Source organism: Bacillus sp. V2I10 (assembly GCF_030817055.1).
Lineage (GTDB): Bacteria > Bacillota > Bacilli > Bacillales > Bacillaceae > Bacillus_P.
In genome coordinates this window covers 1,899,372-1,954,658 of the sequence record NZ_JAUSYV010000001.1, presented here as the reverse complement: position 1 = coordinate 1,954,658, position 55,287 = coordinate 1,899,372, and the positions used below count along the sequence as shown (strand labels likewise).

Genomic DNA, 55,287 nt, shown 5'->3' with positions numbered 1-55,287 from the left:
TATCAAGAGCGTCGGCTTCCTCTCTTTCAAGATGGGTTAAGGTCAGACGAATATGTTTTTGCTGAGATATAATGTCGTGCTGTCCCAGCGTCTCGCCGAATTGCTTTAATATTTCAAATTCCCCCTGCTTTAAAGCCGTCATCCGCCAAACTTCCTGCAGGCTATCCTCCCAAGCTGCTTTGACGCTCGTATGCCCGGCGGACAGCCGTTTGGAGAAGTCCTCAAAAAACCATGAGAGAGGCTTAGGCATCTGCTTTGATAAAGTAGCTGCCGCTTCCCTGAGGGGGGTGTGGGCATACATAATTTCTGCCTCAAGGGCCTGCAGAGCAACCTTAAGCTGCCTCAGCTGCCGCGGCCGCTCACTGATATGCTTCGCCACTTCAAACCCTGTCCAAGTTGTAGCAAGCAAAATAAATACAGCTCCAAGTATTTTAATCATGACAGGCTACCCGATCATTTCGAATCAGCCGTCTATCAGCATCCAGTATTCTTTGAACCGTACCAGGACCTCTTGTTCTTGAGAGCTCTATATATCTTCTAAAAATTCCATGCTCAACCAAAGGCCTGATCGACGGGCGTGAAATGACGTCATCAAGCGAATAGCCGTGAACAGAAATGAAAAGCCCGACTCCTGCATGAACGGCCTCTAATATAGCTTCAGTATCTTCCATTCTGCCTGCCTCATCCACAACTAGCACATCCGGGCTCATTGACCTGATCATCATCATCATTCCCTCTGCTTTCGGACATGCATCAAGCACGTCCACTCTTTCGCCAAATTCATGCTGGGGAATTCCATTGATGCAGCCTGCAATTTCTGACCGCTCATCTACAATCCCTACTTTTACGGAAGGAATATTGCCTATTCCCGTACTCATTACCCTTGCAAAATCACGGAGCAGAGTTGTTTTCCCTGTTTGAGGAGGACCGATAATCATTGTATTCATCCAGGCTTTATGATAGATGCTGGATATAAAAGGTTCAGCAATGCCCTTTTTCTGTTTTGCCACACGAATATTAAAGGATGTTACGTTACGAATCGCTTTAACAGCACCATTTTCAGTTATAACACGTCCGGACAGCCCTACGCGGTGTCCGCCCTGAATGGTAATAAAGCCTCGCTTCAGCTCCTCTTCAAGTGTATAGATGGAGTATTGGCTCAGCTCATTTAATAGAGTTATTCCGTCTTGAAATGTAGCCTCGCAAGGCAAGAACAAAGGGTCGCCTGCTACTACAATTTCAACTCTTTTCAAAATCCTTATGCGGATCTCTTCCATTTTTTCAAGCGCTTCCCGGGGCAGGTTCAGCACGTGTTTTCTTATTGTTTCAGGAAGCATCTCTGTAATCTCGTTCAATTGGCTTCCTCCTTGCATAGTCTCTTGATACTCTAATGTTTATGCAGGCTTGGACACAATATGACTTCTATGTTACTTATAGACTCCAATTAATATAAAAGACACTCCGATTGCGATAAATATCAGTTTTGCATAAGAAAGCTGCTCTGCAATCTGAAAGATTCCTATTGTCATGGTTAAAATAAAAATGATCGGACCGACTATGGCCAGTAAGGAATTAATTAATACAGCTTTGCGCACATCGTTGAAAACGAGCATCAAAATAGCTGCCGTCATTTCAATACTTGCAGATAATAATCTTAAGAGAGCCATTGATCTTACTGCCGGATCTAAATTAGCGAGGTAGTGTTTCATCTTGTCCTCCTCCATGGTTATTATTAAAACCTATGAGGAATGAAGGATATTTAGACAAAAGAATTCTTGACAGAATTTTCAGATTTAATAATAATAGGTATAAAGGGGGATGTGTCATGGGATTTGAAGTGGAAGCTTATGAATTATATAACTATTTACAATGGTTCATTGGAATGATGATTTATATTTTCATACCGGCAGCACTTCTTTTCAGAGCGGGTAAAAAGAAAGAGGATAAGGTAAAAGCCTTCCAGACGCAGCCAATATTAGAGGATACAAAAAACTCCATCTGAAAAGATGGAGTTTTTGATGGCTACGCTCTTGATACGTATGAGCTGTCAGTAGTATTAATAATAAGAACGTCTCCTTCATTTACGAAGAAAGGAACGTTGACAATCAGGCCAGTCTGTACTTTTGCAGGTTTTGTTCCGCCTGAAGCAGTATCGCCTTTGATGCCTGGCTCCGTTTCAACAACTTCAAGCTCAACTGTGTTTGGAAGTTCAACTCCAAGTGTTTCGCTTCCGAACATCATGATGGAAACTTCCATGTTTTCTTTTAAGAATTTCAATTCATATTCTATAGATGCTTCTGGAAGTTCTACTTGATCGTATGATTCGTTATCCATGAAAACATGCTGATCACCATTAGCATACAAATATTGCATTTTGCGGTTTTCAATTTGAGCTTTCGCAACCTTTTCACCAGCGCGGAATGTTTTTTCCTGTACGGCTCCTGTACGCAGATTGCGAAGTTTAGAGCGAACAAATGCTGCTCCTTTACCTGGCTTTACGTGCTGGAAATCCATTACGCGCCATATGCCATTATCTACTTCGATCGTTAAGCCTGTACGAAAATCATTAACTGAAATCATTTATGTTCCTCCTATGTAAATGTTGCTTTTTTAACGTATGGAAGCTTTTATTATAAAATAATAAGCTCTTTTGGGGAATGGGTAAGCGACTCATTACCGCCCTCTTTAACAACTGTGTCATCCTCGATGCGCACTCCGCCAAGCTTAGGTATATAGATGCCAGGCTCGACAGTTACGATCATGCCTGGTTCAAGAACCGTTTCTGATTTGACAGATAGTGACGGCCCCTCATGAACTTCCATACCTAGACCATGACCTGTTGAATGGCCAAAATATTGACCATAGCCATTTTCGGAAATATAGTCTCTTGTAAGAGCATCTGCTTCTTTTCCCGTCATACCGGCTTTTATCCCATTCATTCCCCGCATCTGTGCTTCGAGTACAATGGAATAAATCTTCTTCAGCTCATCACTTGGATCTCCTACTGCTATCGTTCTTGTAATATCTGAACAATATCCTTTGTAGTATGCGCCAAAATCAAGTGTTACAAAATCGCCTTTTTCAATTTCTTTTTCACTCGCTACACCGTGAGGCAGTGCAGAGCGATATCCTGATGCAGCAATAATATCGAATGAAGAAGAAACAGCGCCTTGTTTTCGCATGAAAAATTCAAGTTCATTTGCGACTTCAATTTCCTTCATTCCTGGACGAATGAATGTCAAAATGTGCTTAAATGCAGCATCTGCAATCTCCGCAGCTTCCTTTAATATCTTAATCTCTGCTGCAGACTTAATCAAGCGTAACTTTTCTACCGCTTCCGAGACAGGAACAAACTCAATCTCTTTTAATTCAGCCTTATAAGCTGAGTAAGCTGAGAAGGATAAATCATCCTGTTCAAAACCTAGACGTTTAATCGAAAGCTTAGCGGCTTGGGCTGCCACTTCTTCAAGAATCGGTCCTTTATGCTGGACGATCTCAAAGCCCTCAATTTGTTTTGCTGCCTGCTCTGTGTATCTGAAATCTGTAATAAATACAGCATGCGAATCAGAAATGACCGCAACACCCGACGAGCCAGTAAAGCCAGTCATATAACGGCGGTTGTAGCTGCTCGTAATAAGAATTGCATCAACATCCAGTTCTTTTAATCTGTTTCTCATTTTCTCAAGCTTCATCTTATTTCTCCCCCATCTTTTTATGTAATGCGAGTAACGCATATTGGTACCCCTCGAAACCAAGGCCGATAATTTGCCCTGCTGTCACTGGCGCCGTTACAGACTGGTGCCTGAATGGTTCGCGGCTATGTACATTAGATATATGAACCTCGATTACGGGAAGGGAAACGCTTGCAATCGCATCTCTTATTGCGTAGCTGTAATGAGTAAATGCACCGGGATTAAGCGCAATTCCATCATACTGCTCGTCTGCCTCATGAATCGCATCAATCAAGTCTCCTTCATGATTTGATTGAAAGCAGGTTATCTGAAATCCCTGTTTCTCTGCAAAAAGCATTAATTCACGTTCCAGGTCTGTAAGTGTTTTGCTGCCATACACATCAGGCTCCCGCAAACCAAGACGGTTGAGATTTGGACCATTAATGATCAAGAAATGTCTCATCATAAAAACTCCTTGCTTAAATAAGCTTAAAAAAATAGAATGTTCAATTTATGAACATTCTACCATAATCGCCGATTAGTTTCCTTAATGTTGAGGGGACGCCTGTGCATTTTTTTTGCTTTTTTTGCTTAAGAGTTCATTATGTTCAAACGAAATGGTATAGCCGACAAATACTCCATATAAAATATAGAGACATATAGTCGTAACGGTAGTCAGCCTTTCAAGTTCAAATACTGATTTTAAATTAGGAAAAATCGGATTTAAAAGGAAGAACACGAGCACCCATAAGGCCAGGCCAAAAGCAAGGCCGACAAACATGGATGAGAATCTCTTCAGGACAAGATAATAGAGAAGAGCCGTTCCAATGGAAAGAAAACCAATGCAGAATACAGCAACAAAGTTGCCCATTACACCATTTTTCCATTCCCCTAAAATAAAGGGCTGTAGCAATAAATTCGGACTTATTTCTGTTAAGTTCAGAACATATGCTAAATAACCAAGTAAACTCCAAATCACTCCGCCTGTAAAACCTGTAATCATAACTATTCCTATAAAAGGAATCGATTCACCCGGCTTATCAGGATCATTTCTCTGTTCACCAGCAGAATTTGATTGAAAATCATCTGTCATATGTACACCTCCTGTTTCTTAGTATGTGCAGAATTTCTGCTTCATCATGCAAAAAGGATGCAAACAGATGTCTAGCAAAGGGATGGGAGGTTATACTACTAAGAAAGATGAATCGCTTGTTCAGCACTGACAGGAAGAAGCGTCCTGATCTTTTTCTAAAAATATGACATATCAAAAAGAATTAAATACAACTGCCTAGAGGTTTATCCTGTTTTTATGTAGAATATAAACATAACATTCTCTGCAGCTTTGTTTAAAATCAGTCCAAAAAGAGAATAGATAGGTAGGTTGGTGAAAAATGTCAAAGCAGAATAAGCCTGCATATGGCGGGCAAGCAGTGGTAGAGGGCGTCATGTTTGGCGGAAAGCATCATTATGTGACAGCCATCAGGCGCAAAAACAAAGAAATCGACTATTTCCGGTTACCGCGAAAATCAAGCAGTATGACGGCTAGCCTTAAAAAGATTCCATTTATTCGCGGCATCGCAGCTATTATAGAAGCAAGCGCAAATGGAACGAAGCACCTGAACTTTTCAACGGACAGGTACGATCTGGATCCTGAGGAAGATGAAATACTCAATCAGCCTAAAAAAGAATCAAAATTGACCATGATTCTCGGAGTTGCAGCAATAGGTGTCCTTTCCTTTCTCTTCGGGAAATTCATTTTCACTTTAGTGCCTCTATTTTTGGCTGAGCTTACAAGGCCCATATTCCCGTCAGATCTTGCACAAATTTTAATTGAAGGGCTCTTCAAATTAATTCTTCTTTTAGTCTATATTTATGCGATATCATTCACTCCGCTGATCAAGCGTGTCTTTCAATATCACGGTGCAGAGCATAAAGTGATTAATTGCTATGAAAATGCTCTGCCGCTGACGATAGAAAATGTTCAGAAGCAAAGCCGTCTTCACTATCGGTGCGGAAGCAGTTTTCTGTTATTTACTGTTATTGTCGGGGTATTTGTCTATATGCTCGTTCCAACAGAACCGCTTTATGTGCGCGTCCTAAACAGACTGGCATTAATTCCTGTGGTGATTGGCATTTCTTTTGAGGTCCTTCAGTTTACAAATAAACTTAGAGACGTACCTGTTTTAAAATGGCTAGGATATCCCGGCTTAAGTCTTCAGCTTCTGACGACGAAAGAACCAGACAATGAACAGGTGGAAGTTGCCATCGCAAGCTTTAATGAATTGCTGCGGATGGAAAAGGTAACTGCAGAAGGTATAAAAACAGAACAAATTGTATAAAATGAACTTCATTAATTCATTTTCATCTTGGGAGGTGGACTCATGAAAAATCGTGTGAATCCATTTGTGATGATTGTGTTAGCTCTTGGAGGCATCGGATTCCTGGTTACACTATTAACCAGACCAGGATTCCTCTTTAGAGAAATGCTGATCTTCGTTATTGTTCTAGCCATCATCTATTTTGTTGTCCGTTACTTTACAAAACAAAGAATGGGAAAAGACTCTTCCTCTTACTCTAAAGCTGCTAAACAATCTAAAAAACGTTTCAGCGACCGCAATCAGAGCAGCTCCCATTTGAAAAGCGTTTCAACGCAAAAAAAGAGCAGCAAAACATCTACTGCCCTTAAAAAGAAGCAAGCCTCTCATTTAACAGTGATTGAAGGCAAAAAAGGCAAAAAGAAAAGCAGGGCATTTTTTTAACCTGCTGTTAATACGTCCATTTTTTCAAAAATAGTTCAGTGCGGCTTCTTCCTAGCTCAATTAGAGCTAGTTTTTTTTGTTCTGTTAAGTCAAATTCAGTCGTTAAAATACTTTCAACGGGAAGAAAAATAATATTCTTTTTATGCCTGCTGGAAATATGTCTGGCATCATGAGCATCTTTCATTGTTTCAAAAAGAGCACCATACATTTCTATCGCATTACGAATATTGTTCCTCGGCCTCTCCTCATCACTTGGACTCAATTTTATACCAAGAACAGGCCGAGCTTGTATTGTTTTCTTTTCTTTAAATAGCCAAATTGGAAAGTTGCTTAAAACTCCCCCGTCTACAACAATATTGGTCCCTTCGGCAGATGTCAGTTTGACCGGTTCAAAAAAATACGGAAGGCTGCAGCTCATAAGAACAGCTCTCGCAACAGAAAAACGTTCTGGTACAAGTCCATACCTTGGGAGGTCATCCGGCAGCACGAGAATTCTGCCATTGGTCAGGTCAGAAGCAACGATTTTAAGGGAGCCGTGCCTTAAATCACCAAAGGTTGATACCCCTCTTTCCTTCAGCTTGCCTGCTATCCATTCTTCAAGCTTGCCGCCTTTATAAAGACCAAGCCGCCAATAAATACTCAGCCATTTCATAAATTTAAATGGAAGGATGGATGGATTTCGTTCCAAAAATTTCCCAAGATCCATGTCATCCATCATGGTAATAATTTCATCACTCCGATATCCCGCAGCAATAAAAGCGGCAATAATGGAACCTGCACTGGTTCCTGCTACCCTTACAAATTGCAGCCCCCTCTGCTCGATAGCCTGATAAGATCCAATTAGTGCAAACCCTTTAATTCCCCCGCCAGAGAAGACGCCATCAATATACACAGAAGTTCCTCCCCTCTTCTCCCATCCTTACATTTTAAGTTGCAGCGGCGGGAAATAGACCTTTTCTGCACGTTAATAGCAGCACCCTTTCAATGTTCCTTTACGTATCAGCTTAAGTTTCAGCAGCCGTATATCAAATTTACGCAGAAAAAAAGACGGAAGCATTCGCTTCTGTCTTTTTATGAGTCGCTGTCCTGTTCGTTCTGTTTTTGTATAGCACGCAGCGTTTCTACACGAGTTTCATCACCTTCAAAGAATTGGACAAGATCGCCGATGCGGTCAATTGCGTTCCAGCTGAGATGATGCTCGATGCCTTCAACATCATTGTAAATTTTTTCTTCATCCACGCCGATCAGCCTCATGAACTGCTCCAAAAGTTCATGACGGTAAACAAGACGCTTTCCAATTTTTTTGCCTTTTGGCGTTAGTATGAGTCCACGGTATTTTTCATATATGAGATATTCATCTTTGTCTAGTTTTTGGACCATTTTTGTTACTGAGGAGGGATGAACGGATAGTGCTTCCGCAATATCTGAAACGCGGGCATATCCCTTTTCTTCTATTAATATGTAAATTTGTTCGATATAATCTTCCATACTCGGTGTTGGCATGTGGTCCCCTCCAAAAAAACGTTCAAAACATAGGAAATCATTACAAGTGTACACTAGTTTAAGGGTGATGACAAGGAAGCCTTGATTCTTATCGCGAAAAGAAAAGAGCTGGAAATCCAGCTCTTTATCTTATAAACCACACTTTAATTGTGCTCCGCAGCTAGTACATGTATTACAGCCGCCTATGTCCTCAACCGTACCCTCTCGGCATACCGGGCATGTATTTCCTACTTCATTGCCGATCGTGACATTTGTAGATCTTAAAGCCTGTATTGTATCAACAAGCACAACTTTTCCTTTTTCTTTAGCTGGTGCTTCTTCACTCTCAGTGAATGTGTTTTCTTCTGCTTTTAACGTCAGAACCTGCGTGTCACGGCTGCCGTCAACGTAAACCGTGCCGCCTTTTGCTCCGCCTTTATATAAGCGTTCATATACTTTTTGAACTTGATCAACCGTATATCCTCTAGGTGCATTGACTGTTTTGCTGATTGAACTGTCAATCCAGCGCTGAATCACACACTGTGCATCCGCGTGAGCTTCTGCGCTGAGCTCCATTGCTGAAATAAACCATTTAGGCAGATTGTCAGGATCTGCTTCTGGATGCTGATCCAGATATTCCTGCACGATATCCGCTTTAACTTCAATAAACTTTCCTAATCTTCCGCTTCTGTAGTAAGAGAAAGAGAAGTAAGGCTCTAAACCAGTGGAGACGCCAACCATTGTCCCTGTGCTGCCTGTAGGAGCAACAGTCAATAAATGTGAGTTTCGAATGCCGTATTCTTTAATGTCGTCTAAAAGGTCAGCCGGCATTTTGCTCATAAAACCCGTCTTTGTGAATGCTTCGCGCAAACGGTTTGTTTCTTTTTCTGTTTCACCAGTTAAGAATGGGAAGCTTCCTTTTTCTTTTGCAAGCTCAACAGAAGCTTTATAAGCAGTTGCTGCGATGGTTTCAAAGACTTGGTCAATTAACTGATTTCCTTCTTCTGAACCATACTCTGTTTCACAGTAGATGAGCAGATCATGCAAGCCCATTACGCCAAGGCCTACACGGCGTTCGCCTAATGCCTGCTTCTTATTATCTTCTAAGAAGTAAGGTGTTGCATCGATGACGTTATCCTGCATGCGGACACCGACTTCAACCGTTGTTTTCAGCTTTTCAAAGTTCACTGTTTTGCTTTCTTTGTCTGCCATTTCAGCAAGATTGACTGCTGCAAGATTGCAGACAGAATAAGGTGCGAGAGGCTGCTCGCCGCAAGGATTTGTTGCTACAACCTTTTGTCCATAAGCTTTAGCATTCGTCATATCATTTGCATTGTCAATAAAGAAGATGCCAGGCTCTGCTGAATATGTCGCACAAATATTGATTAAGTTCCATAGTTCTTTAGCTTTAATTGTGCGGTATGTGCGGACTTTGTAGCCAAGCTTTTCCCATTCGCGGACATCGCCATGATTGTGCCACTCTTCGTTATAGGCTTTCATTTGATCTGCATTATAGCTTTCCACATCAGGGAAGCGAAGCTCGTAATCTGCATCGCTCTCAACAGCATCCATGAAATCCTTCGTTAACGTAACTGAAATATTGGCGCCTGTAAGGAATTCAGAATTATGAACGCTGTATGTTCCTCCTGTAACCAGTTTCAGTTCTGCATCTTTAATGATTTTTTCGTTAAATCCGCCGAAGCCAGGAATTTGCTTATAGTTCACAATGCTCTGATACATCGCTTTTTCATCCTCTGTTAGAGGCTTGAACTTTAGTTTTTCCTGCGCATATTTCTTAATTGTCTCGTCATTCGTATTTTCAATTAAGTAGCGTAAAATACGAGGGTTTTGCATTTTTGAAATGATAAATTCAATAATGTCAGGATGCCAGTCGGCAAGCATAATCATTTGAGCGCCCCTGCGCGATCCGCCTTGCTCAACTAAGTGCGTCAGCTTCGCAATATCATCAAGCCATGATACAGAACCTGACGATTTGCCGTTCACACCGCGTGCGAGTGTATTTCTTGGGCGCAGTGTTGAACCGTTTGTTCCAACTCCGCCGCCTCTGCTCATTATTTCCATTACCTGCTTCCGATGCTCGGATATGCCTTCGCGGGAATCCTGTACAAATGGCATGACGTAGCAATTGAAGTAAGTAACGTCCGTACCTGCTCCAGCTCCGTACAATACACGTCCTGCCGGTACAAAGTTCAATCCGACTAATTCCTTGTAGAACTTCTGGAACCATTCATTGCGCTTCTCTTCTGTCTTTTCAACAGAGGCAAGTCCTGTTGCATTTCGTTTTGCGATTTGCTCATAAAATACTTCAAGCGGCTTTTCAATGACATCAAGCGAGCGATAAATCACACCCGTTTCAACCTCTTCAGGCTTTTCAAGAGAAGGGCGGTACTCTTCTTCGACCTGTACACTTGCCATTTTCGTCTGCCAGTCTATTTCTAATATATAGCCTAGTCCTCTTGCAGGGAATTTAGGATCCTCTTTAATCGTCAGAACAACGAAGTCCCCTTTAGACAGCGTCAGCTTTTCGGTGTCTTTAAATGTGTATCGGTCAAGCATGACTAAACGGGATACACCTTTGTGAGTCAATTTCATATCATCAGTTATTGGGTGAACTTGGGGAAACAAAGAAATATCGTGATTCAGCTTGTCCACATCAAGTTTTAAATTTTCATTAAGTGCAACGGTCATTCAAACAACTCCCCTATCTATCTTGTACTTGATTTAATTTATCACAGAGCCACCTTTTTATCAATATATAGTATTATATTTTCGTTCGACAATACTATATATGGATAAACAGACAAACCTATTTTATTTTGTCAAATTGAAAACTGCATAAACGAAGCAGAAATAATGAGAAAAAAGAAGATAGGAACTTCATAATCACTTTTTTTGAAGAATTTTGTCGCTTGCAAATTCCGAAGAGAACGCGAAGTTAGAAAAATAAGGAATGATTTGAAATAATTAGAAATTTTCAGAAAAAATAAACAAAAGCGACTAAGGTTCAAGTCGCTTATCGTTTATAATTCCAATCATCGGTATTATACTTTCCAATTGCAATTTTCTCTACAAAAGCATGTTCTTCAGCTGTCAAGGTATAAGGTTCGAGTGAGATATTCAGACCTATCTCAAAGCCCTTTTTAAACGCATTCTTTGCTTCCTCCACTGTAACAGGATTCTTGCGCAAAGCATTGACAGCAACTGCCTTATTTTTGAAATTCTTCTGCATTCGTTCTTTTACCCGCTCGCTTGGGTACTTAAACAGATTAAAAAGCATTTCTTCATCTATATCGAGCAAAATGGAACCGTGCTGAAGAATGACTCCTTTTTGGCGCGTTTGTGCGCTCCCGGCCACCTTGCGTCCTTCTACAACAAGTTCATACCATGATGGTGCGTCAAAACAAACGGCAGACCGCGGATTCTTAAGCCCCTGTTTCTCTTCCTCCGTTCTCGGTACGGCGAAATATGCATCTAGCCCCAGTTCTCTGAAACCCTGAAGAATACCTTCTGAAATGACTCTATAAGCTTCGGTTACTGTCTTCGGCATTTCAGGATGGTCTTCTGACACTATGACGCTGTATGTCAGCTCCTTGTCATGCAGAACACCTCTGCCTCCTGTCGGTCTGCGCACAAAGCCCAGCCCATACTTTTTAACGGCATCAAGATCAATTTCTTTTTCGGCCTTTTGAAAGTATCCTACTGAAAGAGTAGCCGGGTCCCATCCATAAAAGCGAATTACCGGCGGGAAGATCCCCTGACTGTTCCACTCAAGCAGCGCTTCATCTAACGCCATATTATAGGACGGGGAACAATTCCCTGAATCAATAAATCTCCAAGTTTCCTTTGCCATCTTCATACCCCATTTTCCATGATAAGTATGTATTTCATTTTCTGTGCCTTACCTAGTCTATCAAAAAGAAGGCCAGGTTGAAAATAATTATGTCTTATTCATAGATGACAATTTGATCCTGCTCTTATATAATAGTATTTGTCCAATATTATTAAAGTTCATTTGAACTTGTCTTAGAAAAGTTGCTTATAAAGGAGTCGGGTCAGCTTGACAACATGGATTTTTTTATTGATTCTATTAGGTGCACTAGCAGCCTACACGATTTACTCTTATTTTTATCAGCGTAAAATCATGAAAACATTAACGGAAGAAGAATTCCGTGCAGGATACAGAAAAGCTCAGTTAATTGATGTCCGTGAGCCAAATGAATTTGACGGCGGACATATACTTGGAGCAAGAAATATTCCTTTATCCCAAATGAGACAAAGACATAAGGAAATCCGCAAAGATCAGCCTGTCTACATTTACTGTCAAAACACTGTCAGAAGCGGACGCACAGCTCAAATGCTGAAAAGAAAAGGCTATAATGATCTATACACGCTAAAAGGCGGTTTTAAGGGCTGGGGCGGTAAAATAAAAGCAAAGAAATAAGAGGAAGTCTGCAGTCTGTTCTGCAGACTTTTTTATGCATAAATAAAAAGGATCCGCTTGAAATGCGAATCCTTTTTGTGTGCCTTTTATTGCTTTTGATAACGCAAGATCGGTTTTCTTGCTGCTGTCGTCTCATCTAAGCGGCTGACAACTGTCGTATGCGGTGCTTCCTGTACAATTTCAGGATTTTCTTCTGCTTCTTTTGCGATCTGAAGCATTGCGTCAATAAATGAATCCAGCGTTTCTTTTGATTCTGTTTCAGTCGGTTCAATCATGATGCATTCTTCCACGTTTAATGGGAAGTAGATGGTAGGCGGATGATAGCCGAAATCAAGCAGCCTTTTTGCGATGTCCAGCGTACGCACCCCTAATTTTTTCTGACGCTTGCCTGAAAGAACAAATTCATGCTTGCAGTGCCTGTCAAATGGAAGATCATAGGCTTCTGAAAGTCTTCTCATCATGTAGTTTGCATTTAAAACGGCATACTCTGTCACCGCTTTTAACCCATCAGGTCCCATTGTCCGAATATACGTATAAGCACGGACGTTAATTCCGAAGTTTCCGTAGAATGGCTTCACTCGGCCGATGGACTGCGGACGATCATAATCAAACGTATATTTATTATCTCTTTTAACTAATACAGGTTTTGGAAGGTACGGAATCAGATCAGCTTTAACTCCAACCGGGCCTGATCCAGGGCCTCCGCCTCCGTGAGGACCGGTAAATGTTTTATGAAGATTTAAATGAACGACATCAAATCCCATATCGCCTGGACGGGCCTTGCTTAATACGGCATTTAAATTTGCACCGTCGTAATAAAGCTTGCCTCCTGCGTCATGTACGATTTTCGCCATTTCTAAAATATTTTCTTCAAAAAGTCCGAGGGTATTAGGATTCGTCAGCATAAGAGCAGCTGTATCTTCCCCTACCACACGTTTTAAATCTTCAAGATCTACAAGGCCCTTTTCGTTTGATTTAACCGTAACTGTTTCAAATCCTGCTACAGTAGCTGACGCTGGATTTGTGCCATGAGCTGAGTCAGGAACAATTACTTTTGTCCGGTTAAAATCGTTGTTGGCTTCGTGATAAGCACGGATCATCATCAGGCCGGTCCATTCGCCATGTGCGCCTGCTGCAGGCTGCAATGTAACCTCATCCATTCCGGTAATTTCAATGAGATGCTCCTGGAGATCATACATAAGCTCAAGGGCACCCTGAACTGTGCTTTCATCCTGCAGAGGATGGATATGGGCTAAACCTGCCATACGAGCTACATTTTCATTGATTTTAGGATTGTATTTCATTGTACAGGATCCAAGTGGATAAAACCCGGAATCTACTCCATGGTTCCTCTTGGAAAGAGCTGTATAATGTCTCATGATATCAAGTTCAGAGACTTCCGGCAGTTCAGCTTCATCTGCACGCAAATATTCACTTGGAATTAATTCATCTCCAGCGATTTCAGGGATATCCAATGAAGGCAAACTGTAGCCTGTTCGTCCTGGTTTTGTCAGTTCAAATATTAATGGCTGATCATGCTTATTCATGTCCATCCCCCAATTCCTTTACAAATAGGTCAATTTCTTCTTTTGTACGCAATTCAGTTACAGCTACAAGCATGTAGTTTTCAAGCTCCGGGTATACACTGCCTAAATCGAAACCGCCAATGATGCCCTGTTGAATAAGCTTTGCATTTACCTCTTTAATCGGTTTGTTTAATTTAATGACAAATTCGTTAAAAATAGCCCCTTCAAATGGAACCTCAATCCCATTTGCAGCAAATGCTTTTTTAGCGTAATTTGCTTTTTGGATATTTTGAAAAGCCATCTCTTTTACGCCTTTTTTTCCCAGTGCCGTCATGGCAACCGAGGCTGCCAAAGCGTTTAAAGCCTGATTTGAACAAATATTAGAAGTCGCTTTGTCACGTCTTATGTGCTGTTCACGTGCCTGAAGTGTTAAGACAAACCCGCGTCTGCCCTGTTCATCTGTCGTTTGTCCGACCAATCGTCCCGGCACTTTGCGGAGCAATTTTTGAGTTACAGCAAAATAACCACAGTGTGGACCGCCAAAAGCAGTAGGAATACCGAATGGCTGAGCATCGCCTGCCACGATATCGGCTCCAAATTTTCCTGGAGGTGTTAAAGCTCCCAGTGCAAGCGGGTTAGAAGACACGATAAACATGCTTTTTCCTGTATGAGCAATGGGTTCAATGTCTTTTAGCGGCTCGATTTGCCCGAAGAAGTTTGGATATTGCACAACCACAGCTGCAACATCGTCTGACATTTCTGCCTTCAAAGCTTCAAGATCTGTCACGCCATTTTTCACAGGTACTTCTACTACTTCAATGTACTGTCCCTTAGCATATGTTTTCAGAACATCCCTGCTTTCCGGATGAACTGCTTTTGAAACGATGACTTTTTTCTTTTTAGTCTGGCCGGCAGCAAGCATCGCAGCTTCAGCTAGAGAAGTTCCGCCATCGTACATGGATGAGTTTGCCACATCCATTCCAGTAAGCTCAGCAATCATCGTTTGAAATTCAAAGATAGCCTGAAGCTCACCCTGCGAAATTTCCGGCTGATACGGAGTGTAGGCTGTATAGAATTCTGAGCGTGAAATCACATGATCTACGATGATCGGCATGTAATGATCGTATACACCTGCACCAAGGAAAGAAGCATTGCTTCTTAAATCCTTGTTTTTAGAAGCAAGCTCACTCAGCTCCTTCACCAGTTCCGTTTCAGATTTTGCTTTCTTGATCTTATAATCCCCCTGAAAACGCACGCTCTCGGGAATGTCTGAGAAAAGCTCATCTATATGAGATACTCCGACAGCATCAAGCATTTCCTGCTGATCTTGTTCTGTCATCGGCAAATAACGATGTTTCATGGATGTGTTCCCCTTTCAAACTAGTTCATTTTTTTGGTCGTTTATAAAAAGGTGTTGAAACTGCAATTGCTTTTAAGCGTTTCTTGCGCACTTGCACAATCACTTCAGTGCCCGGTTCTGCAAATTCCTTTTTCAGCAGAGCCCAGCCTATATTTTTCTTTAACGTAGGAGATTGTGTGCCAGTCGTTACTTCGCCGATTTGTTCTTCTCCATGGTATACTTCATAACCATGTCGGGGTATTCCTTTGTCAATCATCTCAAGACCGACAAGCTTTCTTGCTGTTCCATTTTCTTTTTGTTCTTTTAAAATATCTTTTCCGATGAAGTCTGCCTCTTTATTCGGTTTTACAGCAAAGCCGATTCCCGCTTCAATCGGAGTAATTTCTTTTGTAAGCTCCTGTCCATATAAAGGCAGATTTGCTTCAAAGCGCAAGGTGTCGCGTGCGCCTAAACCGCACGGAAGAATTCCTTCATTTTTGCCTGCTTCTAAAATCGCTTTCCAAAGGGAAGGCGCTTCTGAAGATGGGCAATAGATTTCAAAGCCGTCTTCGCCTGTATAGCCTGTTCTGGAGACAAGAGCTTGTACATCATCGATTACAACGCCATCTTTAAATTTAAAAAACTTGATTTCACTTAAATCTGTTTCAGTTAATTTTTGAAGGATCGATTCAGCTTGTGGCCCCTGAATGGCCAGTTGTGCAACATTTGATGAAATATTATGCAGCTCTGTGTTTCCGAATTTGTGCGAGATGAGCCACTCATAATCTTTTTCAATATTTGAAGCATTCACGACTAATAAATAGTGAGTATCTGATTTTTTATAAATTAATAAATCGTCTACTGTTCCGCCATCTTCATAGCACATCGCAGTGTACTGGGCTCCGCCGTCTTTCAAAAGGGAAACATCATTCGTCATCGTCTTTTGAAGAAATGCAAGACTGTCTGCACCTGTCACTTCAATTTCACCCATATGCGAAACATCGAATAAGCCAGCTCTTTCCCGAACTGCCTCGTGCTCTTCTTTAATAGAAGAAAATTGAACGGGAAGATCCCAACCGCCAAAATCAATTGTCTTTGCACCATGTTCTTTATAAACATCAAATAATGGTGTTCGCTTTAAATCCGCCATAATCAAATCGCCTCCCCAAAAAAGTATAAAAAAAGGACAGAGACCCCCCTTTATCTAAAAAGGTAGTCTCTGTCCCTGCACCTGAAAGTTTACCTTGCCAAAAATAAGCAAAGCTTTCCCCTTTGGTGGTTTGCTGCTTTCACAAACTCTCTCCAGAGTTGCGTCAAACAAGAGTTCTTTTGCCTGAGAGATTCACAGATGTTTGCTCCTTCGGCGCTGCTTTTGCGGTTTCATTTATTAGAGCCGCCGGCAGTCTCTCCCCTTGCTCTCATTCGCTCATATTTTCTGTAAAACTGGTCATACTAAGAGATAACATTCTTTGACATTTTGACATTTTTGACAAAAGAACCATGCTAACTGAAAAGTAAGTATGTTAGCAACTTTCTTACTTATTAACATCCTACCATTATGAACAGCATTCATCAATCTATTTTTACACAAATATTAAACATATATTTTAGTTTAATGTTCGTGTTTAACTTGATTTATTTGTATTTTATCATAATAAACTACCAATTCACACCTTAAAGTGAACGATTCACCATAACAATACCTTTGCTTGAAAGGGCTGTCATTTATGAATGTAAAAATCAACTTTGATTCATCCTGGCAAGATACTTTTTTCAAAAAACTAGAAAATGATGGACCTTGGGAAAATTGGGAAAATTACAAACTCGCCTGTGAAGTACAAAAACATTTAATTGTTCCTTCGTTTGAAGGCTTGCAGGCTCCAAATCATCTGACAGACTTTACACCCCTGCCGCACCAATTAGAGGTTGCAAGACAGGTAGTTGAGCATATGAACGGCAAAGCGATACTTGCAGATGAAGTGGGCCTTGGAAAAACGATTGAAGCCGGACTGATTGTAAAAGAATACATGATCCGCGGCCTTGCCAAAAAGATCTTAATTCTCGTGCCGGCCTCTCTAGTTTCACAATGGGCAAGAGAACTGCATGAAAAATTTTATATACCTGCTGTTGAGCAGAAGAAAAGCTACGTTTGGGAAGCATGTGATGTGGTGGTTTCTTCAATTGACACCGCAAAACGAAGCCCTCACAGAGAAATAGTCCTTGCCCAGCAATATGATTTAGTCATTATCGATGAGGCTCATAAACTCAAAAATAATAAAACAAAAAACTATGAATTTGTTCAGAGGCTGAAAAAGAAATACTGCCTTCTTCTGACAGCAACTCCGATCCAAAATCGTGTTGAAGAGATTTTCAATCTTGTCTCTCTTCTCAAACCCGGTCATCTTGGAAACGAAGCTTATTTTTCAGAAGTTTTCTCAGCAAAAAATCGATCTCTTGAACATCATGAGCATCTGCAGGAGCTTGTCAACAAAGTAATGATCCGAAACCGCCGCGGCGATACTGGAATTGACTGGCCAAAACGCCATGTTGAAACGGTTCCGATAGACCTCTCTCCAACAGAACGAAATCTGTACACAGCTATATCAAGACTTAAATCATTCGGAACGGCTGCTGCAAGCATGTTTTCCATTATGACCCTTCAAAGAGAAGCATGCTCAAGCAGGGAAGCCGTTTATATGACACTAAAAAAAATGATCGATCGGCCTGCAGGTGAAGTCTCCCCTCTGCCTGAGCCAATCATCAGGGAATTGATGCAGTGCATTGATGAGGTTGACGGAAACACAAAAGCTCAAAAAGCAGTGGAGCTTATTAAAAGAATTGATGATAAAGTCATTATCTTTACTGAATATCGTGCCACTCAATTTTATCTGCAATGGTTTTTGCAGCAGCACGGTATTTCTTCTGTCCCTTTCCGGGGAGGATTTAAACGGGGAAAAAAAGATTGGATGAAAGATTTATTTAAAAACCGTGTTCAAGTACTGATTGCAACAGAAGCTGGGGGCGAAGGCATAAACCTGCAATTTTGCAATCACATCATCAATTATGACCTCCCCTGGAATCCGATGCGGCTTGAACAAAGAATCGGCCGGATTCATCGCCTCGGCCAGGAAAAAGACGTTTATATTTACAATATGGCTACAAAAAATACTGTTGAAGAGCATATTTTAAAATTGCTTTATGAAAAAATTAATCTATTCGAAAAAGTAATCGGTGAGCTTGATGAAATTTTAACCAGATTGGATATTTCAAATTTTGAAGATCATTTGCAGGATATTCTCTTTCAATCAAAAAGTGAAGGCGAAATGAAAATCAAAATGGAAAACTTAACATCCATCCTTCATTTTGCCGAGCAGGAACACTCTGAAAAAAAAGCAGCGAATGGAAAATAAGGATAGGTAAGGAGGCTTCAGAGAGATGCTGCAGCAAGAGATCAGTCAATTCTTAGAAAGTTTTTTTACAGCAAATTCGTGTCAAATCATTGATAAACACCCAGGATATATGACTGTGCAGTTAACAATCGAAATGGATAAAGAGCTGATGAACCGCCCTTTTTACTGGACCTATCTTGAAAAAACCGGCGGTGTTCCAAATCCCATGCAGGTGACATTTCTTACAGATGCCAAACAGGCTCCTGAAGATTTAAAAGGAGAGATTATGCATTTTGGGGCACCAAGACTCCATCAGATTTACCAGGCGAGCAAAAAGCTTGGAAGTCACATCCGCCTTTATGAAAACTCTCCGCATAATGGAAGCTCGCAATCACTTCACCCATGGCTCGGAGTAAATGTCATGGTATCTTATCAGAGCGACAAAAAGAAGGACCATTTATATTCAATCGGTCTTCATTTGATCAGCGGAGCAATTATCGAAAATTTCCAGGATCATTTAGAAAAAATGACCTTAACTCCGCGAATTCCTGATCTTTGCTTTACAACATCCCCAATGATTAAGGAACAAAGCGGGTTAAATCGCATTCAGAACTATATTCAATCTATTATTGAGAAGGATGACCACTCATGGGCAGACGATGCAAGACAGCGCTGGAACTCTGATATGATGCTGCTCAGTCATTTTTATGAAGATCTTGATGAGAAACCGGAAGCCTACCAATTAGAAAAAGCAGCATTAAAAGAATTATATGATCCGCAAATAAATGTTTCGATTGTAAATGGCGGAATTTTTTATTTGTCGCAAAATGCGTTCTATTAATGTCGAAAACTGCAAAATCTTATTTTCAAATGAGAAAATAAAATTTTGCAGTTTGTTTTTTTTCGTAAAATTTTCTGTCATTTCATAAAATCAAAGCCCATCAAAATGCCTATAATAAAGGAATTTACACCCAATAAATTCTAATATTTTCAAAAAATTGAAAAAAATTTTAAAATCGACACATTTCAGCACAAAAAGTAAAAACCATTTTTTATAATAGTAGTAAATAAGATATATATACCTTAAGGACTAAAGAAACAAATTTTTGATTTTTTGCAGACTGTACTATTGCACATAATCAGACAAAGGCAAACTTGCTGAAAAGCAAGGACGCAAAGTCACAGATCTAATGTTCTTAATAACTATGATGGCTGGACTGCCTGAAATACAGAGACGTATTTTAGGAGGAGAAAAATGGAGATGTTAATGAAGGAAGTTGAAAAGATGGATCAGGAATGGAAAGATTTAATACTGTCAGCTTTGAAAATGGGAATCAGCAAAGAAGAAATAAGAGAATTTTTGAAAACGCAAACACTTAAAAATTGACAAACAGAATTTGTACATATTTTTTTGTAAAAATCGTTCTATATATATAACACCGCCTTCGTTATATGCTATAATGGCTCTGGGAAGGTGATCATATGATTGGTGAACGCATCCGTAAATACCGCAAAGAACGCGGACTTTCTCTATCAGAGCTCGCCGATCGCGCTGGTGTTGCTAAATCATATTTAAGTTCAATTGAACGGAATCTGCAGTCTAATCCTTCTGTTCAATTTCTTGAAAAAGTCTCATCCGTACTGGGAGTATCCATGAATACCCTAATTTTAGACGAACCAATTTATGAGACAAAAAAAGATAATCTTGATAATGAATGGGCAAACCTCGTGAAAGAAGCGATGGATTCTGGTGTAACGAAGGATCAATTTCGGGAATTTCTTGAATTTAACCGGTGGAAAATGAACCAAGATAAGTAATGAAAGCTTGTACCTTATCTAACGCTTTTAATAAGGTGCTTTCTTCATTCTGCAATTCTTATTTAGATAACTAATCAATATATTAAAAAGGCGTTCTGGCACATCCCCAGAGCGTTTTAATTATGCGTATTTATTAAAATGGCTGGTTAATTTTGTTTCATTCTTTGAAAAGTACTTTTCCGGATTAAAACTAGGCAAATGCACGGCTCGAATTGCTTTTATTTTTGTTAGATCATTTGTGCAGATTGGACAAATCCATCGATCTGCCGGGCAGCTGCTGAATGACGGCTGATAACAGCGATTACAAAGTTTTTTATACATAAGACTGCCCCCGCTTTATATGAAAATTAAGTGAATCCAATAAACATGCATCGCTAAAACAATCCCATAAGCAAAAGAAGCCGTATAAGCAATGAATTTTACTGCCGATGACGACGGCAAACACCTGAAATAAATAAATACATACAAGAAAATGGAAAAAGATAGTTTACTACCTGCAAATAGCAGGGGATGTATCTCATAAAGCGACTTCATAAATGGATTAGCTTCAGCTATTAAATTGTAGTGAAGACCAATAACAGTAAGCCCTGCATCTAATGCATTGACAAGCCAAGAATATGAAAGCCTGTTTCAAGGGAGTCATCCCTTTTTGGTTTACTGAAAGATATTCTTTATTAAGAACGTTTCAGCAATAATTGATTACTTTAAATCTATTATATAATTAGCTTTCGAGAAGTATTTTTTAAATGGATCTATTAAATTATATGCCGTTAAAGGCAATTAATATATCATCAAAAACTGTCGTTTTTTCGTTTTAAAGAACATTTTTCAAGCATTATCTGCTATTTACTCTCTTTCTCTTACTTTTTTATCACTTTATAAAGAACAATTTGTTCTATATAATGAAATCAGATTGATAATAAAGGAGCCTTTTGATGATTGGGGAACGGATTAAATATTTACGTCAACAGAAAGGATATTCCCTTGCCGAGCTAGCAGGCGTTTTTAAATCCTATTTAAGCTATATTGAGAGAGATATTCAAAAAAATCCATCCATGCAATTTTAACTAAAATAGCAGCTGCATTAGGAACAGATCTTGAAAGCCTTCTTGCAGATGAACATCTTTCTGAATCTGCCGCTCTGAAACAATTGGACGAAGGATGGGAGGATCTTATCTCAGAGGCCATTGACCAGGGATTGACCAAGGATGATTTTCGTACCTTTCAGGATTTTATAAAATTTAAACGATATAAAGAAAAGGAATGAACAAGAGGTCTGCGACTGAAATGAAAGCTTCATCTTGACTCAAAATGGCTTTCACTTATAGAGGAAGAGCGAGAGTGTCAGGTTTAACAATAGAACAGATCTTTTCCTTTCTCCGTAAAAATGAAAAAAAGAATAAAGCCGCTCAGTAACGGCTTTACTCCCGTTAATCTCCTCCTCCTCCTCCTCCGCCGCCGTCACCGCCGCCTGAATCTCCTCCGCCTCCCCAGTCAAAGAAGCCAGAGTCCGCGTGATGACGATCATCTGAATCTGATCCTGCAAAAGGAAATATAGCGGAGGAATCAGTGCCTCTGTGTCTTTTTTTACTTCTATTCCCGTCTGTAATAATTGCAGCAATAAATAAAATAAAAAAGAAAATAACCACGAATACCATTTTATTGCCCCCTTCAGATAATAAACCCTTTTTGAATAACGACTCCTTTTTTGGTAAAAATAACTAAAAAGGAAGGTGATACGTTTGAAAAAATCGATTGTTTTGTTGCTTCTTCTCTTTATATACGGTTTTACTCCCTCAATGGTTTCAATTTCCAGTACAGTTTCTGCCGCACACCACACAGATTGGAAAGACTTTGCTGTCAAAGAGACGAAAAAGCGTTATCCATTGTCACAGGTTCTATTTGCACAGAAGATTTGGGATAATACCAAAAAGAATCAAACCGTAAAACAATATAAGGTTACTGTACGTGAAGGAATGAAAGACATTGGTGTTTTTGTAACGATCTCTTACGATGCCAAAACAGGAAAGGTGAAAAAAATTCAAGTGTTAGAAGAGGCAGATTAGAGGATACAGGAACGATTTGACCGAACAGTAATAAACGGCACGAACATCCTAATAAAAACCAGAAAAGGTACCCATTGGGTACCTTTTCTGATTAATCAAGCAGATTTTGTTTTAGCTTCTCTATATGATCCTGATTAATCCCGCAAACCATTCCAGCATAATTTTCAATCGTTCCGTACTTTTTCAAGATTTCCTCATACACTTCAAGCAAATATTCCCGTCTCACTTCTAATACAGGCTTTAATTGTTCAGCCGACACACGGAACAAGCTAAAGTATCTAATAAAACGCTCAATCTTTTTCATGCGCGGCCCAATAAACTCGTTTGATAAAAGATAATGATCGGTTACATCATCAATAGATGCACCTGCCAGAAGCTGAATCAAAGCTGAAACAAAACCTGTTCTGTCTTTGCCGCCAGTACAATGGATAAGGGCTGGAAGATGGTCAGCATTTAAAAGCTGTGCCATTATTTCTCTTAGCTGTCTTCCGCTGTCAAATGCCATTTGACGATAAAGATTTTCCATAACCTCTAAAAAATCAATCCCGTCCGATTTTCCTGCGAGAAATTTAAAGAATTGATAATGGGTGAATTCCTGGCTTTGATCCTGAAAGGAAATTTTTATAACCTTTAACCCGTTTTCACCTTTTATTTTACTTGGTTTTGATTTCTGTTCGCGCAGTGTTCTTAGATCACAAACCATTTTGATGTTCAGCAGTGCCATCCTGTGCAGATCTTCCTTAGATAATTTAGAAAGCTCATCTGAACGAAAGATAACACCTGTTTTTATTTTCCTCCCATCTTTTGTGACAAGACCGCCTATATCGCGAAAATTATAAAGTCCATCAAATTTCGGCTGCATATCTTTCCCCATCTTTTAGTAAATTCACAAAATCAAACTGTGTTTATTCTTCTTCCATCCAAAATAATTCTTCCATTTTAAGCGAAAACACTTTGCAGATTTTTAAAGCTAAAAGCAGCGAAGGAATATAATCCCCTTTTTCAATTGCTGCGATCGTCTGTCTTGTAACTCCTGCTTGTGCTGCAAGATTTTCCTGAGTAAAGTCAAACCTTGCACGCATTTCTTTCACTCTATTTTTCAGGATCACATAGTCCACCTTCTAATTGTTCATATTTGTATTGTAAGATTGAGCAAACTTTTTGTAAAGTCTACTTAACATTAAATTCAAAAAAAAGTGCTGTACTGCAAGCACTTTACCTTTTCTTCTTCATGAAAAACATGACAGCAAATGGCAAAATTCCGAACCATCTGTTTGCAAAAGGAGTCCCTTCCGTTTTGCGGATTGACTTTTTTGCTTTTCGTTCTTCCTTTGGTGTATCCATGTAACGAACTAATTGCTGAGTCATATATTTCACATAATCATTTGCAGACAAAACAAACACCTCATACACACTTTTTTATTCAGTATAGCCAGTGTCTTTTCTTTCTAGTCTCCCAATAATTTCTTCAGTAACTTCATTAATTGACTTTCCTGTCGTATTTATCATAAATGAACAATCCTCATAAGCTTTTTTGCGGGATAAATACAATTCAGCAAGATCATCTTTTGAAGCATGTAATGCAAGCGGCCGATTTTCATCCTGCTTTAGCCGTTCAAAAATGACATCCAGATCAGTATGCAAAAAAACGACTGTTCCATTCTCCATCATATATTTTCGGTTTTCTGTACGGACAGGAAGCCCGCCTCCAGTGGTAATGACAACATCCTTCAGAGGGAGCATCTGAATGGATTTTGTTTCTAGATCTCTGAATACTCCCTCTCCCTGTTCTTTAAAGATCGTCTTCACTTGTTTTCCAGTCTTTCCTGCAATGAATTCATCAATATCATAAACCGGAAATTTCAGTTTATCAGCCAATGCTTTTCCGATTGTGGTTTTTCCAGTTCCCATAAATCCTGTTAAAAAAATAGCCTTCACAAACACTCACTCCGCATTTTTTTCATAACTTTAACACAGATTCGCTCATAATGGGAGTTGATTTTCAACTATCCTTTAATACGCAGACCAATAAACAATTTCCTTTTGGATTAAACTGTATTTATAATTAGCAGAAGTGAAGTTCTTATTTTCTGTTTCGCAGGATAGTTCTACAAGAATATGTCCTGAATCATTTTTCGAGACAGTATATACAATTGTCCCGTTTTTTAATTTTATGAGCTGCTGTTCTGTATGATCTTCTTCAGTAATCTGATTTAAGGAGTGCTTAACCCCATACAGCATAAGATTTTCTAATATAACGGTCTGACTCCTTTCATGGAAGAACTTTTTTTCTGCTAAATATAAAGCGGTATGATGAAAGATAACCAAAAGGAAAAATAGAGCCATTATCGATACGGAAGGCAGAATATACCCATTTTCGTTTTTCATTTAATGACCTTCAGTTCATGAAAACTTCTGAGGCTGCTGCGGTATTCATTATCCGTCATGCTGGTAACTGTAAGGGAGGCGCCGCCTGCAATTGGCTCAAATCTTATATTTTTGACATTTCTGAGACAGATGATATGGCCAGTTCCATCCACTTGTCTGCGAATAAGATAGCCGTATTTTTCATATTCAATGATTCTTCCTGATTTTGATGTGAAAGAAATTCTTTGAGGCTCAACACTCAAATTCGTTCCTTCCCGCATTTCAATAACTGTTTGCTGCAGAAAAACCTCCCATTCAAGAAGATTCAAATCATTTTTCCTGTCAGATATTCCATATATGTAAGGGATAAGGATGGCCGAAGAAGAAACAATAATGATGACTATGCTTAAAGAGAACAGCATATTAAGAAATGTAAATCCTTTATTCTCTAAAAGAATACATGCATTCCTCCTTTGCAGCATCATGGCTTTCCCAATTGATGCAAGCTTGATCAATGTCTTCCTCCTTGCTCCATGTTATCTTAAACTCTTGATCTTTAATGAAAAGATTAACGTTCTCTTTTTCAAGATTTTCAAAATTCAGGGATTCAATGTGTTCTTTCAGCAGAACCAAGGCTTCATGGTGAACCTTGCTTTCTTCCCGCTCTTTTTTTAAGTAGACCGATGCCGGAAGCAATATAAGAGAAATCATCGACCAAATACTGAAGGCCATAAGTGTTTCAGCCATAGTAAAGCCTTTACTGTCCTTCAACATTCATTCTCCCCATTCCCATATAAAAGATCATCCTGTACTTCTTATTGCGAAAGGTAACACTTATCGATCCGCTTGATAATATTCCGCCTTCACTATTAAATTGGATGCGGGCATCCATTGTTAAAGGAGTCATTTGAATCCCCGAATCATACTTAACAGTAAATAACCTTTTCGCTGGTATACCTCCTTCTACGCCAAAATACTGGTTTTTTGCCGTGTCAAAGAGAATCATTACACTTATTTTATTTGAGATTGCATGCTGCTGAGCATATAGGACATCTCTTTCGAGCGCTTCAAAAAACAAGTGTGCTGTTTTTTGACTTTGAAAAGGCTGAACAATAAGCATCGTTATCACCATCAGAACAGACACAATGCTCATCACCATAATCGTTTCTAACAATGTATAGCCTGATTCATTCTTCTGTCTTTTCAGCAACCTTTCCATCACCATCAATAATCAGCTCAGTTCCATTCGGGCAAACAGGGGATTCCTCAATATACTTCTCAGTCTTAAGATCCTCCATAGTGGGTACTGCTTTGTGTTCAATATGATAGGCAGTTGACTGGGCTTGTACAGTATTTTTCAGCCCTTCGCATCCTTTTGCCTGAATATTCGAGTGATGCTTTGTAATGTTCGGAATGGTAATCAAAAGCAGGACAGAAATCACAAGCAATACGATCAGCATTTCTATTAAAGTAAAACCTTTCTCATTTTTAACCATGGTGGTCCCCCTCTTTATTCTGATTTTATAAAGCTTCCATCATATGATACATTGGCAAAATCATTGATAAATACATCATTAAGACCGTCATGCCGACTGCAAAATAAGCTGCGGGCTGTATCAGCATAATCCATTTCATTAATTTGTTCTCAAGCCGTTCTAGAACAAATTGACTGTAAGTATAGAGCTCCCTCGCTAAATGCCCATTTGCTTGTCCATGCCCGATTACCTGAGTCAGTTCCTTCTCATAAAATAAGTTTCGTGCAACTAAACCTTCAAAACGCTCTCCTTTCTTTAGATGATCAATAAACCAGGAAGCTTCATCCCTGTAAAATGGGAGCAAGTTTTGATTTTCAAAGACTGTCAGGCTTTCATATATAGATAATCCGCCTTTCAATAGATTGCTTAACTGCAAAGAAAAGTAATAACTGTTAATGAGAATCACAAATTTCTTCCATAGCGGAATTTTTATTGCAATTCTCATTTTTTCCTGAGGCAGAAGCTTTTTAAAATAGCTAATGTAAAAAATGCTGCCGAGAACAAAAAGCATGAGGATAAAAATGAGGAATAACTTAGTGCCCTGAAAGATCATAAAAAGAATTTCAGTTAGTATACTTGGCTTAATATTCATTGAATGATAGATTTGCTGAAACTGCGGAGCAATAACTGACTGAGAGATATACAGAAGAATACCAATCGTGAAAAAGAGGAAAAGAGGATATTGCAGAACTTTTTTCATTTTTTCGTGCTGCACAAGCTTGCGGTTGAGCATTTCCCCCCCTTCTCTAAGAGCAGTTTCAAGATCTCCATGCCTTTCTGCAAAGTACAAATAACTTAGCACTTCATTATGGAAGCGCAGCTTTTCAAATGCTGTGCGGACAGGTACTCCTTTAGATAATTCCCGCAAGCAAAAGAAAACCGCTTGTTTCTTTTCCTCATTTAAATCAATTGAGGTGAACTTCATTGCTTCATTCAGCGTATATCCTTTTTCCAATAGATCGCTGAGTCTTTTTAAGAACATTGCCTGATCTTTGATTAACCACTTTTTCTTAATCTTCATATTGAAAAATCCATTTATGCAATGACTGATTGGATAAATAGCCTAAAGCAATTCCTTTTTTAATAACATCTTTTAAGGTTATATAGTCACAATCCACTTCCTCTCCCCGGGCTTCTTTTAAGGCAAGGGTCAGATTTTTCCCATAAAGCATCTCGAAAATTCCAAGTCGTCTGGACTTTCTCATTTTTTTGCAGTGAGGAGAGCATTCATTTGCGCAAAAAGGGCATTTCACTGCTACGAGCCTTTGTGCCACAACAGCTATAAACGTCTGTTCAATTTCAGAAAGACTGACATCAAATTCAAGCATTCTGTAAATTGCTCCCTTTGCATCTCTAGTATGCATAGTTGATAACACCAAGTGTCCTGTCAGCGCTGCTCTTATGGCAATTTGCGCAGTTTCCCTATCCCTTATTTCACCAACCATTATAATGTCCGGATCATGTCTTAGAATGGCTTTTAAACCAACAGCATAAGTAATTCCAGCTTTTTCATTTACCTGTACTTGCAGGACTTCAGAGCTTTTCGTTTCTACAGGATCTTCAAGGGTAATAATGCTGCGGTTAAAATGTTTTTTCGCATAATGAATCAATGAATATAAGGTAGTCGTTTTTCCTGAGCCGGTGGGACCGGTAAATACCATCAGACCGTGAGAGTGGTTAATAAAGGAGAGAAGTTTATTTGCTGATTGAGGAAACAGAGAGAGATGCGCAAGAGACGGAATGACTTCGTTTGGAAGTATGCGGATAACAAGACTTTCTTCGAAGATTGTTGGCAGGGAAGACAAGCGAAGCTGAACATCAATTGTTTCATTTGAAAGGGCTAAAGCTCCATTTTGCGGCCTCCTTCTTTCTCCGATATCCATTGATGCCAAAAATTTAAAGTGCGCGATGATCCGTTCACATACTTCTTTTCTAATGGTGCGCTTTTCAACGAGGTCATCATCTATACGATATTGAATGACCGCATCCCGTTCTCTCGGGACAAAATGAATATCTGATGCATTTAATGAACACGCTTCTTCCACAATTCTTTCACTTAGTAGTTCGATTGAATTCATGAGATCCTCCTTTCTGATCAGTTATAAACAGCGTACTTGAATTTCTTTTAAAACGCACATCCTTAAAATGAAGTTTTATCATCCATTTTAACTGCTTTTCCGCATGAAAATTTCAGTATCTTTTATAGAAAATAAAAAATTACAGACCGAACTGCATAATTTTTCATGTTCTGTCAATAATGTATAGAGATTTTCATTGGGCTATAGCCAAGCGGTAAGGCAACGGACTTTGACTCCGTCATGCGTTGGTTCGAATCCAGCTAGCCCAGTTTATTAAATACAAAAAAACCTGTGAAAGTTCGCAGGTTTTTTCTATGCTTCTCTTTTTGCGTAATAAATGTATGGTTTGCGCTTTGATTTGAGTAATGACGGTTTCATATAATATACCCGGTAACCGCTGTTTAAGATTTCATGATCAATATATTTAAGTTTGTTTTTTTTAGCGAATTCCTTTGATGCTTTCTCAATCTTATCTCACCGGAAATGTAATTTGGACTTGAATAATCAGTTGCAACGTTTCTATTGCCAATGCCCTCTAAAAAGAATTGAATTTCTGTCATTTAAGCTCCACCTTTTCGTTCTTTATAATGAACTATTTCTACTCACTATACAAAGAAGATGGCGGAATGAAAATGGCTAAAAATGGTTGATTTTCTAATTTATATCACGTTTACTTAGCATTTCTGAAGATTACTCTATTTTTCTTAGAATTTTGTTTCCGATAAAGAACAGAACGTTCTTTATAAATTATGATACAGATTTATAAACTTCCTTCTTCTTTGCAAGTTTTTTGAGTGCCTGGGGATTATAACCTACAACAAGCTTTTTTCCATCTGTTATAATCGGTCTTCTTAAAAGTTTCGGTTCTTCAATGATTAATTTTATTACATCTGATAACGGAAGATCATCTATCTTTAAATTTAAATCTTTATACGTTTGGCTGCGGGTAGCTAAGATCTCATCCATACCATCTGTTGTCAGCTCAAGAATTTTCTGAAATTCTGTATAAGAAGGAGTTTCACGAAACAAATGCTTTTCACTGAAATTAATGTTATGCGCTTTTAGCCAATGCTTCGTTTTTCTGCATGATGTACAGCTTGGATAACTATAAAAAATTAACTCATTCATTGTTCATCATCTCCCATTCTTGTATAAGGTTTGTTTAAAAATAACTTATAGATCCAGCAATTCTTAATATCTATTTTCGTTGTATAGTATTTGTTTAACTTTTGTATATTAATAACCTCTCTAAAAACAATCATTTTTTTATAAAAAGTTTACACTTTGTTACATAAATGGCACTTCTAGAATGTAAACGCTATTTACAATGGTATTGGACGTACATTATAATAAAAAAAGTGATGGACTTAGGGACTAAACAAAGGAGGGATTGACATATGGATCGCATGTTCCGAGTATTAGGCTTTTGGACTGGCATCTTTGCTGTCATGTTTTATTTGGGAGATATGAAAACGACTTCATTATTATTCTTCGGACAGACTGGATTTTTCGTGCTTTTATCTTATTTAAAATTATCTGAACGCATGTATATTTACATTTTTGGAGCATATTTAACTGTTTTCTTCGTTGGCTTTACATATTGGACGACGTTTATGATGGTGCCTGGACAGGGCGGGCATTAATTAATAAAAAAGGGTGAGCTGCCACTGGCAGCTCACCCTTTTTTAATAGATATCTTTTCCTTGAAGGTTTGTCCCCTTTTCATGTATATATACTTGAAAAGAAGAACTCATCCCCTCAGGCATAATTAAACTTCGAATCGCTCTATTTTGTTTCGCCGCTTCCCCAAAGGGATTGAGTTCTCCATTTTCCTTAAGATAAGAAAGGATTCCTGCATTCACTAAAAAAAGATCCTGTCTCTCTCTTTTCAGCAACCTCCAGCCAAACTCCTCCGCTCTTTTTTCCAGTGCATCGAAGTGGATGTGCGCAGTCAGGTCCATTTCAAATGGGCGTTCGAGCGGAGTCATCATTTTATGCCGGAAGTATCCCCGCATGCTCCCTTCAAATCTTGCAGGATGATGCCATTCTTTATTAGAATATCCATAATCAATTGTAACAATGACTGCCTGCTCAGCTAAGGCATTTATCTCATCTAAATATTCGAGCATCGCGAGTGGAATCTCAAAGCGCTGTCCTTCGCTGAGCTGGATATTCTGCCAATCTAAGTAATTTCTTATTTTATCATTTTTTAAGGGTTCAAGCTTTTCAACAAGTCCTCTTTCTTGATTAAAGGAAATATACACTTCAAACAATTGGTTATGTCTTTTTTCAATGACTTCTACAGGAAAGGCATCAAACAATTCATTTGAAAATAGAATGCCTCTATATGGCTTTGGAAGCTCGGATATGGAAGAAACAGATGTATGGCGCTGTATCTTAATACTGCTTAATTGAAGTTCTCTGTGAAACTCGCTTTTTTCAGCGGAATAGACGTTCAGTATTTTAAATGTTTCTGGAGATAACTCCTGCCATTCATGGAGCATGGCTGTTAGAAATCTGCCAGTTCCTCCACCCAATTCACAAAAGGCGGGCTCTGCAGCTCCGCTTTTAACCAGCCGGGAAAACAGTTTGGCAAATACTTTTGGAAAGATATCAGAAACATTGCTTGAAGTATAGAAGTCCCCATCTTTGCCGATTTTCTGTTCACGCTTTGAATAATACCCGAGTTCCGGATGATAAAGGACAAGATTCATGTATTCTGAGTAGGTAATGGCTCCGCCTTGTTTATGTATATATTCAATAACAGGCTGAATCATCTTTTCATTAGAAACCATTTAAATATGGATTGCTTTCCATTTCAGTTTCTATTGTCGTCTCTTGTCCATGTCCAGGCAGAACAATTGTTTCCTCCGGCAGAGTAAGCAGCTTTTGATGAATGCTTTTTATTAACTGCCCATGGTCACCCTGCGGCAAATCTGTTCTGCCGATGCTTCCTGCGAATAAAGCATCCCCTGAGACAACAAAGCCGCTTTCTTTAAAATAATAAGAAATGCTGCCTGGTGAATGTCCAGGTGTTTCATATATTTGACACGAAAAAGAGCCAACTGAGAGCATATCTTCCTGGTCAATTAAATGATCTGCATCACGCGCAGAAATGGACTGTGACATAAAAGCGATCGAACCGTTCATCGCCGGATTTGCAAGCCATTTCTTTTCTTGACGGTGAATGTATACAGGTATTTTAAAGTGATCGCGTACATCATCGACTGCGCCGATATGATCAAAGTGTGCATGTGTCAGCAGAATAGCGATTGGTTTTAATCCTCTTTTTTTAATATGATGAATTAACTTTCCGCCTTCACTGCCAGGATCAATGACAAGACATTCTTTCATAGAATTCGCAATTAGATAACAATTTGTTTGGAGAGGTCCTAAAGGCATCTGCTCCCATTTCATATGAACACCCCGATTGCATGTTTTTTCTTTCTATTCTACACTAAACTTATCATGAACTAAATGATATGGGAGTGAAATGTGGGTTGAAAGTCTATTATGGAATCGAATGGCACTCAGACGCGGATGTTAATGACATTATTACCGATTATGAATACTGTGATAAAGATAACAGTATACTGATAACAGATTGTTTCAAGCAGGCAAGCCTCTTAAAAAATAACTTTATCTCCAAAAAGATCTTTGAAGACATGCACCGATTAATCCTTTTGCAACCCACAGAGCTATATGGCTCTTATACTGACTACGGAATCATTGCAGATTCAGGGAATCACTACCTATTCAAGGAGATGGTTTGTCATTTTCAGCTCAAGTCAACTGACTCCACGCAGATGAAGATGTGTATGCTGCAGCTTGAGGAACATTTAATCGCTGTCAGTGATAAAACATTTTATGCGGACAGGAACGACTCCGAGCTTGTTCGAAAAATTGCTGAATCATATGATGTAACGGTTGAAATCGACCTCGACAAAAAGAATGAAAACGTTTAAAATATTAAAAGGAATATTTTGTTTTTCATTCTCAGTTTACATTTCGACTTAAAAAAAGACTTACATACGTCAGGGGGCTTCAAAATGGGATTAGTTATTATATTCACTCTAGTTACATTACTGTCTGTATACGGACTTTACCGCTCGTTTAAAGGCAAAAACGTACTTGGCATTGTCTTTGCCGGAGGTACTCTTGCAGTATTTGGATGGTTCACCGTTATGACAATCATCAATCATGGATTTCCTACTGCGCATTAATAAGAAAAGCGCAAGCGCCTTCTTAAAGCTCCGTAAAGCAGATAAGGATCAGCCAGAAAGGTCCGGGTTTGACTTTTTTGGCTGATCCTTTCTTACCTGGGAGTGTGTCGCTTACGCTTGCCAAGAATGCTCCAAACCTTATACTCCTATAACCTGAAATAGCAAAAAGCGGCGAGGGTCTGTCTGCGTAAGCAGAAATAGACCCAGCCGCTTTTTCTTTTGTTGGAACTAACTATGATTTTGAGTGAAGATTTACACTGTTCAATTTGCTTTCCATCGTTGAAGCTTTATCTCTGCGGTCATCGATGCGGATATTTGTGGCCACACGCTTAATCCCCTTCTCAAACGGTGATTCATGAATGGTTTTAATCACGTCAAGCAAGGTTGATAATTCACCCTCAATAATTGTATTCATTGGAGTCAGCTGAAATTTAATTTTTCCCTCGCGTTCATATTCTTTTAGAATGGATTGAACTGCCGCCACATATTCACTTACACTTGCTGTTTCGGTCCCTATAGGAATAATGGTTACGTCTGCAATTGCCATATATTTTTACCGCCTTTTAAGATGTTTTCACTTTACAATACCTTTAATTTCGGAGTCTTTCAAGTTAATCACATTTTCTAAATAGGATCCATATAAGGCAAGTTCCCCATTTGGAGACAGTTTAATTTCGCTGTTATCAATATTTGCTAAAACGACTTCTGTTTTTTTGCTTTTAGGATCGAAAGCTGTTAAATCGAATTTATTTTCCACGGATCCAGGAACAAAGGTATAGAATAGACCGCTTCTGCTGGAATAATCAAATTCAGGCACAAGCCATTCCGAGTATAGAGGCAGCAGCTCCACATCAAAAGAATAAATGATATCCTCATAATTTCCATTATAAAAAGTATACGAACCTATTGATTTTTCTTCATTCTCAACCTGAACAGCAAATGAATAATCTTTAAAATTCGCGTGAGAAATGATATGTTCTTCAATCAAAACATCTTTCTTACTTACTAATGAATGCTTATACAAAGGAGCCGTTAATTGGGGTTCGGCTTCATCCCATTTTAGATACGTTACTTCCTCATCAGACAGCCACTGTATAAATGGAATTTTCACGGGATTTTTATCTAATGAAAAATCACTCATATTCAATATGAAGGTTTGAAACGTCCAGTTTTCATCAAAAGAGGTCAAAAACAATCGTTCCCCTGTCGGACTCCATGAAAAAGTAAGTTCGGAAGAGGGAATTGTCCGTTTCGTTTTCACATTTCCCATTGGATCGATAATCGTAATTTCTGCTTCAAAGCTTGATGGACTGGCGTGAACAAGAATTAAATTTTTTTCAGGATTCAATTCGAGCTGCACGATAGAAGCTGACGATTCAAAGAGTTTTTCTTTTTCTCCTGTAAAGAGATTGTATTTATAAGCCGTTGATTTTTCCGCATTTTCGCTTAAGTAAAGAATATGCTGGTTATCAAGCCAGCCTTCAACTGAAAAGAAATTCTCATCCGATAATGGAATAAGGTTTTTTTCCTCAAGAAAATCAACAGATATATATCGTTCTTCTGTTCCTGGCTTTCTTATCTCTGCAAGTTCAGAAACACCATGAGGTTGATGAGATTGCTGCGAACAGCCAGTGAATAATATTGCCGTTATGATTGCTATTAGTGTTACTCTGAATCTCATCAACGAATGCTCCCCTCTACTGTCTCACATCTTGTATTACGTTTTATTCACTCAAATTGTTTCATCATTTTAAAGAATATAATGAAGCCCAGAATATCCCTCTGCTCTTCTCATATATCTCATCAAATTGATTTAGCGGCAGCGGATTGACACCAATGCCAAGTTCTATGGTGAAACCGCATTTTTTCTTTTCATAAATAAACCAATCCCGGAAACCCGCATGACTGTCTAAATTCTTTATAGCTTTATACCCGCTGAGGCGGCTGTATTCAGTCACAATGGACAATGCTTCCTCCGGTTCACAGTTCATGTATCCCCAATAGATCTCCTCTCCCTGGGTATGTACAGCCACTATGAGGTCAAATCCACCAGCATCAGCAAGCTTTGCCATTGCAATAGATTCCGGTTCTGTTAGAGGAGCATCTCCAGGGTAATCTCTCGAGGCAGGAAATTTAGGGATTTTTCTTTCCTTTTCTATATCCCAGAATGCAGGATACTGATTATTCAGATCGACTCCATTAATATTGGCTTTCCATTGCTCAAAATCTAAACTGTTGTTATTAATAAACATAACGGATTGGTAATGGGAATGCTCAGGCGGCAGTCCATTTATCACAAGCTGGACCCCATCAGGATTAACCATTGGAACAAAAGATAAAGTCGTATTCTGATACAGATCCATCGCAGCATGCCCTTCAAATGTACCCCCATCTACTACTGCTTCCAAATACTCATGAAGCCAGCACATTAATACGGATGTTGTAATCCACTCATTAGCATGAAATGATCCATTCATATGAACCTTTTTTGTGCCGGTTCCAATCAGGAGTTCAAAAATAGGAAGACCGAGTACACTTTGTCCGATCGACCACTTCTCTATAAACGGAAAGGCTTCCGTTACTTTTTCCAGATCTTCAAGAAGAACATTGTAATCATATGCCCGTTTTTTTTGGATAAACTCGGATGATTTTGGCAGGCAGTCATTACTCTCATAAAAGTCTATTATATTCCTAACTGGGGCCTTATTGGAAGTGGACGATATGTGACAATTCAATTTTTCTGTATAAGGGATATTGAATGTCTCACCAGACTTTATGAACGTTGATTTTAAATGAGGATTTGAATCATAAAGCAGCTGCTCATGAACGTTTAATATACTTGAGAGCTCCTTTAGATTTGTGCTTTTTCCTGCTCTGACTTTCATTCAGATTCCTCCCTGATGTTTGGTTATTATTAGCATATGATTCAACTTCCCTATTCTTGTTAAACGCTTTAAAACAGTCAGAAAGACTGACAAAAAAAGCTTTGGCCTAAAGGCCAAAGCTTTTGATCATTTATTTATTTGATTCTTCCTTAGATTCTTTCTCATCTTTTCCATTTTTCATTTCATCATAGAAGCGCAATAAATCTCCATAGATGATTTTATCTGAGTAATTTAATTCCTGCTTTGCTTTTTCCATATACGGCTCACATGCTTTTTTATCTTCAGCCGGTTCACCGGTTGATTTGTCGTAGCATGTTCCGCTCGTATATACGAATTTGTCTGTAATGAAGCTTCCATCACGCAGAACGGTAAAAGGCAATTTGTCTTTTGAGAATAAATCTTTGCCAAATTCAATTTCATCTTTCGTCTCGATGCCTAATAAATGCATAAGTGTTGGACGAATGTCTATTTGACCTGAGACATCTGAAATTGTTTCAGGATTTTTATCTGTTACACCTGGAATATGAACGACAAACGGAACCCTCTGCAGCTGAATTTCATCAAAAGGCGTGACTTCTTTGCCTAAAAATTGACCCATTGCAGCATTATGGTTTTCTGAAATTCCATAGTGATCACCGTATAAAACAATTATTGAGTTCTCATATAACCCTTCATCTTTAAGCTTTTGAATGAAATTTTTCAAAGCTTCGTCCTGATAACGGACAGTCGGGAAGTAGTTATTCAATGTTTTGCTATTTGAATTAAATTCATCTACCATTTTGTCTTCTTCATTCAGTTCGAATGGGAAGTGATTTGTGAGTGTAATATGCTTGCTGTAAAATGGCTGCGGCAATTCTTTCATATGATCAACAGATTGTTCAAAGAACTCCTTGTCTTTAAGTCCCCAGCCGACAGAATTTTCTTCGTTTACTTCGTAATCATTCACATCAAAGAATCTGTCATATCCTAAAGCCTGATACATGATATCACGATTCCAGAAGCTTTTATTGTTTGCATGAAATACAGTCGAGTAGTAGCCTTTATCTTTTAATAATTCCGGAGTAGCTACATATTCGTTATTGCTGTTTGTGAAAAATACTGCACCGCGTCCAAGAGGATAAAGCGAGTTATCAACGATAAACTCTGAATCCGATGTTTTCCCCTGGCCTGTCTGATGATAGAAATTATCAAAATTGTAGCTTTCTCCAATAAAGTCATTAAGGAATGGTGTTATCTCTTTTCCGTTAATTTTTTCATTGATGACAAAGCTCTGTGTAGATTCTAATGAAACCATAATCACATTTCGGCCTTCAGCAATGCCGAACATTTCATCATTTGGTTCTTTTTTATTAGCTTTTACATAGTTCTCAATTTCAGTAAGACTGTTGCTGTCAGCGAGAGCACGCTGAGCAGATGTTTTCGACTGCAGAACTCCGTCGTAAATATGGAAGTTATAAACACTGATATTTTTAACAAGCATTTCTCTATCGAATGATCGTGTTAAAAGCTGCGGACGCTCTGTTTCAGCAAGTCCAAGGTTGAAGAAAAATACACCAGCCACTAAAAGATAGAAAGCTGTTTTTTCTTTTCTTGTCACAGTTGCCTGAGTTTGGAATCTTGGACGTCTCATAAGCCAAAAAAGAATGACAATATCAACCAAAAGCAATAAATCAATTGGTTCAAAGAGTGAAGAAATACTGCTTCCAAGATCACCCATATTGCTGGTCTGGAATAAAACAGGAATGGTTAAGAAATCATTAAAGAATCGGTAGAAAACAATATTGGCAATAAGGACAGCTGTTACAATGATGCTTGCCCCCAAAATGTACCTGTTTCGATTCTTCTCTTTCATAAACAGTCCAAAACCAAAAATGAACAGCAGAAAGCTTAATGGGTTTATGAACAGGATAAATTCCTGTGTGAAGTTTTCAATTTTAATGTCAAAGCTAGTTTTATAGACAATGTATGTTTTCACCCACAGAAACAATGTCGCAATTAGTAAAAATGAAATTTTAGAAAGTGATTTAATACGCATTTCATAACCTCCTCATACGTTAGAACCTGCGTAACGATTATATTCCATTTATATATTTTCCATAAATTAGGCTGATATGAAACAACTAAATCATATCTTAATACTTCTTTAACAAAAAATCAATCGTTTTTAACATTCCCCTTACAATAGGATGATAGAATAATAATGTTCAGCTTATTCGTTTTACCCTATAGTTAGACGTATAAAACCTAAAAAAGTTTCAAATTTACCGAAATAAAATTATTCAGAATATTCAGCAATAATAAAGGAGCCTTATCTCACAAAGAAAGGCTCCTTCATATTATGACTTATTATATTATTTATATGTGCATCAAACTGTTGAAAGGTTTGTTTTTACAAGCCAAGCTCCGCCGATGACTCCGGCATCATTGCCTAAAGTAGCAATTGAAATGGAAGCTCCCTCTGCCACGCGGGGAAATGCAAAACGCTTAAAATATTTTTCTGTATTTTTTCTTAAATGTTCGCCCGCTTTTGAAACACCTCCGCCAATGACAATCTTCTCCGGGTTTAAACCGTTGGATAAATTGGCAAGAGCAAGGCCCAATTGTTTTGTAATATACTCAACAACCTCTGAAGCAACTAAATCGCCTTGTTCAGATGCTTCAAAAACATCTCTTGACGAAATACTTCCATTTTCCTCATATAATTTTCTTAGAGTACTAGGTGAATCGCTCTTATTCAGCTTTTCTACAGCAAGCCTTACAATTCCGGTTGCAGAAGCAATTGTTTCAAGGCATCCTTCTTTGCCGCAATTGCAAGGGGCTCCTCCCTCTACTACAGAAGTTATATGGCCGATCTCACCGCCAGCTCCATTCACACCATGCACGACAATGCCATTTGAAATGATGCCTCCTCCTACTCCTGTACCTAAAGTGACACATATAACATCTTTCGCTCCGTCGCCGGCACCTTTCCACATTTCTCCGATAGCAGCAATATTTGCATCATTGTCGATTACCGCTTTTAAACCTGTTTCGATTTCAAGATGATGCTTTAGCGGGTAGTTCTTCCAGCCTAAGTTTACTGTTTCATAAACAAGGCCTGTCTCTAAATTCACAGGACCGGGGGCTCCCATGCCAATTCCGGCAAGTTTTGACTTCGTTTGTCCGAGTTCTGCAAGTTTAGCATCGATTGCTTTTGCAATATCTGTTGTTATCGTTTTTCCGCTTTTATCTGTCGGTATTTCCCATTTTTCGATCATTTCCCCATAATGGCTGATAAACGCCATCTTAATTGTTGTTCCGCCTAAGTCAATTCCTACTAGCCATTTATCTATCATTGTCTCTGCCATCCTTTGTTTATATTTTTCTAAGAAACCGTTTGCACAATTCATTGAACGGTTTGCTTTAATTTTTCTTCCTCACGCGCTGGCCCTCTTGTCTTAAAAGCAGCACAGCCATCTGGTAATCCTGAACTTCGATAAGATTTGATTCAAACAGCTGTCTGACTTCCATTTCCATCAGTTCTAAATCAGCTGAACGATCTCCAATGTATATGATTGTTCCATACTTTTTTAAAAGCTGCTGAATATCATAGATTGTTTTCACTTTTCCACCTACTCATTTGAAGCTTAATCTAACTACATTAAAGTATAAAGGAATGTCGTAGTGCGTCAAGAGAATTATCAGCTAAAAAGGAAATATCCGTACTGATCGAGAATTTGGGAGGTTTATTAAAGTGAAAAAGAGCAGTTTCCTGCCCTCCTGAAGCTTTTTTAGAATACTTATGCATAATAGACTCCATAATAGTATGCAAAAACTACAAACAGAATGGACAGTAAAGCTCCAATCAGCCTCAGTCCCCATTTGTGCTGTTTTGGGAGCTGAACAATCAGCGCAGCTAAAAAACCCCCAAACAAGCCTCCAAGATGACCTGCATTATCAATATTCGGCACAGCAAATCCAAAAAGAAGATTAAGCACAATAATGAATATTAAATTGGACCCAATCGTTCTGAAAAACAGCTTTGGTTTGCTAATTCCTAAATAAAGCAATGCACCGAAACATCCAAAGATGGCTCCTGAAGCTCCTGCAGATATGGAAGGACTCAGAGCAAAGCTTGCAAGCGTCCCTGCTGCACCTGCAAATAAGTAAATGACTAAAAATTTAACAGAACCGTACATCTTCTCAACGGCGCTGCCAATATAAATTAATGCCAGCGTGTTCATCAAGAGATGAAGCATGCCAATGTGGAGAATAATCGGGGTAAAGAGACGCCACCATTCACCGCTAATAATAGAGGGGTTGTATTTGGCTCCAAACTGAATTAAGGTTTGTGTGTTTTGACTTCCGCCTGCTGCTTCTAAAAGCATAAACATAAAGATTTGGACAGCAGTAAACGTGTAGGTGAAGATTGGTTTTCCAAAATTGAAAATTTGTTTTTCTTCTTTTATTCTGCGATTTGAGTGAGAAATTGCTTCACTTTTTAAAATGGCAGTGTTAATTGTATCTGATGTTTTAGCAGTTAGGCTGACTCCAAGCAGCTTTTCAAGGTAATAGAGGATCTTCTCTTCATTATCTTTATGAACAACAACTGATTTTAAAGTGGTTTGTCCCTCATGAAAAGGTTTTTCAATTCGAAACTCCCAATGATCTACCGGCGGATACGCAGAAATATACACATTTAATAATTGTATGGGATGCTTCCAGGACTGTTTGCGAATGTGGTCAATATGCATCGCTGTTCTTTCAATATCCTGCTGCAGCTGACTTCCCCAATCAAGGTCCTTTCTAATAAAGCGAACAATTTGAAACTCTTTATTGTTATATGTACCAAGCAAGACTTCCTGCTCATCATCTGATAAACGGATCATCTGATAATCATGCCTCGTGACAACATCATGGATTAACTTCCAGAAAAGCTCATCCTGCTTAATTCCCATTTTCTTCTCTCCGAACTTTTTATCAATAGTATATCAACTTAAATGAATGTTGTTAAAGAATTGTGCTTTTCAAATAAAAAAACACCTGTTTACCAAACAGGTGAGCGTTAACGAAAAGCACGAAACATAAATTTTTCCCTGATAAATGGAATTCTCATGGACATCTGGATAAAAAAGTGGCGAATATTCGGCTGACTGAGCACGACGTTCATCAGACGGTAACGATACTGGTAAAAAGCAAGCATTGCGAGTACCATAAGAAGTATAGAATTTAATTTTCGCATCTTCATCCCTCCTAGTGATACTTTTTGCTGGGATCCCCTTTTTTATCCGTATTTTCTTTCAGTAAATAAGGACCGCTAACAAAGAAGCCGCAAGAATAGCTGAAAAATTAACTGCATCATTGTTTAAAAATCCTTTTATTTTATTACCCTGTTTCTGACAATGCGAGTATCGTTCTGTTTTTTTCCCGCAGGCCGGACATTGATATTGCACCTGAATAGAAGCGCCGAGCACCGTATCTATCAAATTGCCCATGAATCCAAGCATAATGATAAGCAGTAAATCCCCAGCTTGAATCGAATAAACCAAATAAGCTGAAATTCCTATCAGCCATGCACCGGAGAATGCTGATGCAGTTCCAAGAGAACTTACAGCTCCTGATGTTCCTTTCTTTACCTGCTTCAAAGTAAAAATCATTCTTGGCATTTTTTTGCTGAGTGTTCCTATTTCAGATGCCCATGTATCCGCGTTTGCTGCAGCGATAGAAGCGCTGTAAACCGTGAAACTCCCGTCAAATGGCATAAAAGCATTTACAATGCTGATGAATGCAGAAACACCTCCATTTGCCAACACTTGAATGGCGTCTCTCTGATCCCCTTTTACAAGTAAATCGTCTACACTCTTTTTTTGATCACGCTTAAACTTGCTCCAAAAACTTGAGCTTCCAAAGAAAATTCCGAGTAAAATCAATCCCGGATAGCCGAAGCCTGCAAAAATAGAAATACCAATAAAGCATGCAGCAACAGCTCCGCTAATGGTTAATGACTTCATCTTCAGCCCTGCAATTGAAATCAGGAGAATAAAGGATATGGCAAGAAAATGATCACTCACTTGTTATAATCACCTCATTTTCCGTCAAAATTTGATGGACAGGCAGATCATGTGCTTCAGCAGGAATACATGAAACCAATTGAATTTCAAAAGCTAGTGAAACAGTTAAACCGCTGTATAGTGTCAAGTACCTATCATAATAACCCCCGCCATAGCCAATTCTATAGCCATTTCTGTCATAGCATATCCCAGGAACTATGAGAAGATCGATTTCATCAGGGAAAACTGGGTCTGTTTTTGAAACAACAGGCTCTTTTAAGCCAAAATAAACAGTTTCAAGCTGATCTGTTGATTGAAACGTCCGAAATTCCATTTTCTTTTGCCCTGGATAGCATTTAGGAATTGCCACTCTCTTATTTTGCTTTAAGGCCTCTTGAATGATCAGGCTTGTGTCCACTTCTTTGCCATTTGAAATGGTAATGGCTATTGTCTTGCTCTGCTGCCAGAAGGATTGCTTAAAAAGTCTTTTATTTATACGTTCGCAATTCTTTTTGTATGTATCAAAGTCTAAAGATTCGAGCTTGCGTTTTACGTCATTTCTAAGTTTTGTTTTCAGCATTCTAAAAACTCTCCCCTTACCCAGTATTTGTATGTATAAAAAAAACAGCAAGGAAATAAATTCCTGCTGCTTACTTTGTTTCGCGGTGTAATGTAACCTTTTTCTCTCTAGAGCAATATTTTTTAAGCTCCATACGATCCGGGTTATTACGTTTATTCTTTTTAGAAATGTAATTACGTTCGCCGCACTCTGTGCAAGCTAATGTAAGATTAACGCGCATGTTGATTTCCCTCCAAACTAAAAAACTTATACTAAATCAGACTTAACTATAATAGCATTTTTAAAAAAGAAATTCCACATTATTTTATTTTTTTCTTCAATCTATGAAAAGAAGAGAGTTAAGAATCCCTTTTCGTATATTCTCTCCAGGCATTAACCGTCTCTTCATTTATATCTGCGAGCGCTGAATGATCCTGAATCTGACAGTGGCCAATCATCCCGCCTAAGCTGCAGGATTTTCCCACATAGCTATTTTCCCATAAAATCGAATGGGTAATTTCTGATTTTTCATGGATAATAACAGACTCTGAGAGAACCGTCTGCGGACCTACTATAGCGCCTTCATGAATGATCGTGTTCCTGCTTATATATATCGGTCCTTTTAATGTCACATCATCATGAATGGTCACACCATCCTCCATCCAGATGCCTTTAGCTATCTCTTTGCCCTTAGAAGGAAGATTGACTTTATGATGGAGCATGTCAAACTGAGCCTCGCGATATGTTGCAAGTGTCCCAATATCAGACCAATATCCCTCAGCTTCAAAAATACTGATTTTCTCATTATGCTTTAAGATTGCAGGAAAAACATCTTTACTGAAGTCATAATGAGTAAAATCTTCGAGATAGGTAAATATCTTTGGGTCCAGAATATAAATCCCCGTATTAATTGAATGTTTAGTGAGGTCGCTCCAGTTTGGCTTCTCGAACATCTTATCCATTTTTTTATCTGAAGACAAAAGTACTCCATACTCGATCGGCAAATCCAGCGGTTTTGTAAAGATAGTCGCTGCTGCAAGCTGATCCTCATGATGCTGTATTCCTGCACTCAAATCAAAATCAGTCAGAATATCTCCGCTTATCACAAGAAATGATTCTGTCAGCATTTGCTCTGCCAGTTTTACACTTCCTGCTGTACCGAGAGGCATTCCGTCTTCACTGTAAGTAATGGTGACACCCCATTTTGAACCGTCGCCAAAATGGGACCGGATGGAAGATGACAGATAATGCACAGTCATAATAATATCAGTGATTCCATGTCTTTTTAATAACTCAATGCTATATTCCATGACAGGCTTGTTTAATATAGGGACCATTGGTTTTGGACAGTGATTTGTAAGAGGTCTAAGCCTGCAGCCTTCTCCGCCTGCGAGGATCACAGCTTTCACATTTTTCAGCTCCTTATCTTTTATGATAAAGCACTTCATACTCTTGAATAACTTTTTTCACGATATGTTCATAGGCAAAACGGCTCAAAATTTCTTTATATCCCTGTTGAGCCAGACGGTCTGCCCGCTCTTTATGTTGGAGTGCCTCTAAGATAGCTGATGCCAAAGCTTTTGAATTTCCCCGCTCAAATAGGAGGCCATTTTCATTGTGCTTGATAATCTCTTTTAACCCGCCGGTATTTGCAGCAATTGTCAGTTTTTTCGCTGCCATGCTCTCCAGTGCAACAATTCCAAATGGTTCATAATAGCTCGGAATAATATTCATCTCACAGTGCGTAAGGAGTATATGTATAAGGTCTTCATCTATAAAACCAAGGAATGTTACATTTTCATGAACGTTCAATTCTTTCGCTTTTTTTTCATATTCGTTGCGATGCGGCCCATCTCCTGCTATAACAATGCGGATTTTAGGAAAACGCTTCAAAATACCCGGTAGAGCGGATAACAGCACATCAAAACCTTTTTCTGCGACAAGTCTTCCCATCGAGAAAAGATAAGGCTGCCCAGTCAATGATATATCATTGCGCTTTGGTGAATTTTTATCATACATATTATTTTTTAAAAGATTTATTCCATTAGGGATTACAGTTAGTTTTTCAGAATGTATGTGAAATTGCTCTGTGACCTCTTTCAACATATAGTCACTGCATACAATCACTTGATCTGCAGCTTGCACCAGCAGGCTTTCTTCCCTTTGTATGTACTTTTGCAGCGGGGTCACGATCTCGCTGTTCCTTCCCAGTTCTGTCGCATGAATCGTGGCAATCAGCGGCACTTTAAACAGCTTTTGTATAGATCTTCCCGCCCCGGCTGTCAGCCAATCATGAACATGCACTAAATCATATTTGATGTGACTATTCTTTATTAAAAATTGAACAATTGCACGATTGTAATTTATGGCCCACTCAGAGAGCGACTGATGCTTTTGCTGAATAGACTGAATCCGGTATATATGAAGGTTTGGAACTGGATTCTCATACAATGGGAGTTCTTCATCAGAAGCTATTGTAAGAAGCGCAACTTCATAATTTTGTCCAGCAAGTGCATTTGTCAGCTCATCTACATGTCTTCCGAGCCCCCCAACAAGATTTGGGGGGTATTCTGTAGACACCATCAGTATTCTTGGCCTGACAGCACACTCTTGTAACTCAGATGTGTTTCTTTTAAATGGAAGAAATGTAAATAAATCTGGTTCCGGGTTATAGTTTTCTAATTCTTCATCCGATCTTTCGCTCAGTTCGTAATAATTATTTAGGTGCTTTTGAATACGATAATGTCCATAATCAGCAGAAGTGCCGTTTCCAATCATGAATGTCCAGTCGCTGCTTGCGGCAAGCATCCATTCCTTAATAAGACACCATTTTTTCCTTGTATTCATTTCCCGGGAATTTACAGACTGGCTGTATAACTGCTTCTCGATTAAATGAAAGTGCTGAAAGTATTCCGCTGTTTTTTCATTCAGCCAAATATCACCGTACCCATTTCTCCCCCATGTAGAAAAACCTAAGCCGACATGGCGGCAGACCTTATTTTTATTTCTCAGCCAATCAGAAGGGAGAACAAACGGGTTTTCCTTTTTTAACAGCTCAGAAAGAAAGGCCGGACCCTCAAACCACCAATGGCCGAATAACTCAAAATCAAATGGAAGCACGATAAGCTCAGTTGCAGAACACAGCCTCTCCAAAAAATTATGTGCATCATTTCCAGCTTGTTCAAATGCGATTTCATCATTATAAATCTTTTTATCTTCCGTCTTTCCAGTTATGCTCCAAAGTTTTAGTCCGGTATTGATTCTTGTCTTTTTAAGAAATGCAAACTCTTTAATATCTTCCCAATTTCTTGTCAACCCGACATCCCGGTAATATTCCCGATATACATGATGTGCAGGGTATCCACTATGCTTATCCCATACAGCATTAGCTTTTTCACTGTTCCGTTTAAAAATTGTGAGGCCCTTATAGTTCAATGCAGGGCCATTTATTTCAGGAGAATCGGCAAATGTGTATTTAATTCCTTGTTGAATGAGAATCTGCACAGTTTGATCATTTATCGCCATTTCCGGCAGCCAAAACCCTTTTGGAGCTGTTCCGAAATGGTGTTCAAACACTTTCATTCCCGTTTCCACTTGCATTTTCATGCCTTCATCCGTGCAATGAAACGGGAGAATTGCATGCGTTGCACATGTAGTGATAACCTCAATTTTTCTTTTTTTGAATAGATCAATATATCCTTTTAAAATATTGCCCTTAAATTCTTCAAAGGTTTGGATGATCTTATTGTAATGAGAAAGATAAAAATGTAATACTGATTGCTCCTCATTAGTTGCCCTGCTGAATTCTGATCTGATTAACAAAATCATTTTGTCCAGGTGACAACGGTATTTTTCCTGGGTCTTCTTATCGGTCAGCATTTCCATAAGAGTAGGGGAAAAAGAGATAGTTATGGAAGGATTGTCCACACTGTTTAAACTCCAAAGCATTGGAATATACGATTCTGACAGAGCTTCAAAAAGCCAGAGCTGTTCATATTCTGTATTTGTATAGTCAGTTATGAAAGGCAAGTGGGCATGGAGGATGATCATGCTGTTTTTCACCATGTGCTAATACTCCTTCTATTTGTCATATACCGTATAAGCTGAGAATTGCTTTTCCCAGGATTCAGGTTCCCCTTTATAGGCTGTCCAGTCAGTATCTCTGCCATCAGTATTCGTCATTTTCAGTTCATTTGACTTCAGAACAGTCAGTTTAACATTTTCAGATGTATGCAAAATTAATTCTGTATAGTAGCTGGAAGCTGCTCCTATGCCTTCAATAAAAAGATAAGTGTGTTCATCTTTGATTTTAAAATCTTTATAGTAAAGAGAGCTTTTCTTTATTTGATAAAGTCTTAACGTTTTTTTCAGAGAAGAAAAAGGCTCCCTGCATAATATGGAGAGCGCAATCTCAGTTTTAAACCCTACATTCCACTGTAAATACAAAACAGATGGATTTTTCATTATAAGAGTCATTGCATCTCCATGCAGATGGTTTAATTGATCCATCGAGGTCTGATTTACCAAAGGGCTTCATCCCTTTCATTGTTCATTGCTGTTATTATTATGACATAAGAATAATCCATGAGAAAATAACTTGAATTAAGACATTTTTCGACAATTTACATATTACCCTTTAGAATGTATCAAATCTATGATATAAAGAAAAAGGGAAAAAATATTAGAAGGTGAATAAATATGGAGATTATGATCATTGCCCTGTTTGTAGTCAGCATTCTTTTAATTGGCATCTCTTTCTTTCAGAGAGATCACGTAAAAGATATTGAACAGGAAGTTGAACACCTGTCTGTTTCTTCGATGCAAGAAATATACAAGCTGAAGAAAAAAGTCAGAGTGCTTGAAGAAGAAATTCTTCAAAATGATTTGGAGCATACTGATAATGAATCGATTGACCCTCAGACGCTTCAGCGTATCATTTTGAAACATAATCAAGGATTATCCACTGAAGCAATTGCAAGATCTGAATACTTAAGCGAAGAAGAGATCGGAACCATTCTTAGAAAGAATGAGAGGGTCTTAACATGAGCAAAAAAGGATTACAATCATTCGCAGCCGGAATGATTTTGTCTACATCTGTTCTTGCTGCTACATATTTTATAGGTAACAGCAATGAAAAAGCAGCTGCTCCTGTAAACAATGAAGTTTCCGAGAATGATATTAAAGAATTTTTAATGAAAAATGGCCAGACAGCGATCGATACAAAAGAGTATGACGAGCTTATTGCCTTTAAAGAAACAACACTGATTGAAAAACAAGAGCAAGCCGAAGCCCCTACTGAAGAAAAGCCTCAAAATGAAAAGTACACGTTAAAAATTGTAGAAGGCATGAATACAGGTGATGTTTCTGACATCCTGGAACAAGAAGGCGTCATTGCCTCTGCAAAGGATTTTAACGAGTTTGTCATTAATGGGAATTATCACACAAAGGTGCGCATGGGAACTTTTGAACTTACTAAAGGCATGAGCTTCAGCGAAATTGTCAATGTACTTGTCAAATAAAAAACGCAGAAAATGTCTTAAACTTAAAAAAGAGCTTGTCACTCATGGGTGACAAGCTCTTTTAGTTTATGTATTTAAATCATATCTTCTGCCTTTAACTAGATATAATACACTTTCAGAAATATTCGTTGCATGATCTGCAGTACGCTCAATATATCTGCAGACAAACATTAATTGAGTAATCTGCTGCATAAGCTCTTTACGCTCAGGCATGATTTCGAGAAGCTCTCTGATTGTTTGTCCATAATAATCATCTACTTGATCGTCCATATCAGCAACCCTCTTAGCTAATAGGACATCTTCCTCGTTGTATGCCTTAACAGAAAGAGAAAGCATTTCTACAGCAAGCGCATGCATTTTTTTGATTGTTTCAATAGGTTTGAATAAAGGTTCATCGCCGATTCGAATCGTTGATTTAGCAATATTAACAGCAAAGTCAGCCATTCTTTCGATATCATTAGAAATTTTAATGGCAACGATAATACGTCTTAAATCAATCGCAACCGGCTGCTGTTTTGCAATAAGAAGTATCGCCAAATCATTTATTTCCTCATCCAAATCATCAATGCGCTCATCGTTTTCAATGATTTCGAGCGCTGCTTCTACGTTTTTAGTTTCCAGGGCCTGGATAGCTTCTGTTAAAGCAAGCTCTGTGAGCTGTGCAATTTCATTTAATTTATCACGCAGTAATTTTAAATCGTATTCAAATTTCTCTCTAACCACCATGTTTAGTTCCCTCCAAATTTCGTCTGTTTTTTTATGAAATATGATTGCTTAACTATATGGGAATAAGTCGTGCAAGTATTCATTTGCACGACTTATTTCTCTAAATATTATCCGAAACGTCCTGTAATATAGTCTTCTGTTCGTTTATCTGAAGGATTCGAGAACAAACGATCTGTTTCTGAATACTCAACAACTTCCCCATTTAAGAAGAACGCAGTCCGGTCAGAAATACGTGCAGCCTGCTGCATATTGTGAGTAACGATCACGATGCTGTACTGTTTTTTCAATTCCTGAACCAGCTCTTCTACTTTTAATGTTGAAATTGGATCAAGAGCAGATGTAGGTTCATCCATTAAAATAACATCCGGCTCAATCGCTAGACAGCGGGCGATGCATAGGCGCTGCTGCTGACCGCCTGATAAACCGAAAGCATTTTCTTTAAGGCGATCTTTTACTTCGTCCCAGATGGCAGCACCTTTTAAACTTTTTTCAACGATTGCATCAAGAGTCTTTTTATCACGAATCCCATGGATTCTTGGACCGTATGCAACATTGTCATAAATGGATTTTGGAAAAGGATTTGGTTTTTGGAACACCATGCCGACTCGTGTGCGCAGATCTTCCACTCCATAGCCTTTATCAAAGATATTTTTGCCGCGGTAAACGATTTTTCCAGATGTACGAACCGTAGGAATCAGCTCTACCATGCGGTTTAACGTTTTAATGTAAGTAGACTTCCCGCAGCCAGACGGTCCAATAATCGCCGTAACTTCATTTTCATAGATATCCAGGTCAATATTTTTTAATGCCTGATCGTTTCCGTACCAAAGGTTGAGATTATCTGTTTTGTAAACGATGCTTTTTTCTATTTCTGCATTCGTTTCAAATTCTTCTTTTTCCTCGCGCTCTTTCACAACTTTTGTCATTTCCATTGTGTGAAACCTCCTTCATCCTTTTCAAAACTATCTTAGTAATTTTTTTGGAATTTATTACGAATGAATACTGCAACAGAGTTCATGACAATCAGGAAAATGAATAAAACGATAATTCCTGCAGCAGCTACATCCTGAAAATCAGCCTGAGGTCTTGAAGCCCAGTTGAAAATTTGAATTGGCATTACTGTAAATGTGCTCATAAAACTTGCAGGCAAGTAGTTTACAAAAGCAAATGCACCTACCACAAGCAATGGTGCTGTTTCACCAATTGCTCTTGAAAAAGCAAGAATACTCCCTGTTAATATACCTGGTACAGCAGCAGGCAAAACTACTTGACGGATCGTTTGCCATTTTGTTGCCCCCATTCCAAATGATGCTTCGCGCATTTCTTTCGGAACAGCCCTGATCGCTTCCTGTGATGCAACAACAATTACTGGAAGAACAAGAAGCGCCATCGTAAATCCGCCGGCTAAAATACTTCTTCCTAGATCAAAAAATCGAACGAATACCGTTAACCCCAAAAGACCAAATACAATTGACGGAACTCCCGCAAGGTTTGCAATATTGATCTGCAGAAAATTTGTGAATCTATTTTTCTTAGCGTATTCTTCCAAATATAATGCTGTTCCAACTCCTAGAATTAATCCGACCGGGATAACAACTGCCATTACCCACAATGATCCAACAAGCGCTGCTTTGATGCCGGATGCAGAAGGCCTCCTTGATGCAAAGTTTTGAAAAAATTCTGGAGTTATATAACTAAATCCTTGAGTGAATATCCGATATAAAAGGATCGCAAGCACTACCAGTGCAAAGCTTGTAGCCAATAAGAAAATGCCTTTATAGAAGCCGTTTACGGCAAGTCTGCTGGACATTTTTTTAGCGACTTTATCTTTATTAATGTAGTTCATTTTAATATTCCTCCCTAAAGCGTCGAGAAATGAACTGTGCCAGTAAATTCATCAGAAGCGTGAAAATGAACAGCGTCATACCTACAGCATAGATACTATAGTAAATCGTTGTTCCATATCCGGCATCTCCTGAACTTACTTGTACAATATAAGCTGTCATTGTCTGAATCGACTCTGTCGGATCAAATGTAAGCTTTGGAGTAGCTCCCCCAGCAAGAGTAACGATCATCGTTTCACCGATCGCTCTTGAAATAGCTAACACAAATGATGCAACTACACCTGACACAGCCGCAGGCAAGACAACTTTCATTGCCACTTCAAACTTCGTAGAGCCAAGGGCAAGGGCTCCTTCTCGCATTGATTTAGGAACAGAAGTCATTGCATCTTCAGAAAGGGATGCAATCATAGGAATAATCATGATACCTACAACAATGCCGGGACTAAGAGCATTAAAAAAACCTAAGTCCGGTATAATAGATTGCAGCAATGGCGTGACAAACGAAAGAGCAAAGAAACCATAAACAATTGTCGGGATTCCTGCCAGCACTTCTAATATCGGTTTGATAATTCTTCTGACGCGGTCTGAAGCATACTCACTCAAATAAATAGCAGAAGCTAGACCTATTGGCAATGCCACCAGCATAGCAATGAATGCAACGAGAAGCGTACCTGATACTAATGTGATGATTCCGTAAGAAGGATCGCTTGCAAAGAATGGATACCATTCTTTTTGTGTAATAAAGTCAATAAATGAAACTTTGCTGAAGAATGTAAATGTCTCAACAATAAGTGTAAATAAAATTCCAACAGTTGTAAGTACAGATATAATAGCTGTCAGGAGCAGAAATGCAGGAACGATCTTCTCTATATATCTTACCCAGGATCTCTTTTCCTTTTTCTCTTTTATCATTTCACTGACAGAGCGGCTTGTTTGTGTTGCCATATTGTGAAAACCCCTTTCCAAAACATGGGAAGATGAGAAGCAATTATGCTTCTCATCTATTAGATTTTGAAATTATTTTAAACCTTCGATTGTTTTAAGCTGTTCTGTGTATTTTTCTTCTGGAAGGCTTACATAGCCAACTTCTTCAGCTAATGCGCCAGCGTTTTCCATGTAGAACTTAACATACTCAGCAACTTGTGGCTTTTCTTTCATTGATGCGTTGTTAACATAAATGTATAGCGGGCGTGAAAGCGGATTATACTCGCCAGATTCAACTGATTCGTTAGTTGGTTCAACAGCTTTGCCCTCTTCATTTACGATAGGAACAACTTTTAAAGTGTCTTTGTTTTCTAAGTAATAAGCATATCCGAAGAAGCCCATTGCTGTTTTATCGCTTTGTACTCCTTTTACAAGAACGTTGTCATCTTCAGAAAGTGTTGCTTGCTTAGCAACAGCTTCATCTTCAAGGATTACTTCGTTGAAATAATCATATGTTCCTGAGTCAGTTCCAGGTGAGAAAAGTTTGATTGTTTCATCCGGCCATTCAGGATTAATATCAGACCATTTCTTTTCTTTGCCGTCTTCAACCCAGATCTTTTTCAAATCTTCTACAGTTAATTCTTTAATGAAATCATTTTCTTTATTAACTACTACTGATAAACCGTCAAATGCTACTTGTAATTCTGTATATTCAATTCCAGCGTCTTTCGCTGCTTTAGCTTCTTCATCTTTAATCGGACGTGATGCTTGAGCAATATCTGTTTCACCAGCTACGAACTTTTCAAAGCCGCCGCCAGTTCCTGATACGCCGATTGGAGCTTTAACATCTTTGTTTTCCATAGCGAATTCTTCAGATACTGCTTCACCGATAGGAGCAACAGTTGATGATCCGTCGATTCCAACTTCACCTTCTAATTGAGCTGCTTCTTCAGAAGATCCATTTTCTGAACCGTTGCCTTCTGAACTTTCACCATTTCCACAAGCTGCTGCGAATGCAAGCAATGATGAAATCATAATTGTCATGGCTAAAAATTTGAAGCTTTTCATATTTCTTAATTCCCCCTACAAAGTGGTGTTTTTGTCCTACAAGTAATACAATAACGCTAAAGTGTTAACATGGTTTTAATCGAATGTTAAGGTTTTGTAAATGCATGAATAATCGTGTCGCCTTTTGTAGAATGATTTATACATAATAAAAAGCACTCTATTTAGAGTGCTTTTTATTATTTTCATTTGAATGGATTTCTATTCATTTTCTTCCTCTTCAAACACCCTTGCATTCTCCGGCTGTCCTACACCTTCCTGAATGCCTTCTTTGCTTTGTTCGCTTTTCAGCTCAAAGTATTTATCCATAACCCTTCTTCCGATCAGATTATTAATAGGATGTGAATTTTCGGCTGTATCATAAGCCCATGGCACTACTACAGCAAATGCAACCTCCGGGTTATTGTGGGGAGCATATCCAACAAGTGTTAAGTTGTATGTAGGAGACAGAAATTTGTCTTTATTGGGCCCATCATAGAAAGCCTGTGCCGTCCCTGTTTTTCCTGCAGGAAAATAATCTGCCCCTGAAAAATAACTATAGGCTGTTCCATTTTTCTCCTGCGTTACACGCCTGAAGCCTTCCTGTACCCTCTCAATGTACTCACTCTTCATATCAAGCCGGTTTAAAATTTCAGGGTTTATTGATTGAATGACGGAACCAAGATTATCTTTAGGCGACGGCTCCCTGATCTCTTTTACAAGCTGAGGTTTCATGCGGTATCCGCCATTTGCTATTGTTGAAACGTATTGTGCCATTTGCAGCGGCGTATACGTATCATATTGCCCAATGGACAAATCAAGCAATAATCCAGGCGTCAGGTTCTCTCCTTTGAAGCCGGTTGCTTCATTAGGAAGGTCTATACCCGTTTTTACCCCTAATCCGAACTGACTGTAATAATTACGGAGCACCGAGAAAGCAGACGTATCAAGGGGCAATGATTTGTTTCTTCTGTATTCCCCGTTTGCCATTGCTATCGCAGTTTTGAACATATACACATTGGATGACCGCTGCAGAGCTTCAAGATCATCAATATTCCCCATATTGCGGTACGATTTTTTAGGAGGAGATCCTTTAATATATAACGGTTCATCAAGCTGGACAGTTCCGGGTTTAATGACACCGGACTCAAAGCCGGAAAGAACTGTAGCTCCTTTAACTGCAGATCCCATTGTGTATGAGCTGGTCATTGCTCCTAATGCATAATCTTCAAGAACCGTTTTTCCGTTTTCGTCTTTTTTAATTTGCTTTCCTGCCATTGACAGCATTTCGCCATTTCTAGGATCCATCATGACGACAAATGCACGGTCAAGTAAAGCTGTTCCAGATTTTTTCTTAGCAGCAAGCAGTTCTTCCTCAATAATCTTCTCAACCTCCTGCTGAAGCTGGACATCGATTGTCATGATCAGGTCCTTGCCGCTTTTTCCTTCAGATATAATTTCTGTTTCAAGAATATTGCCGGACTTATCAGTAATATTGCGGGCCTTTGCTTTTTGTCCTTGAAGAATATCTTCATATTGATACTCTAAATAGCTTTTCCCCACCCGGTCATTTCTGCTGTAATCACGGGATGTGAAATAATCCAGACGATCCTCTGGAATGCCTTCTTCTGAAGAGGAGATGCTGCCAATCAGCGTTCTTAAAGTTTTGTCAAAAACGTATTGACGCTCCCAGTCTGTTGTAATATCCACACCGGGTAAATCTTCCAGATGTTCGCTTATATAGGCAAATTCCTGTTCAGAAATATTGTCTTTTTTGATAATTTGCGGCGCTAATGCATACCCGCTGTCCATTTCTCTTTTTATTGAAAGTATTTTTAATTCATCGATCGAAATCTCCTGCAAATCTTTTTCTGTTATCCGCTCAAGCTGAAGATCGTAGAGGTCATCATCGCTCATGACTCCATCAAGTACTTTTTGTCTATTCGCTTTTGTAATTTTCTTTTCTGCTTCTTTTGGACGTGTTAAAATCCAATAATCTTTTTTATCCCTGAGAGTGATTTTTTCTAACTCTTGTTCCAGTTCCTCTTGATCTTCTTTAGAGTCCGTTCTGTCCTGGTCAAAAATCTTTGCAAGCTTTGCTGCAACTTCTAAACGTTCTTCTTGTGACGCAGTATTTGATCTGGTGTATGTAATGGCATTAATTGGTTTATTATCGACAATTGTATTGTAGTTCCGGTCAAAGATTTTCCCCCTCGGAACCGAAGTGCTGATATTCACTTCCTCATTCCGTTCAACTTCCTTGCGGTAATCCTCGCCGTATACAATTTGAACAATTCCAAGCCTTAATATCATTCCTGAAAAAACTAAAAATACTAGGAAAAACAAAACGTTAAGGCGAAGCGGAACTGTTCTTTTCTTTTTCTTTGACATATAGCACCGCCTTATTTTCTTTAAAAAACACAATAGACACCATTTTAAGGTGTCTATTGTTATAGTTTATGAAAAAAACCGACGAATTTCTATCAAATTCGACACTTGTAACATGATTGTCATATGTGATGCTAACTGCTTTCTCCATCTACAAGATTCGGTTCGGGCATATTTTTTTGACCGTTATCATTTATGGGCTCATTAGATTCCAATAAAGTCACTTTTCGGATAAAGAAATAAATAAAGCTGTGTCCAGAGCCAATAACCGCAAGTAGAATGGGAATACTCTGCTTTTCATCAAAGAGAGTGACGGCAAGAATGAATAAAAGAATGGATGTGATTCTGCCCAAGTTTAAAAATAATTCTCTTACGACAATATATTCAATTCTCGCTTCAGCTGCATTCCATGACCGTCCAATCACATCGTAAGTCAGTGAAATATAAGGAACCAGCAGCATGGGATATGCAATCGCAATTACAATAGCATACATAATCAGCTTTGGATATGTAAGTTCAAACAAGAGCAAAAAGATGGAAGCATATAATAATATTCCCCCGATTAAAATAGATTTTTTTCTCATTTTCTTTGTAATCAGCCGTGTTGCCAAATAGTAAAAGACAAAGGCTACAGCAGAGTTAATCAGGCCATAT

At 38.8% G+C, this 55,287-nt stretch carries 66 protein-coding genes, 1 tRNA gene, 2 pseudogenes and 2 riboswitches (2 of these 71 running past the window's edge); of the genes and pseudogenes, 16 read left to right on the top strand and 53 right to left on the bottom strand.

Features of this window, described 5'->3' with window-relative positions; translation table 11 throughout:
* The 3 genes from spoIIIAB to QFZ72_RS09860 form a co-directional block, all read right to left on the bottom strand.
* A protein-coding gene (gene spoIIIAB, locus QFZ72_RS09870; protein ID WP_307432496.1) for a stage III sporulation protein SpoIIIAB crosses the window boundary here: on the bottom strand, positions 1 to 439 show its 5' portion. Its footprint begins 77 nt before the window's first position; 439 of the gene's 516 nt are visible here — the first part of the coding sequence; its start codon is at positions 437 to 439; the stop codon falls past the left edge of the window.
* Entirely contained in the window at positions 432 to 1,355 is a 924-nt protein-coding gene (gene spoIIIAA / locus QFZ72_RS09865; RefSeq protein WP_307432493.1) for a stage III sporulation protein AA, read from the bottom strand. Before spoIIIAA ends, spoIIIAB begins: the two co-directional genes overlap by 8 nt.
* Positions 1,356 to 1,427: 72 nt before the next feature.
* Positions 1,428 to 1,709, bottom strand: coding sequence for a YqhV family protein (locus QFZ72_RS09860; RefSeq protein WP_307432490.1), 282 nt, complete (start codon positions 1,707 to 1,709; stop codon positions 1,428 to 1,430).
* Between the two features lie 116 nt (positions 1,710 to 1,825).
* Between QFZ72_RS09860 and QFZ72_RS09855 the strand changes: the two genes are divergently transcribed.
* Entirely contained in the window at positions 1,826 to 2,002 is a 177-nt protein-coding gene (locus tag QFZ72_RS09855; protein ID WP_307432487.1) for a hypothetical protein, read from the top strand.
* Between the two features lie 20 nt (positions 2,003 to 2,022).
* Here the strand turns inward: QFZ72_RS09855 and efp are convergent, their stop codons facing one another.
* From efp to QFZ72_RS09835, 4 genes are all read right to left on the bottom strand, one after another.
* Positions 2,023 to 2,580, bottom strand: coding sequence for an elongation factor P (efp, locus tag QFZ72_RS09850; protein WP_223436628.1), 558 nt, complete (start codon positions 2,578 to 2,580; stop codon positions 2,023 to 2,025).
* Between the two features lie 50 nt (positions 2,581 to 2,630).
* Positions 2,631 to 3,692, bottom strand: a complete 1,062-nt coding sequence (locus QFZ72_RS09845; protein ID WP_307432481.1) for a M24 family metallopeptidase — start codon at positions 3,690 to 3,692, stop codon at positions 2,631 to 2,633.
* 1 nt (position 3,693) lies between these two features.
* Positions 3,694 to 4,134, bottom strand: a complete 441-nt coding sequence (gene aroQ / locus QFZ72_RS09840) for a type II 3-dehydroquinate dehydratase (RefSeq protein ID WP_307432478.1) — start codon at positions 4,132 to 4,134, stop codon at positions 3,694 to 3,696.
* Between the two features lie 84 nt (positions 4,135 to 4,218).
* The gene (locus QFZ72_RS09835; protein WP_307432475.1) at positions 4,219 to 4,764 is read right to left on the bottom strand and encodes a YqhR family membrane protein; all 546 of its coding nucleotides are present in this window, start codon (positions 4,762 to 4,764) and stop codon (positions 4,219 to 4,221) included.
* Between the two features lie 298 nt (positions 4,765 to 5,062).
* Between QFZ72_RS09835 and QFZ72_RS09830 the strand changes: the two genes are divergently transcribed.
* Positions 5,063 to 6,010 carry a DUF1385 domain-containing protein gene (locus QFZ72_RS09830; protein WP_307432472.1) on the top strand — a complete coding sequence of 316 codons (948 nt, stop codon included), beginning with the start codon at positions 5,063 to 5,065 and terminating at the stop codon, positions 6,008 to 6,010.
* A 42-nt stretch (positions 6,011 to 6,052) separates the two neighbouring features.
* Positions 6,053 to 6,430, top strand: coding sequence for an SA1362 family protein (locus QFZ72_RS09825; protein WP_307432465.1), 378 nt, complete (start codon positions 6,053 to 6,055; stop codon positions 6,428 to 6,430).
* A 7-nt stretch (positions 6,431 to 6,437) separates the two neighbouring features.
* Here QFZ72_RS09825 and QFZ72_RS09820 read toward each other — a convergent pair whose 3' ends face one another.
* From QFZ72_RS09820 to QFZ72_RS09805, 4 genes are all read right to left on the bottom strand, one after another.
* Positions 6,438 to 7,322, bottom strand: a complete 885-nt coding sequence (locus QFZ72_RS09820; RefSeq protein ID WP_307432462.1) for a patatin-like phospholipase family protein — start codon at positions 7,320 to 7,322, stop codon at positions 6,438 to 6,440.
* Between the two features lie 179 nt (positions 7,323 to 7,501).
* Positions 7,502 to 7,933, bottom strand: a complete 432-nt coding sequence (mntR, locus tag QFZ72_RS09815) for a transcriptional regulator MntR (protein ID WP_252201498.1) — start codon at positions 7,931 to 7,933, stop codon at positions 7,502 to 7,504.
* 129 nt (positions 7,934 to 8,062) lie between these two features.
* Positions 8,063 to 10,621, bottom strand: a complete 2,559-nt coding sequence (locus QFZ72_RS09810; protein WP_307432459.1) for a vitamin B12-dependent ribonucleotide reductase — start codon at positions 10,619 to 10,621, stop codon at positions 8,063 to 8,065.
* A 325-nt stretch (positions 10,622 to 10,946) separates the two neighbouring features.
* A complete protein-coding gene (locus QFZ72_RS09805; protein WP_307432456.1) occupies positions 10,947 to 11,783 on the bottom strand; it encodes a lipoate--protein ligase family protein in 837 nt (278 codons plus the stop codon).
* 219 nt (positions 11,784 to 12,002) lie between these two features.
* On the opposite strand from QFZ72_RS09805, the gene QFZ72_RS09800 reads away from it, so the two are divergent.
* Entirely contained in the window at positions 12,003 to 12,374 is a 372-nt protein-coding gene (locus QFZ72_RS09800) for a rhodanese-like domain-containing protein (RefSeq protein WP_252205809.1), read from the top strand.
* A gap of 86 nt (positions 12,375 to 12,460) precedes the next feature.
* Here the strand turns inward: QFZ72_RS09800 and gcvPB are convergent, their stop codons facing one another.
* The 3 genes from gcvPB to gcvT are packed head-to-tail and all read right to left on the bottom strand — an operon-like array spanning position 12,461 to position 16,389.
* Positions 12,461 to 13,921: an aminomethyl-transferring glycine dehydrogenase subunit GcvPB gene (gene gcvPB, locus QFZ72_RS09795; protein ID WP_307432451.1), complete on the bottom strand. Its 1,461-nt coding sequence runs from the start codon at positions 13,919 to 13,921 to the stop codon at positions 12,461 to 12,463.
* Entirely contained in the window at positions 13,914 to 15,260 is a 1,347-nt protein-coding gene (gcvPA, locus tag QFZ72_RS09790; RefSeq protein ID WP_307432448.1) for an aminomethyl-transferring glycine dehydrogenase subunit GcvPA, read from the bottom strand. Before gcvPA ends, gcvPB begins: the two co-directional genes overlap by 8 nt.
* Positions 15,261 to 15,285: 25 nt before the next feature.
* Positions 15,286 to 16,389, bottom strand: coding sequence for a glycine cleavage system aminomethyltransferase GcvT (gene gcvT, locus QFZ72_RS09785; RefSeq protein ID WP_307432446.1), 1,104 nt, complete (start codon positions 16,387 to 16,389; stop codon positions 15,286 to 15,288).
* Between the two features lie 161 nt (positions 16,390 to 16,550).
* Positions 16,551 to 16,661, bottom strand: a riboswitch (glycine riboswitch).
* Between the two features lie 305 nt (positions 16,662 to 16,966).
* On the opposite strand from gcvT, the gene QFZ72_RS09780 reads away from it, so the two are divergent.
* The 4 genes from QFZ72_RS09780 (at position 16,967) to QFZ72_RS09765 (ending at position 20,446) form a co-directional block, all read left to right on the top strand.
* The gene (locus QFZ72_RS09780) at positions 16,967 to 18,649 is read left to right on the top strand and encodes a DEAD/DEAH box helicase (protein WP_307432444.1); all 1,683 of its coding nucleotides are present in this window, start codon (positions 16,967 to 16,969) and stop codon (positions 18,647 to 18,649) included.
* Positions 18,650 to 18,674: 25 nt separating this feature from the next.
* Positions 18,675 to 19,469 carry a YqhG family protein gene (locus QFZ72_RS09775; RefSeq protein WP_307432442.1) on the top strand — a complete coding sequence of 265 codons (795 nt, stop codon included), beginning with the start codon at positions 18,675 to 18,677 and terminating at the stop codon, positions 19,467 to 19,469.
* Between the two features lie 297 nt (positions 19,470 to 19,766).
* A riboswitch (cyclic di-GMP riboswitch) is annotated at positions 19,767 to 19,853 on the top strand.
* Positions 19,854 to 19,883: 30 nt separating this feature from the next.
* Positions 19,884 to 20,015, top strand: coding sequence for an anti-repressor SinI family protein (locus tag QFZ72_RS09770; protein WP_307432439.1), 132 nt, complete (start codon positions 19,884 to 19,886; stop codon positions 20,013 to 20,015).
* A gap of 95 nt (positions 20,016 to 20,110) precedes the next feature.
* Positions 20,111 to 20,446, top strand: coding sequence for a helix-turn-helix domain-containing protein (locus QFZ72_RS09765; RefSeq protein WP_307432436.1), 336 nt, complete (start codon positions 20,111 to 20,113; stop codon positions 20,444 to 20,446).
* Between the two features lie 120 nt (positions 20,447 to 20,566).
* Here the strand turns inward: QFZ72_RS09765 and QFZ72_RS09760 are convergent, their stop codons facing one another.
* Both QFZ72_RS09760 and QFZ72_RS29440 read right to left on the bottom strand, forming a co-directional pair.
* Positions 20,567 to 20,767: a hypothetical protein gene (locus QFZ72_RS09760; RefSeq protein WP_307432433.1), complete on the bottom strand. Its 201-nt coding sequence runs from the start codon at positions 20,765 to 20,767 to the stop codon at positions 20,567 to 20,569.
* Positions 20,768 to 20,782: 15 nt separating this feature from the next.
* Positions 20,783 to 21,046, bottom strand: a pseudogene (locus tag QFZ72_RS29440) (DUF5658 family protein); the annotation flags it as partial.
* A gap of 335 nt (positions 21,047 to 21,381) precedes the next feature.
* Between QFZ72_RS29440 and QFZ72_RS29435 the strand changes: the two are divergent.
* A pseudogene (locus QFZ72_RS29435) lies at positions 21,382 to 21,713 on the top strand (helix-turn-helix domain-containing protein).
* Between the two features lie 163 nt (positions 21,714 to 21,876).
* On the opposite strand, the gene QFZ72_RS09750 reads toward QFZ72_RS29435, so the two are convergent.
* Complete coding sequence (locus tag QFZ72_RS09750) at positions 21,877 to 22,104, bottom strand: hypothetical protein (RefSeq protein ID WP_307432430.1); 228 nt, start codon at positions 22,102 to 22,104, stop codon at positions 21,877 to 21,879.
* A gap of 84 nt (positions 22,105 to 22,188) precedes the next feature.
* On the opposite strand from QFZ72_RS09750, the gene QFZ72_RS09745 reads away from it, so the two are divergent.
* Positions 22,189 to 22,512: a DUF3889 domain-containing protein gene (locus QFZ72_RS09745; protein WP_373464462.1), complete on the top strand. Its 324-nt coding sequence runs from the start codon at positions 22,189 to 22,191 to the stop codon at positions 22,510 to 22,512.
* A 91-nt stretch (positions 22,513 to 22,603) separates the two neighbouring features.
* On the opposite strand, the gene QFZ72_RS09740 is transcribed toward QFZ72_RS09745, so the two are convergent.
* The 11 genes from QFZ72_RS09740 to comGA all read right to left on the bottom strand — a co-directional run bounded on the left by QFZ72_RS09740 (position 22,604) and on the right by comGA (position 28,492).
* Positions 22,604 to 23,374, bottom strand: coding sequence for a tyrosine-protein phosphatase (locus tag QFZ72_RS09740; protein WP_307432424.1), 771 nt, complete (start codon positions 23,372 to 23,374; stop codon positions 22,604 to 22,606).
* A 43-nt stretch (positions 23,375 to 23,417) separates the two neighbouring features.
* Positions 23,418 to 23,618 carry a helix-turn-helix transcriptional regulator gene (locus QFZ72_RS09735; RefSeq protein WP_373464678.1) on the bottom strand — a complete coding sequence of 67 codons (201 nt, stop codon included), beginning with the start codon at positions 23,616 to 23,618 and terminating at the stop codon, positions 23,418 to 23,420.
* 109 nt (positions 23,619 to 23,727) lie between these two features.
* Complete coding sequence (locus QFZ72_RS09730; protein WP_307432421.1) at positions 23,728 to 23,907, bottom strand: YqzE family protein; 180 nt, start codon at positions 23,905 to 23,907, stop codon at positions 23,728 to 23,730.
* 24 nt (positions 23,908 to 23,931) lie between these two features.
* Positions 23,932 to 24,450 (bottom strand): shikimate kinase, encoded by a 519-nt coding sequence (locus QFZ72_RS09725; protein WP_307432418.1) that lies wholly within the window; start codon positions 24,448 to 24,450, stop codon positions 23,932 to 23,934.
* 75 nt (positions 24,451 to 24,525) lie between these two features.
* Positions 24,526 to 24,900 carry a competence type IV pilus minor pilin ComGG gene (gene comGG / locus QFZ72_RS09720; RefSeq protein WP_307432415.1) on the bottom strand — a complete coding sequence of 125 codons (375 nt, stop codon included), beginning with the start codon at positions 24,898 to 24,900 and terminating at the stop codon, positions 24,526 to 24,528.
* The gene (gene comGF, locus QFZ72_RS09715; RefSeq protein WP_307432414.1) at positions 24,897 to 25,394 is read right to left on the bottom strand and encodes a competence type IV pilus minor pilin ComGF; all 498 of its coding nucleotides are present in this window, start codon (positions 25,392 to 25,394) and stop codon (positions 24,897 to 24,899) included. Before comGF ends, comGG begins: the two co-directional genes overlap by 4 nt.
* Complete coding sequence (gene comGE / locus QFZ72_RS09710; protein WP_307432411.1) at positions 25,321 to 25,650, bottom strand: competence type IV pilus minor pilin ComGE; 330 nt, start codon at positions 25,648 to 25,650, stop codon at positions 25,321 to 25,323. The genes comGF and comGE overlap by 74 nt, the downstream gene beginning before the upstream one ends.
* Positions 25,637 to 26,089: a competence type IV pilus minor pilin ComGD gene (comGD, locus tag QFZ72_RS09705; RefSeq protein ID WP_307432408.1), complete on the bottom strand. Its 453-nt coding sequence runs from the start codon at positions 26,087 to 26,089 to the stop codon at positions 25,637 to 25,639. Before comGD ends, comGE begins: the two co-directional genes overlap by 14 nt.
* Positions 26,067 to 26,375 (bottom strand): competence type IV pilus major pilin ComGC, encoded by a 309-nt coding sequence (gene comGC / locus QFZ72_RS09700; RefSeq protein ID WP_307432406.1) that lies wholly within the window; start codon positions 26,373 to 26,375, stop codon positions 26,067 to 26,069. Before comGC ends, comGD begins: the two co-directional genes overlap by 23 nt.
* Positions 26,376 to 26,400: 25 nt before the next feature.
* A complete protein-coding gene (comGB, locus tag QFZ72_RS09695; RefSeq protein ID WP_307432404.1) occupies positions 26,401 to 27,435 on the bottom strand; it encodes a competence type IV pilus assembly protein ComGB in 1,035 nt (344 codons plus the stop codon).
* Positions 27,425 to 28,492 carry a competence type IV pilus ATPase ComGA gene (gene comGA / locus QFZ72_RS09690; protein ID WP_307432400.1) on the bottom strand — a complete coding sequence of 356 codons (1,068 nt, stop codon included), beginning with the start codon at positions 28,490 to 28,492 and terminating at the stop codon, positions 27,425 to 27,427. The genes comGB and comGA overlap by 11 nt, the downstream gene beginning before the upstream one ends.
* A gap of 197 nt (positions 28,493 to 28,689) precedes the next feature.
* Here comGA and QFZ72_RS09685 point away from each other — a divergent pair.
* Positions 28,690 to 28,761: transfer RNA gene (locus tag QFZ72_RS09685), tRNA-Gln, on the top strand.
* 132 nt (positions 28,762 to 28,893) lie between these two features.
* Here QFZ72_RS09685 and QFZ72_RS09680 read toward each other — a convergent pair.
* Entirely contained in the window at positions 28,894 to 29,052 is a 159-nt protein-coding gene (locus tag QFZ72_RS09680; protein WP_307432397.1) for a hypothetical protein, read from the bottom strand.
* 187 nt (positions 29,053 to 29,239) lie between these two features.
* Positions 29,240 to 29,620 (bottom strand): Spx/MgsR family RNA polymerase-binding regulatory protein, encoded by a 381-nt coding sequence (locus tag QFZ72_RS09675; RefSeq protein ID WP_307432394.1) that lies wholly within the window; start codon positions 29,618 to 29,620, stop codon positions 29,240 to 29,242.
* Between the two features lie 269 nt (positions 29,621 to 29,889).
* Between QFZ72_RS09675 and QFZ72_RS09670 the strand changes: the two genes are divergently transcribed.
* On the top strand, positions 29,890 to 30,135 hold the full coding sequence (locus QFZ72_RS09670; RefSeq protein ID WP_070876617.1) for a DUF2626 domain-containing protein: 246 nt from the start codon (positions 29,890 to 29,892) through the stop codon (positions 30,133 to 30,135).
* A gap of 42 nt (positions 30,136 to 30,177) precedes the next feature.
* Here the strand turns inward: QFZ72_RS09670 and QFZ72_RS09665 are convergent, their stop codons facing one another.
* The gene (locus tag QFZ72_RS09665) at positions 30,178 to 31,287 is read right to left on the bottom strand and encodes a class I SAM-dependent methyltransferase (protein ID WP_307432390.1); all 1,110 of its coding nucleotides are present in this window, start codon (positions 31,285 to 31,287) and stop codon (positions 30,178 to 30,180) included.
* A complete protein-coding gene (locus QFZ72_RS09660; RefSeq protein ID WP_307432387.1) occupies positions 31,277 to 31,909 on the bottom strand; it encodes an MBL fold metallo-hydrolase in 633 nt (210 codons plus the stop codon). The genes QFZ72_RS09665 and QFZ72_RS09660 overlap by 11 nt, the downstream gene beginning before the upstream one ends.
* Before the next feature lie 83 nt (positions 31,910 to 31,992).
* Here QFZ72_RS09660 and QFZ72_RS09655 point away from each other — a divergent pair, with 83 nt between their 5' ends.
* Both QFZ72_RS09655 and QFZ72_RS09650 read left to right on the top strand, forming a co-directional pair.
* Entirely contained in the window at positions 31,993 to 32,457 is a 465-nt protein-coding gene (locus QFZ72_RS09655; protein ID WP_307432384.1) for a hypothetical protein, read from the top strand.
* Between the two features lie 84 nt (positions 32,458 to 32,541).
* A complete protein-coding gene (locus QFZ72_RS09650; protein WP_307432379.1) occupies positions 32,542 to 32,715 on the top strand; it encodes a DUF2759 domain-containing protein in 174 nt (57 codons plus the stop codon).
* A 232-nt stretch (positions 32,716 to 32,947) separates the two neighbouring features.
* On the opposite strand, the gene QFZ72_RS09645 is transcribed toward QFZ72_RS09650, so the two are convergent.
* The 14 genes from QFZ72_RS09645 to QFZ72_RS09580 form a co-directional block, all read right to left on the bottom strand.
* Positions 32,948 to 33,262: an MTH1187 family thiamine-binding protein gene (locus QFZ72_RS09645; RefSeq protein ID WP_307432376.1), complete on the bottom strand. Its 315-nt coding sequence runs from the start codon at positions 33,260 to 33,262 to the stop codon at positions 32,948 to 32,950.
* Positions 33,263 to 33,289: 27 nt separating this feature from the next.
* Positions 33,290 to 34,396 carry a YqgU-like beta propeller domain-containing protein gene (locus tag QFZ72_RS09640; protein ID WP_373464677.1) on the bottom strand — a complete coding sequence of 369 codons (1,107 nt, stop codon included), beginning with the start codon at positions 34,394 to 34,396 and terminating at the stop codon, positions 33,290 to 33,292.
* Between the two features lie 64 nt (positions 34,397 to 34,460).
* Complete coding sequence (locus QFZ72_RS09635) at positions 34,461 to 35,600, bottom strand: M14 family metallopeptidase (RefSeq protein ID WP_307432370.1); 1,140 nt, start codon at positions 35,598 to 35,600, stop codon at positions 34,461 to 34,463.
* 130 nt (positions 35,601 to 35,730) lie between these two features.
* Positions 35,731 to 37,635, bottom strand: coding sequence for an LTA synthase family protein (locus QFZ72_RS09630; protein WP_307432367.1), 1,905 nt, complete (start codon positions 37,633 to 37,635; stop codon positions 35,731 to 35,733).
* Between the two features lie 331 nt (positions 37,636 to 37,966).
* Positions 37,967 to 38,935 (bottom strand): ROK family glucokinase, encoded by a 969-nt coding sequence (locus QFZ72_RS09625; protein WP_307432365.1) that lies wholly within the window; start codon positions 38,933 to 38,935, stop codon positions 37,967 to 37,969.
* Between the two features lie 67 nt (positions 38,936 to 39,002).
* Entirely contained in the window at positions 39,003 to 39,203 is a 201-nt protein-coding gene (locus QFZ72_RS09620; protein ID WP_252201595.1) for a YqgQ family protein, read from the bottom strand.
* A gap of 176 nt (positions 39,204 to 39,379) precedes the next feature.
* Complete coding sequence (locus tag QFZ72_RS09615) at positions 39,380 to 40,537, bottom strand: rhomboid family intramembrane serine protease (RefSeq protein WP_307432359.1); 1,158 nt, start codon at positions 40,535 to 40,537, stop codon at positions 39,380 to 39,382.
* 107 nt (positions 40,538 to 40,644) lie between these two features.
* Positions 40,645 to 40,821: a hypothetical protein gene (locus QFZ72_RS09610; protein WP_307432356.1), complete on the bottom strand. Its 177-nt coding sequence runs from the start codon at positions 40,819 to 40,821 to the stop codon at positions 40,645 to 40,647.
* A 58-nt stretch (positions 40,822 to 40,879) separates the two neighbouring features.
* Positions 40,880 to 41,650 (bottom strand): DUF92 domain-containing protein, encoded by a 771-nt coding sequence (locus tag QFZ72_RS09605; protein ID WP_307432353.1) that lies wholly within the window; start codon positions 41,648 to 41,650, stop codon positions 40,880 to 40,882.
* Complete coding sequence (locus QFZ72_RS09600; RefSeq protein ID WP_373464676.1) at positions 41,643 to 42,206, bottom strand: 5-formyltetrahydrofolate cyclo-ligase; 564 nt, start codon at positions 42,204 to 42,206, stop codon at positions 41,643 to 41,645. The genes QFZ72_RS09605 and QFZ72_RS09600 overlap by 8 nt, the downstream gene beginning before the upstream one ends.
* Positions 42,207 to 42,279: 73 nt before the next feature.
* Complete coding sequence (gene rpmG / locus QFZ72_RS09595; protein WP_070875478.1) at positions 42,280 to 42,429, bottom strand: 50S ribosomal protein L33; 150 nt, start codon at positions 42,427 to 42,429, stop codon at positions 42,280 to 42,282.
* Between the two features lie 118 nt (positions 42,430 to 42,547).
* On the bottom strand, positions 42,548 to 43,597 hold the full coding sequence (locus QFZ72_RS09590; RefSeq protein WP_307432346.1) for a nucleotidyltransferase family protein: 1,050 nt from the start codon (positions 43,595 to 43,597) through the stop codon (positions 42,548 to 42,550).
* 13 nt (positions 43,598 to 43,610) lie between these two features.
* Positions 43,611 to 46,253: a 1,4-alpha-glucan branching protein domain-containing protein gene (locus QFZ72_RS09585; RefSeq protein ID WP_307432343.1), complete on the bottom strand. Its 2,643-nt coding sequence runs from the start codon at positions 46,251 to 46,253 to the stop codon at positions 43,611 to 43,613.
* Positions 46,254 to 46,268: 15 nt separating this feature from the next.
* Entirely contained in the window at positions 46,269 to 46,715 is a 447-nt protein-coding gene (locus QFZ72_RS09580; RefSeq protein ID WP_307432341.1) for a DUF4912 domain-containing protein, read from the bottom strand.
* Positions 46,716 to 46,886: 171 nt separating this feature from the next.
* Here QFZ72_RS09580 and QFZ72_RS09575 point away from each other — a divergent pair, with 171 nt between their 5' ends.
* Positions 46,887 to 47,234, top strand: coding sequence for a hypothetical protein (locus QFZ72_RS09575; RefSeq protein ID WP_307432337.1), 348 nt, complete (start codon positions 46,887 to 46,889; stop codon positions 47,232 to 47,234).
* Positions 47,231 to 47,707, top strand: coding sequence for an MltG/YceG/YrrL family protein (locus QFZ72_RS09570; protein WP_307432334.1), 477 nt, complete (start codon positions 47,231 to 47,233; stop codon positions 47,705 to 47,707). The genes QFZ72_RS09575 and QFZ72_RS09570 overlap by 4 nt, the downstream gene beginning before the upstream one ends.
* A gap of 66 nt (positions 47,708 to 47,773) precedes the next feature.
* Here QFZ72_RS09570 and phoU read toward each other — a convergent pair whose 3' ends face one another.
* The 7 genes from phoU to QFZ72_RS09535 form a co-directional block, all read right to left on the bottom strand.
* On the bottom strand, positions 47,774 to 48,433 hold the full coding sequence (phoU, locus tag QFZ72_RS09565; protein WP_307432331.1) for a phosphate signaling complex protein PhoU: 660 nt from the start codon (positions 48,431 to 48,433) through the stop codon (positions 47,774 to 47,776).
* A gap of 107 nt (positions 48,434 to 48,540) precedes the next feature.
* Positions 48,541 to 49,365, bottom strand: coding sequence for a phosphate ABC transporter ATP-binding protein PstB (gene pstB, locus QFZ72_RS09560; RefSeq protein WP_307432328.1), 825 nt, complete (start codon positions 49,363 to 49,365; stop codon positions 48,541 to 48,543).
* A gap of 35 nt (positions 49,366 to 49,400) precedes the next feature.
* Positions 49,401 to 50,279, bottom strand: coding sequence for a phosphate ABC transporter permease PstA (pstA, locus tag QFZ72_RS09555; protein WP_307432325.1), 879 nt, complete (start codon positions 50,277 to 50,279; stop codon positions 49,401 to 49,403).
* Position 50,280: 1 nt separating this feature from the next.
* Positions 50,281 to 51,222 carry a phosphate ABC transporter permease subunit PstC gene (gene pstC / locus QFZ72_RS09550; RefSeq protein ID WP_307432323.1) on the bottom strand — a complete coding sequence of 314 codons (942 nt, stop codon included), beginning with the start codon at positions 51,220 to 51,222 and terminating at the stop codon, positions 50,281 to 50,283.
* Positions 51,223 to 51,294: 72 nt separating this feature from the next.
* Positions 51,295 to 52,269 carry a PstS family phosphate ABC transporter substrate-binding protein gene (locus tag QFZ72_RS09545; protein ID WP_307432320.1) on the bottom strand — a complete coding sequence of 325 codons (975 nt, stop codon included), beginning with the start codon at positions 52,267 to 52,269 and terminating at the stop codon, positions 51,295 to 51,297.
* Between the two features lie 198 nt (positions 52,270 to 52,467).
* On the bottom strand, positions 52,468 to 54,636 hold the full coding sequence (locus tag QFZ72_RS09540; RefSeq protein ID WP_307432317.1) for a peptidoglycan D,D-transpeptidase FtsI family protein: 2,169 nt from the start codon (positions 54,634 to 54,636) through the stop codon (positions 52,468 to 52,470).
* A 131-nt stretch (positions 54,637 to 54,767) separates the two neighbouring features.
* A protein-coding gene (locus tag QFZ72_RS09535; RefSeq protein WP_307432314.1) for an MFS transporter crosses the window boundary here: on the bottom strand, positions 54,768 to 55,287 show its 3' end. Its footprint extends 767 nt past the window's final position; only the last 520 of its 1,287 coding nucleotides appear in the window; its start codon lies off the right edge, out of view; it ends in the stop codon at positions 54,768 to 54,770.

Bases quoted from the DNA above. Each gene is read 5' to 3' on its own strand.
- rpmG (WP_070875478.1), bottom strand. From the start codon at position 42,429: ATGCGCGTTAATCTTACATTAGCTTGCACAGAGTGCGGCGAACGTAAT.
- QFZ72_RS09855 (WP_307432487.1), top strand. From the start codon at position 1,826: ATGGGATTTGAAGTGGAAGCTTATGAATTATATAACTATTTACAATGG.
- QFZ72_RS09615 (WP_307432359.1), bottom strand. From the start codon at position 40,537: ATGGGAATTAAGCAGGATGAGCTTTTCTGGAAGTTAATCCATGATGTT.
- gcvPB (WP_307432451.1), bottom strand. From the start codon at position 13,921: ATGAATAAGCATGATCAGCCATTAATATTTGAACTGACAAAACCAGGA.
- QFZ72_RS09770 (WP_307432439.1), top strand. From the start codon at position 19,884: ATGGAGATGTTAATGAAGGAAGTTGAAAAGATGGATCAGGAATGGAAA.
- gcvPA (WP_307432448.1), bottom strand. From the start codon at position 15,260: ATGAAACATCGTTATTTGCCGATGACAGAACAAGATCAGCAGGAAATG.
- QFZ72_RS09775 (WP_307432442.1), top strand. From the start codon at position 18,675: ATGCTGCAGCAAGAGATCAGTCAATTCTTAGAAAGTTTTTTTACAGCA.
- pstB (WP_307432328.1), bottom strand. From the start codon at position 49,365: ATGGAAATGACAAAAGTTGTGAAAGAGCGCGAGGAAAAAGAAGAATTT.
- QFZ72_RS09765 (WP_307432436.1), top strand. From the start codon at position 20,111: ATGATTGGTGAACGCATCCGTAAATACCGCAAAGAACGCGGACTTTCT.
- QFZ72_RS09635 (WP_307432370.1), bottom strand. From the start codon at position 35,600: ATGAAAGTCAGAGCAGGAAAAAGCACAAATCTAAAGGAGCTCTCAAGT.
- QFZ72_RS09630 (WP_307432367.1), bottom strand. From the start codon at position 37,635: ATGCGTATTAAATCACTTTCTAAAATTTCATTTTTACTAATTGCGACA.
- QFZ72_RS09680 (WP_307432397.1), bottom strand. From the start codon at position 29,052: ATGACAGAAATTCAATTCTTTTTAGAGGGCATTGGCAATAGAAACGTT.
- QFZ72_RS09670 (WP_070876617.1), top strand. From the start codon at position 29,890: ATGGATCGCATGTTCCGAGTATTAGGCTTTTGGACTGGCATCTTTGCT.
- QFZ72_RS09825 (WP_307432465.1), top strand. From the start codon at position 6,053: ATGAAAAATCGTGTGAATCCATTTGTGATGATTGTGTTAGCTCTTGGA.
- QFZ72_RS09625 (WP_307432365.1), bottom strand. From the start codon at position 38,935: ATGATAGATAAATGGCTAGTAGGAATTGACTTAGGCGGAACAACAATT.
- QFZ72_RS09805 (WP_307432456.1), bottom strand. From the start codon at position 11,783: ATGGCAAAGGAAACTTGGAGATTTATTGATTCAGGGAATTGTTCCCCG.
- QFZ72_RS09575 (WP_307432337.1), top strand. From the start codon at position 46,887: ATGGAGATTATGATCATTGCCCTGTTTGTAGTCAGCATTCTTTTAATT.
- QFZ72_RS09540 (WP_307432317.1), bottom strand. From the start codon at position 54,636: ATGTCAAAGAAAAAGAAAAGAACAGTTCCGCTTCGCCTTAACGTTTTG.
- QFZ72_RS09650 (WP_307432379.1), top strand. From the start codon at position 32,542: ATGGGATTAGTTATTATATTCACTCTAGTTACATTACTGTCTGTATAC.
- QFZ72_RS09585 (WP_307432343.1), bottom strand. From the start codon at position 46,253: ATGGTGAAAAACAGCATGATCATCCTCCATGCCCACTTGCCTTTCATA.
- QFZ72_RS09835 (WP_307432475.1), bottom strand. From the start codon at position 4,764: ATGACAGATGATTTTCAATCAAATTCTGCTGGTGAACAGAGAAATGAT.
- gcvT (WP_307432446.1), bottom strand. From the start codon at position 16,389: ATGGCGGATTTAAAGCGAACACCATTATTTGATGTTTATAAAGAACAT.
- QFZ72_RS09610 (WP_307432356.1), bottom strand. From the start codon at position 40,821: ATGCGAAAATTAAATTCTATACTTCTTATGGTACTCGCAATGCTTGCT.
- QFZ72_RS09645 (WP_307432376.1), bottom strand. From the start codon at position 33,262: ATGGCAATTGCAGACGTAACCATTATTCCTATAGGGACCGAAACAGCA.
- mntR (WP_252201498.1), bottom strand. From the start codon at position 7,933: ATGCCAACACCGAGTATGGAAGATTATATCGAACAAATTTACATATTA.
- comGA (WP_307432400.1), bottom strand. From the start codon at position 28,492: ATGAATTCAATCGAACTACTAAGTGAAAGAATTGTGGAAGAAGCGTGT.
- QFZ72_RS09860 (WP_307432490.1), bottom strand. From the start codon at position 1,709: ATGAAACACTACCTCGCTAATTTAGATCCGGCAGTAAGATCAATGGCT.
- comGG (WP_307432415.1), bottom strand. From the start codon at position 24,900: ATGAAAAACGAAAATGGGTATATTCTGCCTTCCGTATCGATAATGGCT.
- phoU (WP_307432331.1), bottom strand. From the start codon at position 48,433: ATGGTGGTTAGAGAGAAATTTGAATACGATTTAAAATTACTGCGTGAT.
- QFZ72_RS09750 (WP_307432430.1), bottom strand. From the start codon at position 22,104: ATGGTATTCGTGGTTATTTTCTTTTTTATTTTATTTATTGCTGCAATT.
- QFZ72_RS09570 (WP_307432334.1), top strand. From the start codon at position 47,231: ATGAGCAAAAAAGGATTACAATCATTCGCAGCCGGAATGATTTTGTCT.
- comGB (WP_307432404.1), bottom strand. From the start codon at position 27,435: ATGAAGATTAAGAAAAAGTGGTTAATCAAAGATCAGGCAATGTTCTTA.
- QFZ72_RS09660 (WP_307432387.1), bottom strand. From the start codon at position 31,909: ATGAAATGGGAGCAGATGCCTTTAGGACCTCTCCAAACAAATTGTTAT.
- QFZ72_RS09760 (WP_307432433.1), bottom strand. From the start codon at position 20,767: ATGTATAAAAAACTTTGTAATCGCTGTTATCAGCCGTCATTCAGCAGC.
- QFZ72_RS09665 (WP_307432390.1), bottom strand. From the start codon at position 31,287: ATGGTTTCTAATGAAAAGATGATTCAGCCTGTTATTGAATATATACAT.
- pstA (WP_307432325.1), bottom strand. From the start codon at position 50,279: ATGAACTACATTAATAAAGATAAAGTCGCTAAAAAAATGTCCAGCAGA.
- aroQ (WP_307432478.1), bottom strand. From the start codon at position 4,134: ATGAGACATTTCTTGATCATTAATGGTCCAAATCTCAACCGTCTTGGT.
- comGC (WP_307432406.1), bottom strand. From the start codon at position 26,375: ATGGTTAAAAATGAGAAAGGTTTTACTTTAATAGAAATGCTGATCGTA.
- QFZ72_RS09545 (WP_307432320.1), bottom strand. From the start codon at position 52,269: ATGAAAAGCTTCAAATTTTTAGCCATGACAATTATGATTTCATCATTG.
- QFZ72_RS09675 (WP_307432394.1), bottom strand. From the start codon at position 29,620: ATGAATGAGTTAATTTTTTATAGTTATCCAAGCTGTACATCATGCAGA.
- QFZ72_RS09780 (WP_307432444.1), top strand. From the start codon at position 16,967: ATGAATGTAAAAATCAACTTTGATTCATCCTGGCAAGATACTTTTTTC.
- QFZ72_RS09640 (WP_373464677.1), bottom strand. From the start codon at position 34,396: ATGAGATTCAGAGTAACACTAATAGCAATCATAACGGCAATATTATTC.
- QFZ72_RS09830 (WP_307432472.1), top strand. From the start codon at position 5,063: ATGTCAAAGCAGAATAAGCCTGCATATGGCGGGCAAGCAGTGGTAGAG.
- QFZ72_RS09810 (WP_307432459.1), bottom strand. From the start codon at position 10,621: ATGACCGTTGCACTTAATGAAAATTTAAAACTTGATGTGGACAAGCTG.
- pstC (WP_307432323.1), bottom strand. From the start codon at position 51,222: ATGGCAACACAAACAAGCCGCTCTGTCAGTGAAATGATAAAAGAGAAA.
- QFZ72_RS09740 (WP_307432424.1), bottom strand. From the start codon at position 23,374: ATGCAGCCGAAATTTGATGGACTTTATAATTTTCGCGATATAGGCGGT.
- QFZ72_RS09845 (WP_307432481.1), bottom strand. From the start codon at position 3,692: ATGAAGCTTGAGAAAATGAGAAACAGATTAAAAGAACTGGATGTTGAT.
- efp (WP_223436628.1), bottom strand. From the start codon at position 2,580: ATGATTTCAGTTAATGATTTTCGTACAGGCTTAACGATCGAAGTAGAT.